We start from the raw sequence: 56,432 nt of genomic DNA, 5'->3' as shown, positions 1-56,432 counted from the left end.
GTTAGATGTCCGGATACGGGGTGTTTTCTTGGAGAAGAAGGTCACACCCCGTAGGCACTGTTCGGCCGCCGACTCGGCTTCCTGGCTTACCCAGTTGCGGCTGATAGCCGCTACGATCGCCGGAAAGCCGCCGTCCCCCGTCAGAGCGCGGCATCATCCGCTACGAAGGTCATCCATGCCCCACAGCCAAACCTCTGCACCTCGCGACAGCCTCGCCGGCGTACGCCTCGCGCGCGGAGCATCGCCGTGGCTTCTGCCGACCGTCGCCACCGCAGCCGTCAGCCTGCTCCGCGCCCGCCGCTCGGGCGCGGCCAAGGCCGTCGCCGTCCCCACCACCGCGCTCGCGGCGGGGATGCTGTGGTTCTTCCGCGACCCCGAGCGCGAGATCACCCAGGGCCGGGTCATCTCGCCCGCCGACGGTGTGGTGCAGAGCATCATGCCGTGGAAGGACGGCCGTACCCGCGTCGCGATCTTCATGAGCCCGCTCAATGTCCACGTCAACCGCGCGCCCCTGTCGGGCACGGTGACGTCGGTCGAGCACATCCCCGGTGGCTTCGTTCCCGCCTTCAACAAGGAGAGCGAGAACAACGAGCGGGTGGTGTGGCACTTCGACACCGAGCTCGGTGACATCGAGATGATCCAGATCGCCGGCGCGGTGGCCCGCCGCATCGTCCCGTACGTGCCGCGGGGCACGAAGGTCGACCAGGGCGAACGGGTCGGTCTGATCCGCTTCGGCTCGCGCGTCGACCTGTACCTGCCGGAAGGCGTGGAGGTCGCGGTCGAGGTGGGACAGAAGACGGTGGCTGGGGTGACTCGCATTGACCGTGATTGATCCACAGACCCAGGCCGGGTGGGTGCCCGAGGCCGACGAGGTGGACGACGACGAGGAGATGCCGCTCTCGCTCCGCCTGTCGATAGCGGACACCCTCACTCTCGGCAACGCCACGTGCGGCTTCATGGCGGTGTACTTCACCACCACCGGCATCCTGATCCCGCACCTGACGGGCAGCGAGGAGTCGGGCATGGCCCGGCACAGCGCGGCGACCGCGGTCATCCTGATGCTGTGCGCGGCGATCTTCGACCTGTTCGACGGGCTCGTGGCGCGCAAGCTGCGCAGCTCGCCGATGGGTGCCGAGCTGGACAACCTGTCCGACCTGATCAGCTTCGGACTGGCGCCGGCCTACTTCGTCCTGGTCTACGGGATGGTCGCGCACGACGCGTATCAGCGGGTCGCGGCGGTGGGCGCGATCGTGGTGCTGCTGGCGGTGGTGCTGAGGCTTGCGAGATTCTCCTGCGTCACCGTGAAGGACGGCACGTTCCAGGGCATGCCGTCGCCGTTCGGAGCGCTGACGGTGGTCTCGATCGTGCTGCTGGAGCTGCCCTTCGTGGCGACGCTCCTGGCCATCATCGGGACGGCCTGGCTGATGGTGAGCCGGGTCGAGTACCCGAAGCCGCGGGGACGCCTCGCGGTGGCGATGCTGTCGTGGATCGTCCTGTCGATGGGCCTGCTGGCCGGCTGGGCGTTCGACGCGCCGAGCGGGCAGCTGCTGCTGCAGACGGGGTGTGCGCTCCAGCTGGTGATGGGCGCGGTGATCCCCCTGTTCGCCACCGCTCGCAGGGTGAACAACTTCCGTGACAATCGGCGGGAGGCGCGGGCGGCGCAATTGCCGTAGCGCTACCGCTGAGTGGGGCCCCGGACCCGGGTTGGGTTCGGGGCCCTTCTGTTTGTGCGTGCCCGGCGCCGGTGCCGGCCTCCTTGGGGGCTCCGCCCCCAGACCCCCGGGCCTGTTCCCACCCACCACCCGACTCGGTAGGGACGCAGGTGAGGCTCCTCAGCCTGTCCGGCGTTTGAGGACGAGGCCCGTTCAGGGCCGAATCGGGGGTCCGGGGGCGGAGCCCCCGGGAAGGGGAAGGGGAAGGGGCGGCGGGGGGCGAGAACCCCCCGCGTCCCCGCTACGCCAGGAAGTCCCGGGCGATCCGCTCCGCGACCCGCTCCAGGATCGGCCCCGCATCGGCGATGCACTTCGCCACGTCCGGCTCCACATCCGTCAGCGGATACGCCCGCCGGATCCCGGCCCGTCCCAGCGCCTCCGCCGGCAGCGCCAGCCGCCCGCAGACCGCGACGACCTCCTTGCCCGCGGCCCGGGCCGCCGCCGCGACACCCGCCGGCGCCTTCCCGTGCAGGGTCTGCTCGTCCAGCGAGCCCTCCCCCGTGATCACGAGTTCGGCCCGCTCCAGCGCCGGCGCGAAGCCCAGCACGTCCAGCATCACCTCGATGCCGGCCCGGAACCGCGCCCCGAGCAGCAGCGCGCCGTAGCCGATACCGCCCGCGGCACCCGCACCCGGCGAGGCCGCGTAGGCGGCGGCGCGGGCCCCCACCGCCCCCTCCAGCACCTTCGCGAAGTGCGCGAGAGCCGCGTCCAGCGTCTCCACGTCGGCCGGGGAGGCGCCCTTCTGCGGTCCGTAGACGGCCGGGGCGCCCTTGGGCCCGGTCAGCGGATTGTCGACGTCGCTGGCGAGTACCAGCTCGACGTCCGTGAGCCGCGAATCCAGGCCGGACAGATCGGCCGAGGCGACGTCGGCGAGACCCCCGCCGCCCGGCGCCACCGGCTCGCCGTCCGCGCGCAGGAACCGCGCGCCCAGCGCGGAGAGCATCCCCGCGCCGCCGTCCGTGGTCGCACTGCCGCCGACGCCGAACACGATCGTCCGGGCCCCCGCGTCCAGCGCGGCCCGCAGCAGCTCGCCCGAGCCGTACGTGGAGGCGGTCAGCGGGGCCAGGACACCGGCGGGCAGCCGCTGCAGCCCGCTCGCCTCGGCCATCTCCACGACCGCGGTGTCGCCGCGCAGCGCGAACGCCGCCGTCACCTCGTCACCGAGGGGCCCGGCGACCCGCACTTCCCGGCGTTCGAACCCGGCCGCGACCGCCGCGGCCACGGTGCCGTCGCCGCCATCGGCCACAGGCAGCGACTCGACGTCGACGTCCGGCACGACCCGGCGCAGCCCGGCCGCGACCCGCTCGGCGACCTCGACGGCCGTCAGCGAACCCTTGAACTTGTCCGCGGCGACGAGCACCCGGCGGGCCCCGTCCACTGCAGCGTCAGCCACCTTGCTCTCCCCTTGCTCTTCGGGCCTTGCGCACGTCAAGGCAGTCGCGCCGCTGCGACCTTAACCGGAGCACACCCTCGCCGTCATGCCCCGACCGCTCCGTGGAACACCCCGCCGGACGGACATACCCTGCCAGGATGACGACCCTCGACTACGCCACGTACATCGCCGGACTCCCCCGCGTGCTCGCCGGTGCCGCCGTGCTGTTCCGGGACGCCGCGGGCAGCGTGCTGCTCGTGGAGCCGAACTACCGGGACGGCTGGACCCTGCCGGGCGGGACCATCGAGTCGGACGACGGCGAGACCCCGCGCCAGGGCGCCCGGCGCGAGACCCTCGAGGAGATCGGGCTGGACGTACCGCCCGGCCGGCTGCTCGTGGTGGACTGGGTGCCGGGTCTCGGCCGGCCGCCGCTGGTGTCGTACGTGTACGACGGCGGGGTCCTCGGCGAGGACGACCTCAAGGCGGTCCGTCTCCAGGAGGAGGAGCTGCTGTCCTGGCGCCTGGTGCCGCGCGCCGACCTGGCCGGCCACCTCCTCGGCTCGTTGCACGGACGGGTCCTGGCCGCCCTCGACGTACTGGAGGACGGCTCGGGGACCGCCGAGCTGGAGAACGGTGTCCGGGTCGGCCGGTAGGCGGTCGACGGGTCAGAACAGGGCGTCGGTGAGGCGGTCGATCTGGTCCGGGTCCGAGGACCAGCAGTAGAGGACGACCTCGTCGGCGCCGATGCCGCGGAAGGCGTCCACGGCCGCGCGGATCTCCCGGGCGGTCGTGAGCAGGCCCTGCGTCATGTACTCGGCCCGGCCGGTGAAGGCGTAGTAGTCGCGCAGAGCGCGCCGGGCCCGGTCCGCCGTGCTGTCGGGGCCGAGGGCGACGCTCGCCTGGGCCACCAGGCGCGGCCGGCCGGGGCGGTCGTGCCTGCGCCAGACCGCCTCGACGGCGCGGAACAGGCCGGCCATGTGCTCGGCGGGCAGCGCGGCGCCGAGGAAGCCGTCGCCGAAGCGGCCGACCCGTTCGAGGGCGGCCGGGGCGAAGCCGCCGAACAGCACCTCGGGCCCGCCGGGCGTCGCGGGGCGCGGGCCGATGGCGCCCACGTCCTGCCCGTAGGGCTCGCCCGCCCAGACGCGGCGGAGCCGGGTCATCTGCTCGTCGAGGCGGCGGCCCCGGCGGTGGATGTCGATGCCGGCGGCGAGGCAGTCGTCCTCGCGGCCGCCGACGCCGATGCCGAGGGTGAAACGGCCGCCCGACAGACGGTCGAGGGTCGCGGTCTGCTTGGCGAGGAGCGCGGTGCTGTGCACCGGGGCGATGAGGACCTCGGTCTGCACGCGGATGCGGGACGTGGCGCCCGCGAGGGCCGCGAGGGTGACGAGGGGTTCGGGATTGTCGTAGACGAGCCGGTCGAGCAGGCCGAGCGTGCTGAACGGGCCCGCGTCGGCGCGCCGGGCCCAGGTCAGCAGCAGGGCGGGGTCGTCGATGGGAAGGCCGAGGCCGATCTTCATGGGAGTGTCCTTGGGAGGCATGCCTGACAGTGGCGCCGCCCCTCCATGGCTCCGCGCGGCTGTGCGCGGGCTCGCTCCCGTTCTGCGGCATCGTTCGAGAGAGCGAGTTCTTCAGAGTGCCGCGAGGCTAGTCCGTCCCGCCGGGCGTCGGCAACGCCTTTTCGCCCGGCCGGCCCGGCCCGGTCCTAGAACAGTGCCGCCCCGGTCGTCCCGCGTTCGAAGTCGAGCAGCCGCTGCTTGCGTTCCAGGCCGCCGCCGTAGCCGGTGAGGCTGCCGCTCGCGCCGATGACGCGGTGGCAGGGGACGATGATGCCGATCGGGTTGCGGCCGTTGGCGAGACCGACGGCGCGGGAGGCGTTGGGGGTGCCGAGGGCGCCGGCGAGTTCACCGTAGGTGCGGGTCTCGCCGTAGGGGATCTTCCGGAGCTGGTCCCAGACCGTGCGCTGGAAGGGGGTGCCCTCGAGGCGCAGGGGGACGGTGAAGTCCAGCAGGTCGCCGGAGAAGTACGCCTCCAGTTGTTCCTCGGTCTCGGCGAACGGCCGTTCCGCGCGGGCGCCGAAGGTCTCCTCCGGCGGGCGGTGGCGCTGGTCGGTCATGTAGAGGCCGCACAGGACGCCGTCCTCGGCGACCAGGGTGAGCGGGCCGTACGGGCTGTCGATCACGGTGTGCTGTTTCAGGGATGACACGGGTGGGTCCTCACACGGGCAGGAAGTTGATCGGGTGGCTGTCGGTCGCCCACAGGTACTGGACCGCGTACGCCCGCCAGGGCCGCCAGGCCGCCGCGCGTGCGGTGAGCGCCGCCGGGGTGGAGGGCAGGCCCAGCTCGCGTGCGGCGCGGCGGATGCCGAGGTCGGTGGGGAGGAAGGCGTCGGGGTCGCCGAGGGCGCGCATCGCGATGACGTCGGCGGTCCAGGGGCCGAAACCGGGGAGGGCGAGGAGCCGGGCGCGGGTGTCCGCCCGGTCGGTCTCGACGCCGAGGTTGAGCGAACCGTCGGCGAGGTGGCGGACGAGGGTGGTGAAGGTGGTGCGGCGGGTGCGGGGCATCGCCAGGGTGTCCGGGTCCACCTCCGCCAGGGTCCGCGCCGACGGGAACAGGTGGGTCAGGCCGCCCTCGGGGTCGTCCACCGGGTCGCCGTGTGCCGTGACCAGGCGGGCCGCGTGGGTGCGGGCGGCGGCGGTGGAGACCTGCTGGCCGAGGACGGCCCGTACGGCGAACTCCGCCTCGTCGACCGTGCGCGGGACGCGGCGGCCGGGCGCCTTGTCGACCAGCGGCGCGAGCAGCGGATCGGTGCGCAGCTGGTCGTCGACGGCCGTCGGGTCGGCGTCCAGGTCGAGCAGGCGCCGGCAGCGGCTGATGGCGACGGTCAGGTCGCGCAGGTCGGTGAGGGTGAGCCGGCAGGCGACGTGGTCGGGGGCGGGACTGAGGGCGACGACGCCGTGTCCGTACGCGAGGCGCAGGGTGCGGCGGTAGGCGCCGTCCCGCCACTCCTCCACGCCGGGTACGGCGGTGGCGGCGAGGTGGCCGAAGAGGTTGTCGGGGTTGAGGGGGGCGCGGAAGGGGAGGCGGAGGGTCAGGGCGCCGCCGGGGGCCTGGACCGGCCGGTCCTTGGGGGCGCGGCGGGCGCGCAGCTCGCTCGGGGCGAGCGCGAAGACCTCGCGGACCGTGTCGTTGAAGGTCCGCACGGAGGAGAAGCCGGCCGCGAAGGCGATGTCCGCCATCGGCAGCGGGGTCGTCTCGATGAGCAGCCGGGCGGTCTGGGCGCGCTGCGCGCGGGCGAGGGCGAGGGGGCCCGCGCCCAGCTCGGCGAGCAGCTGGCGTTCGATCTGCCGGGTGCTGTAGCCGAGCCGGGCGGCGAGGCCGGGGACGCCCTCGCGGTCCACGATGCCGTCGGCGATCAGGCGCATGGCGCGGGCGGTGAGGTCGGCCCGCTGGTTCCACTCCGGGGAGCCGGGGCTGGTGTCCGGGCGGCAGCGTTTGCACGCCCGGAACCCGGCCTGCTGGCAGGCCGCCGCGCTCGGGTAGAAGGTCATGTTCTCGGGCTTGGGCGGCACCACGGGGCAGCTGGGCCGGCAGTAGATGCGGGTGGTCAGGACAGCGGTGAAGAACCAGCCGTCGAAGCGCGCGTCCTTGGACCGGACGGCGCGCACGCAGCGCTCGGTGTCGGTGTGCATTCCCGTCTGCATGCGTCCAGGATGGTCCACCGGACGGGCCGGGGCTGGCGAGAATCCGACATGGACCTCACGCTTCCTGGGATCCGCCGGATCGCCACGCGGACTCGCGCAGCAGCCGCAGCCCGTTGAGGCCTACCAGCACGGTCGAGCCCTCGTGCCCGGCGACGCCGAGCGGCAGCGGGAGGTGGCCGATCAGGTCCCACAGGACGAGCACGGTGATGAAGGTGCCGGCGATGACCAGGTTCTGCAGGACCAGCCCGCGGGCGCGCCGGGACAGGCGGACGACCGCGGGTACGGCCGTCAGCTCGTCGCGGACCACGACCGCGTCCGCCGTCTCCAGGGCCAGGTCGGAGCCCGCGCGGCCCATGGCGATCCCGGCGTGGGCCGCGGCGAGGGCGGGGGCGTCGTTGACCCCGTCGCCGACGAAGAGCACCTTGCGGCCGGCCCGCTCCCTCTCCCGTACGGCCTCCACCTTGCCGTCGGGCAGCAGGTCGGCGCGGACGTCGGTGATGCCGGTCGCGGCGGCCACACGGGCGGCGGCGGAGGCGTTGTCGCCGGTGAGCAGGGCGGGGGCGGTGCCGGTGAGGGCGGTGAGCGCGGCGGTGGCCGTGGCGGCGTCGGTGCGGAGGCGGTCGGTGAGGGCGAGGGTGCCGAGCGGGGTGCCGTCGCGGGTGACCTGGACGGTGGTCTCGGCGCCCTCGGGTGCCTCGGCGCGGCCGACGTGCACCTCACGGCCCTCGACCACGGCCGTGACACCGCGGCCCGGGGTCGCCTCGAAGTGCTCCGCGGGCGCGACGCGCAGGCCGCGTGTGCGGGCGGCGGCGACGATCGCACGGGCCAGCGGGTGCTCGCTGGGGTGCTCGGCGGCGGCCGCCAGGGCGAGGAGGGCGTCCTCGTCGAGGCCGGAGCCGGGCAGGGGGCGTACGGCGGTCACCTCGGGGGTGCCCTCGGTGAGGGTGCCGGTCTTGTCGAGGGCGGCGGTGTCGATCTCGCCGAGGCGTTCCATGGCGACCGCCGACTTGACGAGGACGCCGTGGCGGCCGGCGTTGGCGATGGCGGACAGCAGGGGCGGCATCGTGGCGAGGACGACCGCGCAGGGCGAGGCGACGATCATGAAGGTCATGGCCCGCAGCAGGGCGTCGGTGAGGTCGGCGCCGAAGGCCAGGGGGAGGCCGAAGACCGCGAGGGTGGCGGCCACCACGCCGACCGCGTAGCGCTGCTCGATCTTCTCGATGAACAGCTGCGTCGGCGCCTTGGTGCGGGACGCCTCCTCGACCAGGGCGACGATGCGGGCGATCACCGAGTCGGCGGGGTCGCGGTCCACGCGGACGCGCAGGGCGCCGGTGCCGTTGAGGGTGCCGGCGAAGACGTCGTCGCCGGGGCGCTTGAGGACCGGGAGGGACTCGCCGGTGATGGTGGCCTGGTCGACCTCGCCGGTGCCGTCGAGCACCGAGCCGTCGGCGCCGATGCGCTCCCCCGGCCGGACCAGGAGGACGTCGCCGACGGAGAGCTCGGCGGTCGGGACGGCCTCCTCGCGGTCGCCGGTGAGCCGGGTCGCGGTGGTGGGCGCGAGGTCGAGCAGGCCGCGCACGGAGTCGGCGGTGCGGGCGGTGGCCAGGGCCTCCAGGGCGCCGGAGGTGGCGAAGATGACGATCAGCAGGGCGCCGTCGAGGACCTGCCCGATGGCCGCCGCGCCGAGCGCCGCGACGATCATCAGCAGGTCCACGTCCAGGGTCTTCTCGCGCAGTGCGCGCAGGCCCTCCCGTGCCGGTTCCCAGCCGCCGGCGGCGTAGGCGACCGCGTAGAGCGGACCGTACGTCCAGGCGGGAGCGCCGCCGAGGTCCAGGGGGAGCGCCGCGAGGAAGGCGAGCAGCGACGCGAGGGCCCAGCGTGCCTCGGGCAGGGCGAGGACGCGGGTGCGGCGGACGGGCGCCGGCCCGGCGGGCGAGGAGACGGGGGTGGGAGCGAGGGTGGTGGACACGCGGCCACCATACAGGAACGCATGAAGACTCATTCATTCATTCATCCGTTCATGCGTGCGGGTGGGTGCGTAAGATGACCGGCATGGGTCATGGAGCCGCCACCACCGCGCAGGACGCAGTCGAGCGTGTGCGCCTGGACGCGGACAACGTCGCCAAGGTCGCCACCACGCTCCAGGCCCTGTCCACGCCCTCCCGGCTGCTGATCCTCGCGCGGCTGCGCGAAGGTCCGCTGCCCGCCACCGAGTTGGCGGCGGAGGTCGGCATGGAGCAGTCGGCCTGCTCCCACCAGCTGCGCCTGCTGCGGAACCTGGGGCTCGTGGTGGGTGAGCGGCGCGGCCGGTCGGTGGTGTACGCGCTGCACGACCACCATGTGGCCGAGCTGCTCGACCAGGCCGTCTACCACGTGGAGCATCTGCGGCTGGGAATCAGCGACGCTTCTCGGTGAGCAGCCGCCGCATGTCCTCGGCGGCGCGTACGGCCGCGTCCGCGCAGCAGTTGTTGAACAGCACGTGCAGCTCGTCCGTCTGCCGGGCCGCACGCCGCAACCGGGGCACCCAGGCGGCGAGTTCGGCCACGTCGTAGTCGTGCCGGAAACGGTCCTCCTTGCTGCCCCTGCCCCACGCCGGGCTGCGGCCGTGGAACCGCACGACGGCGAGCGCGGGGCGGGTGACCGGCACGACGGGCGGCAGGGAGCCGGGCAGGCCCTGGGCAATGTCCACGCCGACGGCGGTGGCGCCGAGGCCGGTGAGCAGCGCCGTGGTCTCGTCCGCCCGGTGCGGCGCCCACCAGTCCGGGTGGCGGAACTCCACGGCGAGCGGCCTCTCCCCCGTGCGCCGCGCGCAGGCCCGGAGGATGTCCTCCGTCTCCGGGCCCGGCGCGAACCAGGGCGGGAACTGGAACAGCAGGGTGCCGAGCCGTCCGGCCGCCCGCAGCGGTTCGACGGCGTCGGTGAACCGTCCCCACACCTCGTCGAGGAGCGCCGCGCTCGCCCGCCCGCGCCGCAGCAGGCCGCGCTCCTCGCCGCCGAGGCCGTCCCGCAGGTCGGCCGGCAGGGCCTCGGGACGGGTGGGGTGGCCGGTCAGCAGCGAGAAGGCCTTCACGTCGAAGCGGAAGCCGTCCGGCGTGCGCTCCACCCACAGCTCGCTGTTGCGGCGGCTCGGCAACGCGTAGTACCCGGCGTCCACTTCGACGACGGGCAGCCGTGAGGCGTAGTGCCGCAGCCGTCCCTCGGCGTCCCGCCGTCCGCGTGGATACCAGCCGCTCGCGACGAGTTGCCGGTCCGTCCACGAGCATGCCCCGACCAGTACGTCACCCATGGGAGCCCGGTTACCCCGGGCTCCCGGTTCGATCCGGGCCTACTCGGTCGCCGTGGGCCGCCGCGAGGCGGCCATCGCGTCGCGCACGTCGGTGAGCGGGCGCAGCCGGTAGGTGTACGTGTAGTCCCGGTCGGCGAACAGCTTGAACTCGTCGTGCGTGTGCGCGCCCCAGCTGTTGTCACCGCCCACGCCCATCTGGCGGTGGTTCAGCCGCAGCACGACCTCGTCGCGCGGGGTGAGCTGGTAGTCGTGGCGTACGCCGGCCGACAGGTCCTCCGGTGTGAAGTGGGAGGCGTTGGCCTCCAGCAGGGGCTCGCCGGTGGCGAGCAGGCCCGCTCCGCGGGAGTCGGTGAGCGCGATCCAGCGGACGTCGGTCCTGTTGCCGTTCTCCTGCGGGCGGATGTAGGAGGTCCACTGCTCGGCGACGGTCCCGGAGTACAGGCCGACGTCGGAACCGGTGTTGCGGTCCCAGTAGTTCTCGTCGGGTCCGCGGCCGTAGTAGTGCAGCCGGTCCAGGCGGCCGGGCAGCAGGAGCAGGGTGCCGACCTCCGGGATGTAGGGCAGGTTCGCGGCGCCCGGGTGCAGGGTGTTGTCGACCTTGATCTCGGCATTGCCGAACACCGTGTAGGTGGTGGTGTACGTCGACTCGGTGGTGGTCGGCAGGGTGCCGCTGACCTTGATCTCGACGGCCCGGTCGCCCAAAGCCCGCACCGCGACGTCCGTCACGGTGCGGCGGGCGCCGGCGTCGCGCCAGGTCTGGTTGCGGGTGTGCTGGCCGTTGCCCTTGTCGTTGTCGGTGGGCGCCCGCCAGAAGTTGGGCACGGGCCCGGAGGTGATCAGGCGGGTGCCGCCGGCCTCGTAGGAGGTGATGGTGCCGCTGCGCTTGTCGACGGTGACGGAGAAGCCCTTGCCGCGCACGGTGACGTCCTGGTCGCGGTCGTCGTGGCGCAGGGCGGGGACGCTGTCCAGGCGTGCGGGGGTGACGGCCGGGCTGCCGGCGTCCAGCGGGATCTGCTGCCGGGCCACCTCGAAGCCCGCCTCGGCCCACGGCGTGGCGTCCTTGGTGGTGAAGGAGAGCTGGAGGAAGTACTCGGTGCCCGGGTCCGGGTCGTCCGGCAGGCGTACGGGGACGGTGATGTCCTTGCCGGACATCGGCGGGACGTCTCGCTGGTCGCGGGTCAGTCTGCCGTGCCGCACGACCTTGCCGTCGGCGACCAGTTCCCACCGGGCGTCGAACTCGCGGAGGTCGGTGAACAGGAATTCGTTGGTGAGGGTGACGGCTCCCGGTGCGCCGCCGGGGACGGGAGCGGCGTTGATCGCCTGGTAGACGTGCTTGACCTCGGTGGCCTTGCCGGTGTGGCCGCGGTCGGCGGTGACGATGCCGTCGGCGACGAAGGCGCCGTCGTTGGGGTTGTCGCCCCAGTCGCCGCCGTAGGCGAGGAAGGTCTTGTCCTTCGGCCGCTTCGTCACGGTCTTCACGGTGGCCGCGTCGAACCAGAACCGCACGCCGCCGTCGCCGGGTCCGCGCCCCTCGGAGGCCAGTTCGGCGCCGGTGAGGGCGCGGGCGTAGACGCGGGCGCGGCGGACGGTGCCGCTGAACTCGCGGGTCTGGTTGTCGGCGTCGGTGGCCAGGGAGAGCGGCGCGGTGTTGCTGCTGGGGCGCCGGTCGGTGGTGCGGGTGGCCTTCGCCTCGCCGTCGACGTACAGGGTCAGGGTGCCGGCGTCCGCGTCGAAGACGCCCGCGACGTGGTGTTCGCGGCCGGTCCAGTCGTCCGGCACGGTCCAGCTCGCGGTGATCCACTGGCCGGCCGAGTGGATGAAGAACTCCAGCCTGCGGTCGGTCTGCTTGAGCGCGTACTGGGTGTCGCCCTTGGCGAGGATGGGCTGGTGGTAGCCGGTGACGTGCGGGGTGACCCAGGCCTCCAGGGTCAGGGAGCCGGTGAGGTCGAGGCTGTCGTGGCGCTCGAAGACGGTGATGCCGGACAGGCCCTTGTCCCGGTCGAGGGTGCCGCGGGTGGCGAGGATCTCGCCGCGCAGCCCGGCCGGGCCGGACTCGGTCAGCAGGGTGCGGGCCGGGACGGGCGTGTACAGGGACTGGTCGACGAAGTCCCAGATCCAGCCGCCCTGGAGGACGTCGTACCGGCGGACGATGTCCCAGTACTTCTTGAAGTTGCCGGTCGAGTTCCCCATCGAGTGGGCGTACTCGATCATGACGTAGGGCCGCGTGTCGGAGGTGTCCTTCGCGCGCTGCTCGACGCGCTGCGGGCTGTCGTACATCTCCGAGCGGATGTCGCTGATGCCGGGACGGTCGTCGCCCTCGTACTGGATGACGCGGGTGTCGTCGTAGGAGCGGATCCAGTCGTGCATGGCCGTGAAGGTGCTGCCGCCGCCGGCCTCGTTGCCGAGGGACCAGATGACGACACAGGCGTGGTTCTTGTCGCGGTGGACCATGTTCTGGGCGCGGGCCACGCAGGCCGCGGTCCAGTCGGGGTGGTCGCCCGGGTACTCGCCGCGGATGCCGTGGGTCTCGAGGTTGGTCTCGTCGACGAGGTAGAGGCCGTACTCGTCGGCGAGTTCCAGCCAGTACGGGTTGTTGGGGTAGTGCGAGGTGCGGACGCTGTTGATGTTCATCCGCTTGATGATCTTGATGTCCTCGACCATGTCCTCGCGGGTCAGCGCCGTGCCGCGCACCGGGTGCATCTCGTGCCGGTTGGTGCCGCGGAAGGAGACGGGCCTGCCGTTGATCCGCATCAGCCCGTCCTTGAGCGCGAACTCGCGGAAGCCCACCCGGTGGGAGAGGGTCTCCACGACCTTGCCGGACGGGTCGCGCAGGCGCAGGACGGCGGTGTAGAGGTACGGGTGCTCGGCCGACCACAGCTTCGGTGCCGGTACGGCCTTGGCCGCGCTCACGGTGACGTCCTCGCCGGCGCGGACGGTGCCGAGGCCGGTGGACTGCTGGAGCGGCCGGGACCAGACGGCGTGGCCGCGCGCGTCGTACAGCTGGGTCTCCACCGTGTACCGCCCGGCGCCGTCGCCGCCGTACGCGCGCACGCTCGCGGTGACCTTCAGCTCGGCGTCGGTGTAGGTGCCGTTCAGCGGGGTGTCCAGCTTGAAGTCGCGCAGGTGCACGGCCGGGGTGGAGTAGAGGTAGACCGAGCGGAAGATGCCGCTCAGCCGGATCATGTCCTGGTCCTCCAGCCAGTCGCCGTCGGAGTAGCGGTACACCTCCACCGCGATCTGGTTGGTGCCCGGCTTCAGGTGGTCGGTGATGTCGTACTCGGACGGGGTGTAGGAGTCCTCGTCGTAGCCGACCAGTTCCCCGTTGATCCACACGTAGTGCGCGGACTTGACGCCCTCGAAGTGGAGGAAGGTGCGGCGGCCCGTCCAGTCGCGGGGCACGGTGAAGGTGCGCCGGTACTGGCCGACCGGGTTGTAGCGGGTCGGCGCGGCGGGCGGCTGCGGGTCCTCGCCGAGGCCGTTGGGTCCCCAGTACGGGTAGGTGATGTTCAGGTAGATCGGGAAGTCGTGGCCGTGCGTCTGCCAGACGGACGGGACCGGGATGGTGCCCCAGTCGCTGTCGTCGGTGTCGGTGCGGTGGAAGTCGGCGTCCCGGTCGTCGGGGCGGTCGGCGTAGGCGAACTTCCAGGTGCCGTCGAGGCTCAGCCGGTAGGGCGAGCGGGTGCGGTCGCCGGCCAGGGCCTGTCTCACGTCCGCGTACGGCATGAGCGTGGCGTGCGGCGGCTCGGTGCCGAGCCGGAAGACGCCGAAGTCGTTCCACTCGGGGGTTTCGTCGGCCCCGGCACGCCGGCCGGCCGCGAGCGCGGTGACCGGCGACGCGGACAGGGCGAGCGCGCCGAGGAGGGCGGCGCCGCCCTCCAGGAGACGGCGGCGGCTGACGACCGGTCGGTGGCGGGGGGCCGGGGTACCGGCGGGTGACACGGGCGAGTGCGGCATGACCGTGGCCTTCCGTGTGGCTTCGGGGGCGGCTCAACGCACGGTGCTGCACCGGCCGTCGACGGTGGTGCGGATGCCAACTGCCGGTGATGGAGCGGCTACTGAATCAGGGTCACCCTAGGACTCGAACACAACCGAATCAATTACCCCGTCGGACTTTGTTCGTTCCTGATGGACGATGGCCGGCCCCGCCTTGCGGGGCCTGGGTCAGAGCACGACGCGGTAGTGGGTGGTCAGGCGCCGGTCGTCGCCCAGGACGTGGAAGGCGAGGCCGGGCGGCTGGTCGCGGTCGGCGGGGAGGTCGCCCTCCCAGGGCATGCGCAGGGTCCAGGTGACGGCCGGTCCGACGATCAGGGGGCGGGCGGCGAAGGCCGAGGCGGCGGCCGTGTGGGCGTGGCCGGTCAGCACGGCGACGACCTGGGGGTGCGCGTCGAGCAGGGCGGCCAGCCGCTCGGGGTTCTCGAGCATTCCCGAGTCGGGCAGGGGGTGGTGGAGCTCGACCGGCGGCTGGTGGAAGGCGATCAGCGCCGGGGTGTCCTGCGGCAGTCCGGCGAGCCGGGTGTCGATCCAGTCGAGGGTCTCGGCGTCGAGGCGCCCTTCGTCGCGGCCGGGGATCGTGGAGTCGCACATCAGGACGGCGGTCCCGCCGACGTGATGGATCCGGTTGACCGGGGACGCGTCCGGGCTCTCGCCGAGCAGCGCCTTGCGGTAGGCGGGGCGCACGTCGTGGTTGCCGGGGCAGGTGAGCACCGGGAAGGGGGCCTCCAGGATGCGCGCGGCCTCCTCGTACTCCGCCTCGGCCCCGTGGTCGGCGATGTCCCCGGTGACCAGGAGGGCGTCGACCGGGCGCGGCAGGGCCCGCAGGTGATCCATGACGCGGGTGGCACGCCGGGTGGCTCTCTCACTACCGTCCAGGTGCAGGTCGCTGATCTGTGCGAGCAGCACTGACATGAACCGTCCTCCCCATGAGCGGCCGTCGCCGCAGTTCCGGGCCGGCACGGGGTGTCCCACCCGGCCGGCACTCTCACGGTAATTCTCGTTTTTCCGTTAGGGACTCTAGGGTGTGCGGAGGCACATGATCAAGCAGGTCCCGCACAGGCCCGGAAGGAGACGGCGATGAAACGTTGGCCGGCACTGGAGTTGGCGGGCACGATCCGCCATGACGGGGAGGGCGGCGTCACCGACGACCTCGCCACGGTCCGCGGAACGGCCCAGTGGATCGAGGCCCGGGCCGACCTCCCGGCCGACGGTGTCGCGCCCGGGCAGACGACGGTGGACGAAGCGCTCCGGAGCGAACTCGTCGAGCTGCGTCGCGCGGTCCGTGCGCTGTTCGCACGGGCGGTCAGTCCGGCGCCCCCGAGTCGGGCGGACGCCGCAGCCCTGATGCCGGCCGACCGGGCGGTGGCCCACATCAACGCCGTGGCCGCCCGTGAACCGGTCGTTCCGCAGCTGGACTGGCCCCCGGAGGGAGCCCCCTCCGCCCGTCTGCGGCCGGTGGAGGACGACCCGGGGACCCGGCTCCTGGCGGCCCTGGCCCGTGCCGCCGTCGACTTTCTGAGCGGCCCGGAGCGCGAGCGGTTGCGCGCCTGCACCGCGCCCCGTTGCGTGCGCTACTTCGTCAAGTCCCACGGGCGGCAGGAGTGGTGCAAGCCGTCCTGCGGCAACCGCGCCCGGGCGGCCCGCCACTACCGTCGCCGGCACCCGGGCCCCGGCGACGGCGGCACCGCTTCGTGACGGCGCTCAGGCGGCCTGGACGCCGGCGACGCCCGCCTCGATCACGAACGACTTGTCGGTGCGGACCGGGGCGCCGGGGCGGGTGACCCGGTCGATCACCCGGTAGTCGGCGGTGTACCGGTCCCGGGACACGGTGCAGCGCACGTACCCGCGGCGGTCGCTGTAGTACTTCAGGTGCGGGTTCTCGTCCCAGTAGACCCGGCCGGGGTCGTGGGAGCCCGTGCCGTCACCGTTCGAGGTGATCGACGTGGTGACGAACTCGGTGCCCAGCAGCCTGGTCCCGGGGCGCTCGAAGTCGCGTCGCAGGTCGTTGGTCCAGTTGGTGTGCACGTCGCCGGTGAGCACCACGAAGTTGTCGATGCGGCGCTCCTCCACGTAGCCGAGCACCCGGTCGCGGGAGACGCGGTAGCCGTCCCAGCCGTCGTTGTAGCCGCCGTCGTCCGGTCCGGCGAGGGCGTCCCAGTTGGCGAAGTAGATCTGCTGCGGGACCACGTTCCAGGTGGACCGCGAGCGGGACAGGCTGCGCTCCAGCCAGGCGTGCTGCTCATCGCCGAGGATGGTGGCCTTCGGGTCCCACTGCTCGGGGCCGGAGACCTGCCACTTGTCGCCGTACGGCTGGTCGGTGCGGTACTGGCGGGTGTCGAGGACGCTGAAGGTCGCGGTGGAACCGAACTCCAGCCGCCGGTACAGGGGCAGTGCCGTGTCCACCGGCTTGCGCAGGCGGCGCAGTGGCATGTGCTCCCAGTAGGCCTGGTAGGCGGCCCTGCGGCGGGCGGCGAAGCGGGCGGTGGTGTCGTTGCCCTGGGCGGGGTCGCCGTTCTCCGGGGTCGGGCCGGCGTAGTTGTTGTCGGTCTCGTGGTCGTCCCAGGTGACGACGAACGGGGCCGTCGCGTGCAGCAGCCTGAGGTCGGGGTCCGTCTTGTACTGGGCGTGCCGCCGGCGGTACTCGTCGAGGGTGTTCATCTCGTCGCCGGCGTGCGTGCGGACCTTGCCGTTGGCCCCGGCCGCGTACTCGTACAGGTAGTCGCCCAGGTGGAAGACGACGTCCGGGCGTTCCTCGGCCATGTGCCGGTACGCCGTGAAGTATCCCTGCTCCCAGTTCGCGCAGGACGCGAAGGCGAACTCGACGGTGGGCGCGGTGCCCGGTGCCGGGGCGGTGCGGGTGCGGCCGACCGGGGAGAGCGCGGTGCCGGCGCGGAAGCGGTAGTAGTACTCGTGGTGCGGCAGCAGGCCCCGCACATCCACGTGGACGGTGTGCGCCTCCTCGGGCCGGGCGTGCTCGACGCCGCGCCGGACGACCCTCCGGAACCGCTCGTCGAGAGCGACCTCCCACCGCACCGGGACGGGGCGGCGCGGCATGCCGCCGTCGGGGCCGAGCGGCTCGGGGGCGAGGCGGGTCCACAGCACGACGGCGTCGGGGAGGGGGTCGCCGGACGCGACGCCGAGCTGGAAGGGGTCGCCGGGGACGCGTGCCGGGGCGGCGGCGACGGGTGCGGCTGCGGTGCCGAGCAGCACCGCACCGGCGCCGGCGGCGCCCGCGAGTCCGAGGAATCCCCTTCTCCCCAGGGGACTGCGGGAGTTGCGGGAGCTGTCCGTGCTGATGCGCGGCGTGGTCATCGAACCTCCAGAGGACGGTGGCCGGACGACAACCAGGCAAAAGGCGCCGGATGAACCCCGACTGGTGACCCCGTGGACCGGACTTGACCGTTACATGTCGAGCGGGTCCGGGCCCAGGGCGGACCAGTGGACCGTCCGGTCGCACCAGCGGTCGAGGAGGGTGCGGTCGTGGCCGACGGCCAGCAGTCCGGCGCCGGTGGCGGCGCGGTACTCCTCGACCACGGCGACGAGGGCGGCGGTGGTGGACGCGTCGAGCATCGCGGTCATCTCGTCGCAGACCAGCCAGCGCGGCCGCAGGACGAGGGCGCGGGCGAGGCAGGCCCGCTGCAGCTGGCCGTCGCTGACCTCGTGGGGGCGCCGGTTCAGCAGGTCCGTGGTCAGCCCGACGGTGGTGGCCAGTTCGGCGACCCGTCCGGCGAGGCCCTCGCGCCGGCCGGTGGCGCGCAGCGGTTCGGCGATCAGGTCGGCCAGCGGCAGCCGGGGGTCGGCCGAGAGGCGCGCCTGCTGGAAGACGACGCCGAAGGCGGTGCGCTGGGCGCGGGGTGCTCGGTGGCGCCAGCGGCGTACGGGTTCGCCGTCGAGCAGCAGGGTTCCGGAGTCGGGGCGGTGCAGCAGGGCCGCGACGCGCGCGAGGGTGGACTTGCCGCAGCCGCTGGGGCCGAGCAGCCCGACGGACTCCCCCGGCCGGATCGTCAGGGAGACGTCGCGGACGACCGGTACGTTCCTGACGTAGCCGGCGGTGACGGCGCGCATTTCAAGCACGGTCGGCCGCCTCCCTGAGCGCGGCGTGCGGATGGTGGCAGGCGACCGTGCCGGCCAGCCGCGGCAGGCTCGCGCAGGCGTCGGTCGCGCGGTCGCAGCGGGCGGCGAAGGCGCAGCCGCCGGGGAGGTCGCCGAGTTCGGGCGGCAGGCCGGGGATGGGGGTGAAGGCCCGGTCGGGCAGGGCTTCGAGCAGGCCCCGGCTGTAGGGGTGGCGGGGGCCCGGCGTGCCGAAGAACGCGGCGGCGTCGGTCAGTTCGACGATGCGGCCGGCGTACATCACGGCGATCCGGTCGGCGATGCGTTCGGCCGCGGTCAGGTCGTGGGTGATCATCAGCAGGGCCCGGTTCCCCTCCCCGTCCCTGTCGACATGTCGCCGAAGTTCGTCGACGGTGCGCTCCACCAGGTCGCGGTCGAGTCCGGTGGTCGGCTCGTCGGCGAGCAGCAGCGGGGCGTCACCGACGAGGGCGAGGGCGGTGGCGGCGCGCTGGGCGAGGCCGCCGGAGAGCTCGTGCGGGTGGTGGTCCAGGTGGCCGGCCGGGAAGGCCGCGCGTGCGGCGGCCTGCTCCGCGGCACCGCGCAGCGCCGCGCGCCCCCGTACGCCGGTGAGTTCGGCGACCGTCTCCTCCAGCTGGGAGCGGATGGTGCGCACGGGCGTGAGGTGGGCCGCCGGGCTCTGCGGGACGAGGCCGATGCGGCGGCCCCGTACGGCGCGGGAGAAGGTCCGTTCGTCGGCGGTGAGCAGGTCGAGGTCGCCGAGCAGCGCGCTGCCCGCGGTCTGCGCGTTGCCGGGGAGCAGGCCGAGGAGCGCGGAGACCAGGACGGACTTGCCGCAGCCGCTCTCGCCGATCAGCGCGAGGCACTCGCCGGCCGCCACGTCGAAGTGCGCGTCCGTGACGGCCGCGACGCGCCGCCCGCCCGGCATGAGGAAGCGCACCGACAGCCCGCGCACCGACAGCACGCAAGTTCGCTCGGTCACAGCATCAGCTCCGATCGGCGGCGGGGGTTGATCCGCTCCCGCCAGGCCCCGGCGAGACCGGCGACGGCGAGGGTGGGGACGATGATGAACAGGCCCGGGAAGAGCGTCGGCCACCACTGCCCGGCGAGCAGGGAGCCCCGCGCGCCCTGGATGAGGTTGCCGAGGCTCGCGGTGTGGGTGGGCAGGCCGAGCCCGAGGAAGGACAGCGCCGACTCGTGCCACATGGCGTGCGGCACCATCAGTACGGCGGCCAGCGCGGCCTGCGGCAGCACGCCGGGCAGCAGGTGCCGTACGGTCACCCGCCACCGGGAGGCGCCGCCGGTGACCGCCGCGTCGATGTAGGGGCGCGACCGCAGGGACAGCACTTCGGCGCGCACGATGCGGGCGGTCGACAGCCAGTGGGTGAGCGCGACCGAGATCACCACCGGCCACACGCCCGGCCGGAACATGGCGACGATGAAGATGCCGAGCAGCAGGTGCGGCACGGAGGAGAACGCGTCGACCACGCGCATCACGGTCCGGTCGACCCAGCCGCCCAGCGCCCCGGCCAGGGCCCCCACGGCGGTGCCGACCACGGTCGCCGTCAGCGCCGCGGCCACTCCCACGAGGAGGGAGACGCGCAGTCCGTACACGCAGCGCAGCAGCAGGTCGCGGCCCACGTCGTCGGTGCCGAAGGGGTGCTCCGGGCTCGGCGGTCGAAGCTTGGCGGCCAGGTCGACGGCCTGCTGGTCGAGCTGGACCAGCGGCGGCACCAGCAGCACGGCGAGGACGGTCACGGCCAGCACCGCGGCCGAGGTGCGCAGCCGCAGGGCACGGGTGGAGCGACGGGCCGCGCCGTACGACCGCCAGGCGGCGGTGGGCCGCGCGGTCGTCTCGGCCACCGGGTCGGCCACGGAGTCAGCCATGGGAGTCACATTTCACTGAGCTTCACCCTCGGGTCGAACAGTCCGTACAGCAGGTCCGCGAGCAGGTTCCCGGCGAGGACGGCGGCGGTGGCGAGGGTGGTCAGGGCGGCCAGCAGCGGGAAGTCGACGGCGGTGGCCGCCTCGACGGTGGCCGCCGCGATGCCCGGCCAGCTGAAGACGCTCTCCACCAGCAGGGCGCCGGTGATGAGTTCGGGCACCCGGGAGCCGATCAGGGTGAGCACCGGCAGCAGTCCGGAGCGCAGGGCGTGGCCGAGCAGGACGGTCCGCTCGCCGAGGCCGCGGGCGCGGGCGCCGCGCACCGGGTCCTCGGCCAGGGCGTCGCCGACGCCCTGGCGTACGTACAGCGTGAACCAGGGCAGCTGGGAGACGGTGAGCACACCGGCGGGCAGGACGAGGTGGCTCGCGACCTGCCCCGGGGTGACCTGTTCGCTGGCGGTGTCGGTCAGGCCGCCCGCCGGGAGGACGTCCCACTGGAGGGCGAACAGCCACACCGCGAGCAGCGCGGTCCAGAAGACCGGCGCCGCCTTCAGGGAGTAGGCGAGCGAGGTGACGGCGCGGTCGAGCATCGAGCCGGGGCGGCGGGCGGCGAGTACGCCGAGCAGCGTGCCGGCCAGCACGGCCGCGGCGAAGGCGACGGCGCACAGCAGGGCCGACCACACGAGGCGTTCGCCGATGACCTGCGTGACCGGCTGCCGCATCACCGCGGAGTGGCCGAGGTCGCCGGTGAACGCGGAGGTCAGCCAGTGCCACCAGCGTGCGACGAAGGACTGGTCGACGCCGAGGTTGTCCCGCAGCCGGTCCAGGGTTTCCTGGTCGGCGCCGAGGGCGGCGGTGCCGGCGTACGCCTTGACGGGGTCGAAGGGGGAGGCGGCGGCGACCGCGAAGACGCCGAAGGTGACGACGAGGACGACGGGGACGGCGAACAGGGCCCGCCGTCCCGCCAGGCGCGCCATTCCTCCCCAGGGGAGGCGGCTCATGTCCTGGGCTGCCAGTCCTCGATGTTCCACCAGGGGCCGCTGGCGAACCCGTGTTCGTGCGGCTCGAGTTGGGTGGTCAGCCCGTCCCAGCGGTCGGCGAGCACGTAGAGGTGGTCGATGTGGGTGAGGAACGTGTAGCCGGGATCGGTGACGAGCGCGTGCTGGATGCCGGTGTAGGCGGCGCCGCGCGTCTTCGCGTCCTGGCCGCGGCGGCCCGCGTCGAGTGCCTGGTCCACCGCCGGGTTGTCGTAGCCGGCCATGTTGTTGAAGCCGTCGTTGGCGAGGGAGGAGTGCAGCAGGGTGTAGAGGCCGAAGTCCGGGTCGCCGACGCTGCCGAAGCCCGCCAGCACCGCGTCGTTCTTCATGCGCGGCTCGATGACCTCCCAGGTGGCGCTCTCCACCTTCACCTCGATGCCGGCCTTCTTGGCGTCGGAGGCGTAGGCGAGCGCGTGGTCCTGGCGGACCTTGTCACCGGAGGGGTAGTACAGGGTGAACTCGGCGCGCTGTCCCTTCCTGGCACGGATGCCGTCGGAACCGGGCTTCCAGCCGGCCTCGTCCAGGACGCGCTCGGCCTCGGCGAGGTCACGGGGGCGCTCGATGTCCCGCGCGTACCAGGGGTCGTCCGCGGGCAGCGGCCCGTACGCGGGCGTGCCGGCCCCATCGAGGATCTTGTCGACCATGGCCCGGCGGTCCACGGCGGCGTCGAGGGCCTGCCGGATCGCGCGGTCGCCGGTCACCTTGTGGGCGGTGGGCAGGGTGACGGCACGGAAGTCGTAGGACTTCGCCTCGTAGGTGCGTCTGCCGTCGTCGTTCTTGAAGGTGGCGGCGAGGTTGGGCGGCAGGACGGCACCGTCGAGGTCGCCGGAGCGCAGCCGGGTGGCGCGTACGTTGTCGTCGGCGATGACCGCCATGGTGAAGGACTTCACCGCGGGCTCGCCGCCCCAGTAGTGCGGGTTGGCCTTGAAGGTGAGCTTCTCGCCCTTGCTCCAGTTCGCGAGGACGTACGGGCCGGTGCCGACGGGCTCGGTGTTGAAGTCCCCGGTGTTGGGGTCCTGTTCGCCCGCGATGTGCTCGGGGACGATGGGCAGCACGGTGCGCGCGGCGAAGGGCGCGTACGGGTACTTGAGGGTGAAGACGACGGTGTCGTCGCCGCTCGCTCGGACGTCCTTGACGGCGTCCAGTTCGCTGCGGGCGGTGTTGTTGGTCTTCGCGTCGAGGACGGTGCGGTACGTGTAGACCACGTCGGCGGCCGTGAGCGGTTCGCCGTCGCTGAACTTCACGCCGTCGCGCAGGGTGAAGGTGTACGTCCGGCCGCCGTCGGCGACCTCGGGGAGCGCGGCGGCCAGGGCGGGCTTCAGCTTCAGATCGGCGTCGCGGGCGAGGAGCCCGTCGAAGATCTTGGAGTTCCCGTCCTTGCCGTAGCCCAGCAGGGGGCTGAGGGTGTCCGGTTCGGAGGCCACCCCGATCACGACGGACTCCGCCGCCTCGGCGCCACCGCCTGTTCCGCCCCCCGGTGCGGAACAGGCGGTGACGCCGGCGGCGAACGCCGCCGCGGCGGCGGCACTTCGTATCCGACGGGTCGTCATGTCTCCCCCACGCTTGTTGTCGGTGCGCCGCTATTGCACATCAGTCGCAACAGCGGCGTCAAGCCAGGTGGGGAGGCACTCCGAGAGGGGCGCGAGCGGGGTTCGGGTCCGTCAGCCGACCCGCCTCGCGAACGCCTCGTACGCTCGGGCGTCGAACAGGACGAACCGGGCCTGCGTCACCGACGTCTCGGTGTCGCGTACCGTCTCGACGGCGATGCGGGCCGCGTCGTCCAGGGGCCAGCGGTAGACGCCGGCGGAGATGGCCGGGAAGGCGACCGTGCGGGCGCCCAGTTCGTCGGCGACCCGGAGGGACTCGCGGTAGCAGGAGGCGAGGAGGCCGGAGCGGTCCTCGGTGGCCGACCAGACCGGGCCCACCGTGTGGATCACCCAGCGGGCGTCCAGGTTGCCCGCGGTGGTGGCGACCGCCCGGCCGGTGGGCAGGCCCTTGCCGAGGTGGCCGGCACGGAGCTTGCGGCAGGCCTCCAGGATCGCGGGGCCGCCGCGCCGGTGGATGGCGCCGTCGACGCCGCCTCCGCCGAGCAGGGAGGAGTTGGCCGCGTTGACGATCGCGTCGGCGCTCTGGCGGGTGATGTCGCCCTGCACCAGCGTGATGGTGGTCATGTCTGCCTCAGTCTTCGCCAGACGGCCTTCGCCGCGTTGTGTCCGGACATGCCGTGCACCCCGGGGCCCGGCGGGGTGGCCGACGAGCAGATGAAGACGGCCGGGTGCGGGGTGGCGTACGGGAACAGGGAGAGCTTGGGGCGCAGCAGGAGCTGGAGCCCGGAGACCGCGCCGGAGGCGATGTCCCCGCCGACGTAGTTGGCGTTGCGGGCGGCGATCTCGGGCGGGCCCGCGGTCGCGCGGGCGAGGACGCGGTCACGGAACCCGGGGGCGAAGCGCTCCAGTTGGCGTTCGACCGCGTCCGTGAGGTCGCCGGTCCAGCCGTTGGGCACGTGTCCGTACGCCCAGAAGACGTGCTTGCCGGCCGGGGCGCGGGTGGGGTCGACGACGCCGGGCTGCACGGTGATGAGGAACGGCCGGTCGGGCGCGCGGTCGGTGCGTGAGGCGGCGTGCAGGGCGGTGCCGATCTCCGTGCTGTCGGCGCCGACCTGCACCGTGCCGGCGGTGCGGGGGGCCTCGGCCGTCCACGGGACCGGGCCGTCCAGCGCGTAGTCGATCTTGAAGACGCCGGGCCCGTACCGGTAGTGCTCGTAGTAGTTGCCCAGGCCGGCGATGCGGGCCAGGGCCGTGGGCGAGGTGTCGAAGACGTACGCGCGTGCCGGCGGCAGGTCGTCGAGGCGCTTGACCTCGTAGTCGGTGTGGACCGTGCCGCCGAGGTCGGTGAGGTACGCGGCGAGCGCGTCGGAGATGGCCTGGGAGCCGCCGCGGGCCACGGGCCAACCGCGGGCGTGGGCGGCGAGGGCGAAGACCAGGCCGATGGCACCGGTGGCGAAGCCGCCGAGCGGGGCCATGACGTGCGCCACGAGACCGGCGAAGAGGGTCCTCGCCTTCTCGTCGCGGAAGCGGCGCATCAGCCACGTCGACGGCGGCAGGCCGACCAGGCCGAAGCGGGCGAGGGTGACCGGGTCGCGGGGCAGTGCGGTGAGCGGCAGGGACATGAAGTCGCGGGCCAGCATGTCCCACCGGGGCAGGAAGCGCTCGACCAGCCTGCGGTACGTGCCCGCGTCGCGCGGGCCGAAGGAGGCGGCGGTCTCGCCGACCGACCGGGACAGCACGGCGGCCGAGCCGTCGGGGAACGGGTGCGCCATGGGCAGCTCGGGGTGCAGCCACTCCAGGCCGTACCGCTCCAGGGGCAGGGCGCGGAACGCGGGTGAGTTGACGCCGAGCGGGTGCGCGGCCGAGCACGGGTCGTGGCGGAAGCCGGGGAGGGTCAGCTCCTCGGTCCGGGCGCCGCCGCCCACGGTGTCCCGCGCCTCGAAGACGGCGACGGAGAAGCCGCGGCGGGCCAGCTCCACGGCAGCCGTCAGTCCGTTCGGTCCCGCACCCACCACGACCGCATCGAGCATCGACGGCACCTTCGGACTCCTTCGTCAGCCGATGGCCACTCGGGGTCAGGATATGCCGGGGCAGTGACACGCCCCGGCCGCGGGTGACGGCCGGACGGCCCGGCCGCCGCTGCCCGCGGGGTCAGGCGGCTTCCCCCGCGAGCAGTGCCACCACCCGCCGGGCCGTGGCCGCGTCGCGGGCCGCGGTGAACGGCAGATCGTTGTCACCGGTGATGCGGAAGGGTTCGCCCGTGCGGGTCAGGTGGGTGCCGCCCGCCTCCTCGACCAGGAGGAGCCCCGCGGCGTGGTCCCAGGCCGCCTCCCAGGAGAACGCCGTGGCGTCGGACTCGCCGCGCGCGACGGCGAGGTACTCGAGGCCCGCCGAGCCGCAGGCGCGGGGTGCCACGCCCGGGGTGCGCAGGCTGAGCAGGGCGCGCTTCTGCTCGTCCGTCGTGTAGTCCGGGTGGGAGGTGGCCACCCGCAGGTCGTGCCCGGGCTCGGGCGGCCCGGCGTAGAGCCGCTCGCCGTCCAGGAAGGCTCCCCGGCCCCGGACGGCCGTGGCGAGCCGGTCGTGGGCGGGCGCGTAGGTCCAGGAGGCGTGCACCACCCCGCGGTGTGCCAGCGCGACCAGGGTGCAGAAGCCGGAGTCGCCGTGCACGAACTGCCGCGTCCCGTCGACGGGATCGACGATCCACACCGGCGCTTCGCCCCGGATCGCGTCGTACGAGGCGGGGTTGGCGTGCACCGCTTCCTCGCCGACCACGACCGATCCGGGCAGCAGGGCGACCAGTGCCTCCGTCAGATACCGCTCGGCCTTGCGGTCGGCGTCCGTCACCAGGTCGTGCGGGCCGGACTTCTGGTCGACCTCGTGGGCCGCGAGCCGGCGCCAGCGGGGCATGATCTCCTGGGCGGCCGCCTTGCGGACGGCCTCCTCCACGTCGTCGACGTGCCGGGCGAGAAACTCGTCGATGGTTTCGTTGTTCTCGATCATGACTCCATGAGAGCACGCGCCACTGACAATCCTCACCCGGGTGGTGCACTCCGGGTGGAATCGGCGTGAACACGTGGCCGGCTCAGCGCCCCACCGCGTACCCCTGTGCGCCGCGCGGGTTCGCCGCCGCGGACAGCGTCCCGGTCCGCGGGTCCCGGGCGACGGCGCACAGGCGCCCCTCCGACCAGGGCTCGCCGACGGTGACGTCGTGGCCGCGGCGCCGCAGCTCCTCGACGACCTCCGCGGGCGTCCGGGACTCCACGGTGACGCTTCCCGCCCGCATGCCGCGCGGGAAGAAGGAGCCGGGGAAGCTGTCGTTGTGCCAGTTCGGGGCGTCGATGGCGCCCTGGAGGTCGAGGCCGCCGCGCACCGGTGCGCGCAGGGCGACCGCCAGGAAGAAGTGCAGCTGCCACTGGTCCTGCTGGTCCCCGCCGGGCGTGCCGAACGCCATGACGGGCACCCCGTCGCGCAGGGCGATGGACGGGGTGAGGGTGGTGCGCGGCCGGCGGCCCGGGGTGAGCGAGTTCGGCAGGCCCTCCTCCAGCCAGGTCATCTGCAGGCGGGTACCGAGCGGGAAGCCGAGTTCGGGCACGACGGGGTTGGACTGGAGCCAGCCGCCGCTGGGCGTGGCCGAGACCATGTTGCCCCAGCGGTCCACGACGTCGAGGTGGCAGGTGTCGCCACGGGTGCCGCCGTCGGCGTCGACGGCGGGCTCGCCGGGCACCGGGGAGGCCGGGCCCTTGGCGACGGTCGGCTCGCCGACTCCGAGGGCGTCGAGGCCCTCCCTCTCGACGGCCGCCACACGCGCGTGGGCGCTGAGCCGCGGGGTGCGCCCGCCCGGGCCGCCGGGCCGCAGCTCGTGGGAGGCCTTGTCCCCGACGAGCTCGCGCCGGGCCGCGTTGTACGCCGGCGACAGCAGGTCGGCGAGCGGCACGTCGGCCGCGTCGTCGGCGTCCCCGTACCAGGCCTCCCGATCGGCCATGGCGAGCTTGCAGCCCTCGACCAGCAGGTGGACGTAGTCGGCGGAGCCGTACCGGGGCAGCTCGGGCGGGAGCAGCGCCAGCTGCTGGAGCAGGACGGGGCCCTGGCTCCAGGGGCCGGCCTTGCACACGGTCCAGCCGTTCCAGTCGTACGTCGCCGGCGTCTCGTAGGACGCGGACCAGCCGGCGAGGTCGGCGGCCGTCAGGGTGCCGGTGTGGCGCCGGCCGCTGGTGTCCAGGGTGGGCCGGCCGGCCTGCCGGACGAACGCCTCGGCGACGAACCCGGTGCGCCAGACCTCCCGGGCCGTCTCGATCTCCGCCTCCCGGTCGCCCGCCCCGGCGGCCTCGGCGAGCAGCCGCTTCCACGTGGCGGCGAGGGCGGGGTTGCGGAACAGCTCGCCCGGGCGGGGCGGCCGGCCGCCGGGCAGGTAGATCTCCGCCGAGGACGTCCACTCCGTCTCGAACAGCTCGCGGACGGTCTCGACGGTCTCCGTGAAGCGCTCCACGGGCGGGTGCCCGTGCTCGGCGTAGCCGATGGCGTACTTCAGTACGTCGGCGAGGTGCTTGGTGCCGTGGTCGCGCAGCAGGAGCATCCAGGCGTCGAAGGCGCCGGGCACGGCGGCGGCGAGCGGGCCGGTGCCGGGCACGAGGTCCAGGCCGAGTCCTCGGTAGTGGGCGACCGTCGCACCGCCCGGGGCGACGCCCTGCCCGCACAGCACCCGCACCTCACCGCCCGCCGGCGCGAGGAGTATCGGCACCTCTCCGGCGGGCCCGTTGAGGTGCGGTTCGACGACGTGCAGGACGAACGCACCGGCCACGGCGGCGTCGTAGGCGTTGCCGCCGTCCTCCAGTACCGCCATCGCCGACTGGGACGCCAGCCAGTGGGTGGAGGCCACCATGCCGAAGGTGCCCTGGAGGGTGGGTCGGGTGGTGAACATGGGGCCTCTCACCTCTCGGTCGGGCAGCGTCGAGCCAGCAGGCTACCGATCGCCCCGCGTCCCCGCTCCCCCGCCCCGACGCTTCCGCTCCGGGCCCGGCGGCCCACCGTCCCGGGTACGACGAAGGTGTCTGCTGCGACCGGATGCGGTACTGCCTCCGTCGGAGACCTCGCAGACCGGCGTCCGGGGAGCCGGCCGGTGACCTCGTGGCGGACGCGGGAGACGACGGCCGGATCCCGGTCCACGTCCCGGACGGCCACCCGGGCCGGATCGAGGAGGCGGGTGCCGGGCACGAGGAGCGCGACGTCCTCCCGCGGGCGGGCCGGCGGGGCGGATGCTCCGCGGCGAGCCGTGGGTGCCGCCGGCGGGCGGGCCTTCAGCCGCGCTCGTCTTCCCGCACCGACGTGGCCGGCACCGCCCGGCGGCAGGCGAGGAGGCCCATGGTGAGCTCGTCGCGGTCGAGGTCGCGGCCGATGAAGACGACCTTGCCGGTACGCGGCTCCCTGCCCCAGGACGAGGCGGGCCGCAGCTCGGACATCCGGTGCACGCCCTGGAGGACGAAGCGGCGGGGGTGGTCGTCGAGCGCCACGATGCCCTTGAGCCGGTACAGGTCGGCACCCCGGCGCTCCGCCAGCTCCCCCAGCCACTTCTCCAACGCCGCCCGGTCCAGGGCCCCGTGGAGCTCGACGCTGACCGAGGTGACGCCGGGGTCGTGGTGGTGGTCGCGCTCGTCCAGCCAGCCGGGGTCGACGGCCATGGTGTGGGACAGGTCGAACGCGCCGATCCCGAGGACGGCCGTCAGGTCGACGTCGGCGTGGCTGGAGGTGATGATCTCGGCGGTGGCGTTGATGCCCCGCAGCCGGGTCTTCAGGGCGCGGACCCGCTCCTCGTCGACGAGGTCGACCTTGTTGAGGACGATCCGGTCGGCGAAGGCGATCTGGTCGACGACCTGGTGGCCGACCCCGTCGCCGGTGGCCGTGTCGAGGTGGTCGGTGACGTGCTTGGCGTCGACGAGGGTGACGATGGCGTCGAGTGCGTAGTGCGCGGCGACGTCGTCGTCCACGAAGAACGTCTGGGCGACCGGGTTGGGGTCGGCCATGCCGCTGGTCTCGATCAGGACCCGGTCCACGCGGTCGTCGCGCCGGCGGAGGCTGCCCAGGATGTCGATCAGGTCGGTGCGGGCGGTGCAGCACAGGCAGCAGCCGTTCGACATCTCGAAGATCTCCTCGTCGGAGTTGACGACGAGGTCGTTGTCGATCGGGATGTCGCCGAACTCGTTCTCGACGACCGCGATGCGCTGTCCGTGCTGCGCGGTGAGGATGTGGTTGACCAGGGTGGTCTTCCCGGCTCCGAGGAAGCCGGTCAGGACGGTCACCGGGATCTTCGGCACGGCATCAGGGTCCCGGCGAGCGCGGAGATCGTGCTGGAGGGCGTCATCGACCCCGGGCTGCGGGCCGACGAGGGACCGTTCGGCGAGTTCTCCGGCTACTCCTCCGACCGCTCCACGCACAACGTCCTCACCGTCGAGACGGTGCTGCGCCGCCGCGACGCCCTGCTGCTCGACGTCGTCGGCGGGAACACCGCCGAGCACCTCAACCTCGCCCGCATCCCCCGCGAGTCGGAGATGGCGGAGAAGCTGCGGGAGCGCTTCCCCGAGGTGACCGCCCTGCACTACCCCACCTCCGGCACCCACTTCCACGCCTACGTCGCGCTGCGCCCGAGCCGCCCCGGCCAGGCACGGCAGGTCATGCTGGGCCTGCTGGGCTGGGACCCGTACCTGAAGACGGTCGTGGCCGTCGACGACGACGTGGACGTCACCCGGGACGAGCACGTGCTCTGGGCGCTGGCGACCCACCTGCAACCGCACCGCGACGTGTTCGTCGTGGACGGGCTGCCGGGCAGCCCCCTCGATCCGTCCTCGACGGCCGACGGCACGACCTCCCGCATGGCGCTGGACGCCACCCGGGGACCGGGGTTCGACGGCGTCCGGATCACCGTGGCCGAGGACAGCCGCCGGACCGCGCGCCGTCTGCTGGGCGACGGGACCGGATGACCGGAGGGACCGCCGGGGAACATCACCGTCCGCCCCGCTGTTGCCTCCCATGTGCGGAGACGGAGGCGGAACGGTGCACGGTGAGTACAAGATCCCCGGCGGCAAGCTGGTCGTCGTGGACGTGGAGGCCGAGGACGGGGTGCTGCGGCACGTGCGCGTGGCGGGCGACTTCTTCCTCGAGCCGGACGAGGCGCTCGACGCCGTGAACCGTGCGCTGGAGGGCGCCCCGGCCGACACCGACGCCGCGGGACTGGCCGCGCGGATCGACGCGGCCCTGCCCGAGGGCACCGTGATGTACGGGCTGACCTCGGAGGGCGTCGGCATCGCCGTGCGCCGGGCCCTCGCGCACGCCACGGACTGGACGGACTACGACTGGCAGCTGATCCACGAGGCTCCGCAGCCCCCCGCCCTGCACATGGCCCTGGACGAGGTCCTGACCGCCGAGGTCGCGGCCGGCCGCCGCCCGCCGACGCTGCGGGTGTGGGAGTGGGGCTCCCCCGCGGTGATCATCGGCAGCTTCCAGTCGCTGCGCAACGAGGTCGACGCCGAGGCCGCCGAGCGCCACGGCGTCGAGGTGGTGCGCCGGATCTCCGGCGGCGGCGCCATGTTCGTGGAGCCGGGCAACACGATCACCTACTCGCTGTCCGTGCCGGAGGCGCTGGTGCAGGGCCTGTCCTTCCAGGACAGCTACGCCTACCTCGACGACTGGGTGCTCGGCGCCCTCGGCGACATGGGCATCCGCGCCTGGTACCAGCCGCTGAACGACATCGCCACCGACCAGGGCAAGATCGCGGGCGCCGCGCAGAAGCGGATCGTGGGACACGGCGGCAGCCCCGGCGCGGTGCTGCACCACGTGACCATGTCCTACGACATCGACGCCGACAAGATGCTCGAGGTGCTGCGCATCGGGCGGGAGAAGCTCAGCGACAAGGGCATCAAGAGCGCGAAGAAGCGGGTGGACCCGCTGCGCCGCCAGACCGGTCTGCCGCGCGAGACCGTGATCGAGCGGATGATCGCCTCCTTCGGCGCCCGGTACGGACTCACCCAGGGCAAGGTGACCGACGAGGAACTGGCCCGCGCCGGGGAACTGGCCCGCACGAAGTTCTCCTCACCGCGGTGGACGGCCCGGGTGCCCTGACGGGTCCGTCTCCGTCACCGGCCGGGCACGCAGCGAGTTCGCCCTTCCGCCCCACAGGTACTCGTGTGACACTGGCGTCCCCGTCCGCAGTGCGGACCCCTCCGCACCGTCCCCCACGAGAAGTGCGCCGTGCGTTCTCTTCCCCTGCCGCTCGCCCTGACCGCGCGCCTGGCCCCGGTCGCCGTGCTCGCCACGGCGGGCTGGGCGCTGTCGTCCGGGCCGGACACGACACCGGCCGCCGAGGACAGCACGCCGCCCGACGGCGGGCGCCCGTCCGCCTCGGCCCCGGCGACGCAGGCGGTGACGAAGACGTACGCCGCCGCCCCGGCGCCCTGCGGGAGCCTGGCCCGGAAGACGATCACGTCGCTCGTCCCGGGAGCCAGGACGGAGGGCAAGGAGATCCCGTCGACGGACACGAAGGTGCGCCGCACCTGCTCGTGGAACGCGCTCAAGGGATACGACTACCGCTGGCTGGACGTCTCCTACGAGGTGATGGCCTCGGACGAGGCGGCGCGGAAGTCGTACAAGGAGCGGGTCGCCGACCGCAGCGGCGGGGGCGACGTCCCGGGGCTCGGCGACCAGGCGTACTCCGTCGTCAACCTCACGACCGAGGACAAGCAGCAGACCCGGGAGGGCACCGTGCTGGTCCGCGCGGCCAACGCCCTGGTGACGATCACGTACAACGGCAGTGACTTCGAGACCGGGAAGGCCCCCGGCACGGAAGAGATCAACAAGGGGGCCATCAAGGCGGCCAAGGAGGCGGTGGCCGCCCTGCAGGGCGGCCAGGCCGGCTGACCGCCCCGACGGCCTCTCAGCCGGCGGCCCGGTTCCGGGCGCCGGGCAGCATCAGCAGCAGGTAGAGCAGCATCGAGGTGCCGAGGCCCACCGCCCAGCCGTAGTCGGCCAGCGGTTCGAGGAACGGCACGGGCCGGCCGTCGATCAAGGGGTGGAAGTCGGCGCCGCCGACGGCGAGGACACCGCCGGTGACGAAGGCGACGACCGCCCGCCAGTTCCAGCCGCCGGTGTACCAGTAGCGTCCGCCCGCGCGGTACAGGTCGACGAGGTCGAGGCGGGCGCGGCGCAGGATCCAGTAGTCGGCGATGAGGATGCCGGCGACCGTGCCGAGCAGCCCGCCGACCAGGCCGAGCCAGGTGAAGATGTAGCCCTGCGGGTCGGAGTACAGCTTCCACGGGAAGATCAGCACGGCGAGGACGCAGGTGACGAGCGCGCCCGCCCGGAAACTCACCTTGCGGGGCGCGACGTTGGAGAAGTCGAAGGCCGGCGAGACCAGGTTGGCCGCGACGTTCACGGACAGGGTCGCCACCAGGACGGTGACGAGGGCGAAGAGCAGGCCCACCGCGTTGTCCGTCTTCGCGGCGAGCTGCACCGGGTCCCAGACCGGTTCCCCGTAGACCGCCTGCGAGCCGGAGGTCACCATGACGGACAGGAAGGCGAACAGGGTCATGGTGGTCGGCAGGCCGAGGGCCTGGCCGCGGGTCTGGGCCTGCTGGCTCTTGCCGTAGCGGGTGAAGTCGGGGATGTTCAGGGACAGCGTGGACCAGAAGCCGATCATGCCCATGAGGGAGGGCCAGAACAGCTTCCAGAAGTCGCCGCCCCAGCCCAGTTTCGACGGCTGGTCGAAGAGCGGGCCGAAGCCGCCCGCCCGGTCGGTCATCCACCACAGCATCACGAACGCGCCGACCAGGACGAAGGGCGCCGCCCAGTTCTCGAAGCGGCGGATGGTCTCCATGCCCCGGTAGATGACGGCGACCTGGATGGCCCAGAAGATCGCGAACGACAGCCACATGGTCCAGGCGTAGCCGCCGACCGTGCCGGCCTCCGTCCAGCCGTCGCCGATCAGCTTGCCGGCCAGGAAGTAGATGGCCTCGCCGCCGATCCAGGTCTGGATGCCGAACCAGCCGCACGCCACCAGCGCCCGCACGACGGCGGGCAGGTTGGCGCCCCGGATGCCGAAGGAGGCGCGGGCGAAGACGGGGAAGGGGATGCCGTACTTGGGTCCCGCGTGCCCGGTGAGCAGCATCGGGACGAGCACGATCAGGTTGGCCAGGGCGATGGTGAACACCGCCTGTTTCCAGTCCATGCCGACGGCGATCAGACCGGACGCCAGGGTCCAGGAGGCCGTGTTGTGGGCCATGCCGACCCACAGGGCGGAGAAGTTGTACGTGGTCCAGGTGCGTTTGCCGACCGGGACCGGCAGCAGGTCCTCGTTGGCGTACGGGCCGCTCGGCGGAGGGGTCCCCGGGGCGAGCTCCACGCGCCCGTCGGGGAGGGTGACTTGGGCGGACGGCGGTATGGCGGAGGGCGCGGTGTCGGTCATGGGCAGGCCAATCATGCGGTGGGTCGGGAGAGGCCGTGCGGGCGGTGCCGAGGGGGGTGCGCGGGTGCGCCCTGGCCCCCTTCCCGCCGGTGGCGGGAAGGGGGGAGAACCTGGTGGGGTCAGTCGTTGACGGCCGGGATGACCTGGGTGCCGTACGCGTCGATGACGGCTTCCTGTGCGTCGTGCATGTCGTACACGGCGAACTGGTCGACGCCGAGGGCGCGCAGGGCGGTCAGCTTCTCGATGTGTTTCTCGACCGGTCCGATCAGGCAGAACCGGTCGACGATCTCGTCCGGTACGAACTGTGTGTCCGGGTTGCCGCTGCGTCCGTGGTGGGCGTAGTCGTAGCCCTGGCGGGCCTTGATGTAGTCGGTGAGTTCGTCGGGGACGGCGGCGGAGTGCTCGCCGTACTTGGCGACCAGGTCGGCGACGTGGTTGCCGACCATGCCGCCGAACCAGCGGCACTGCTCGCGGGCGTGGGCGAGTGCCTCGGGCGAGTCGTCGGCGGTGACGTAGGCGGGGGCGGCGACGCAGACCGTCACCTCGGACGGGTCGCGGCCGGCCGCCGTCGCGGCGTCCTTGACGGCCCGGACCATGTACTCGGTGAGGTAGGGGTCGGCGAGCTGGAGGATGAAGCCGTCGGCCTCCTCGCCGGTCATCTTCAGGGCCTTCGGCCCGTACGCGGCCATCCACACGGGGAGTTCGGCGTCCGGCTTGATCCAGGGGAACCTGACGACGGTGCCGCCGCCGAGGTCGGCCTCCTCTCCCCTGCCCAGCGCCCGGATGACCTTCATGGCCTCGCTGATGCGGGCCAGGGTGTTGGGCTTGCGTCCGGCGACGCGCATCGCGGAGTCGCCGCGGCCGATGCCGCAGACGGTGCGGTTGCCGTACATGTCGTTGAGGGTGGCGAAGGTGGACGCGGTCACCTCCCAGGTGCGGGTCCCCGGGTTGGTGACCATCGTGCCGACCTTGAGCCTCGTGGTGTGGGCCAGGATCTGGCTGTGGATGACGAACGGCTCCTGCCACAGCACGGCGGAGTCGAAGGTCCAGCCGTGCGTGAACCCGTTGCGTTCGGCCCGTTGCATCAGGCTGACGACACGGGAGGCCGGCGGGTCGGTCTGCAGGACGAGTCCGAAGTCCATGGGCACCGCTCCTAGTTCAGGTACTGGCAGGTGGAGCGCGGGGTGTAGACACCGTGGCCCTTGCGGCCGGTGTACTCCCGCTCGGTGACGACCGGCTCGCCGCGCGAGAGCACGGTCTCCACGCGGCCGGTGATCCGCTTGCCCTCGTACGCCGAGTAGTCGACGTTCATGTGGTGGGTCTCGGCGGACAGGACCTGCTCGGCGTGCGGGTCGTAGACGACGATGTCGGCGTCGGCTCCGGGCGCGATGGTGCCCTTCTTGGGGTACAGGCCGAACATGCGGGCCGGGGTGGCGCAGGCGATCTCGATCCAGCGGCGCCGGCTGATGTGCCCGTCGACGACGGCCTGGTGGAGCAGGTCCATGCGGTTCTCGACGCCCGGCATGCCGTTGGGGATCTTGGAGAAGTCGCCGCGGCCGAGCTCCTTCTGGCCCGTGAAGCAGAAGGGGCAGTGGTCGGTGGAGACCACCTGGAGGTCGTTGGTCCGCAGGCCCTTCCACAGCGCCGCCTGGTGCTCGCGCGGACGCAGCGGCGTGCTGCACACGTACTTGGCGCCCTCGAAGTCCGGCTCGGCGAGGTTGTCGGTGGACAGGAACAGGTACTGCGGGCAGGTCTCGCCGAAGACGTTCAGGCCGTCGTCGCGGGCCCGGGTCAGCTCGGCGACCGCCTCCTGCGCCGACACGTGCACGACGTAGAGCGGCGCGCCGGCGACCTGGGCGAGCCGGATGGCGCGGTGGGTGGCCTCGGCCTCCAGCAGGGCCTTGCGGACCTCGCCGTGGTAGCGGGGGTCGGTCTCGCCGCGGGCGAGGGCCTGCTCGACGAGGACGTCGATCGCGATGCCGTTCTCGGCGTGCATCATGATCAGTCCGCCGTTGCCGGCGGCGCGCTGCATGGCCCGCAGGATCTGGCCGTCGTCGGAGTAGAAGACACCGGGGTAGGCCATGAACTGCTTGAAGGAGGTGATGCCCTCCTCCACCAGCAGGTCCATCTCCTTGAGCGTCTTCTCGTTCACGTCGGAGACGATCATGTGGAAGCCGTAGTCGATCGCGCAGTTGCCCTCGGCCTTGGCGTGCCAGGCGTCGAGGCCCTCGCGCAGGGAGTGCCCGACGCTCTGGACGGCGAAGTCGACGATGGTGGTCGTACCGCCCCAGGCGGCGGCCCGGGTGCCCGTCTCGAAGGTGTCCGCGGCGTAGGTGCCGCCGAAGGGCATCTCCATGTGGGTGTGGCCGTCGACGCCGCCCGGGATCACGTACTTGCCGGTGGCGTCGATCGTCCGCTCGGCCGTGAGGCCCTCGGCGGCCGGGGTGCCGGACGCGGCGAGGGCGGCGACGCGGCCGTCCTCGATCAGCACGTCGGCGTGGATCTCGTCGGACGCGGTGATGACGAGACCACCGCGGATGACGGTACGACTGCTGGTCATGCTGGTCCCTCCTGTCGGGAGCGGTCGGTCAGGGCGCGGTCAGCGGCGCGTACGCGCCCGGCGCCCGGTCGCGGTAGAACTGCCAGCGGTCGCGGACCTCGCGCAGCTTGCCCATGTCGAGGTCGCGGACGACGAGTTCGCTGTCCTTGTCGCTCGCGACCTCGCCGACGAACTGCGCCTCGGGGTCGACGAAGTACGAGGTGCCGTAGAAGTCGTTGTCGCCGTACTCCTCGACGCCGACGCGGTTGATGGCGCCGACGAAGTACTCGTTGGCGACGGCCGCCGCCGGCTGCTCCAGCTGCCACAGGTAGCCGGACAGGCCCCGTGAGGTCGCCGACGGGTTGAAGACGACCTCGGCGCCCTGGAGGCCGAGCGCCCGCCAGCCCTCCGGGAAGTGCCGGTCGTAGCAGATGTAGACGCCGATGCGGCCGACGGCCGTGTCGAAGACGGGCCAGCCGGAGTTGCCGGGACGGAAGTAGAACTTCTCCCAGAAGCCCCGCACCTGCGGGATGTGGGTCTTGCGGTACTTGCCGACGTAGGAGCCGTCGGCGTCGATGACGGCGGCGGTGTTGTAGAGGACGCCGGGCTGCTCCTCCTCGTACATGGGGAGCACCAGGACGATGCCGTGCTCGCGGGCGAGCCGCCGGAAGCGCTCGACGACCGGGCCGTCGGGGACGCGTTCGGCGTAGGCGTAGAACTCGGGGTCCTGGACCTGGCAGAAGTAGGGTCCGTAGAACAGCTCCTGGAAGCAGAGGACTTGGGCTCCCTGGGCGGCGGCGTCGCGGACCGCCTGCTCGTGGACCTGGATCATCGATTCCTTGTCGCCCGTCCATGCGGTCTGGAAGAGCGCGGCACGGATCACTCGGCTCATCTTCGGCCTCCACTCGCTCGGTGTGCTGCGAGCGTAGGGACGGCGGCCGGCCGGTTCGACGGGCACGGTGTCACGTCAGCGGGAGTCGGGCGTTGCACGGTGTCACCCCTGTTGTGCGTCGTGGGCGAGGAGCGCGATGTGCACGGACGCGGCCTGTTCGAAGTCGTCGAGGTCCACGCCGAGCCTGGCCTGAATGGCCTCCAGGCGGCGGTAGAGGGCGGGGCGCGAGACGTGGTGGAGCTGGGCGGTGCGGGACTTGTTGCGGCCGGTGGCGAGGTAGGTGCGCAGGACGGGGAGCAGGTCCTCGTCGGGGCCGCGCAGCAGCCCGCCCAGCTCCCGTTCGGCGAAGGACTGCACGTGCGGGTCGTCGCGCAGCAGCCGCACCAGGCCGCGCAGGTGGATGTCCCGCAGGCGGACGACGGGCGGCAGGTCGAGGGCCGCCGCGGAGTCGGTGACGGCGTCGGCGACGTGCTGCGCCTCACGCAGGCCGGCCGGTACGTCGTCCCAGAGGGTGCGGGCGTCGGCCGCGGCGACCACGGTGCCGGTGGCGCCGGGTTCCGTGCGCAGCCGGGCCGCGAAGTGCTCGGTCAGTGCCCTGGCGTCCTGGTCCCGGGCGAGGCTGAGCAGTACGGCGGTCGTGTCGTCGGTGAGCCGGGCGGCGAGGCCCGGCAGGCCCAGCAGCCGCAGCACGCGGTCGAGGCGGGCCGGGTCCCCGTCGCGGACGGCCAGCGGGACGAAGACGCGCCGGTTGACCGGCAGTCCGGCCGCCCGTGCCCGCGGCAGCAGTTGCCGCGCCGGTACGGCCCCGCCGGCCAGGTCGGTGAGCAGGCTCCGTGCGGACTGCTCCTCCCAGGAGGGCGTCGCGGGGCCGCCGAGCATGCGGTGCAGGACGAGGGCCTCGGCGGCGCGGTCGGCGAGCAGCCGTCCGGCGGCCCGGTCGCCGCGGTGGCCGCACAGCACCAGCCGCCCCCAGCGCTCCCCGCGGCAGGTCAGCTCGGCGCGGATCCAGCCGTCGGCGGCGCCGGCACCGGCCTGCCGGGCGATGCGCTCCCAGTCGCGCAGCACGTCGTCGACGGCCGCCCGCTCCCCCGACGTGGCGAGGACGCGGTGCGCGAGGTTGGTGACGACGACCGGGCAGCCGGCGTGCCGGGCCACCTCGTCGAGCAGACGCTGCACGGGGGCGCCCGCGGTGATCAGGCCGGTCAGTTCGGTGCGTACGGCCTCGGAGAGGCTGACGGCGGCGTACTTGCGGCGCAGCAGCCGGGACTGGACCTCCTCGGTCAGTTCGGCGAAGGGGAAGGGACGGTGCAGGACGACCATGGGCAGCCCGCACCGCTCGGCCGTCCGGCGCATCACGTCCGGCGGCGCGGGGAAGGCGCGGCCGAGCCCGAGGACGACGGCCGCGGCCTCCGCGCGGTGCAGGGAGCGGATGTACTCGCTCTGCCGGTCCTCGTCCCCGGCGAGCAGCACCCCGGTGGTGAGGACCATCTCGCCGCCGCTGAGCATCACGCCGACGTCGGCGGCCTCGGCGACGTGCACCCAGCGCACCGGCCGGTCGAGCAGGCCGGCGCCGGCCACCACCTCGGGCTGCCCGGCGAGCACCCGCTCCAGGGCGAGGACCTGACGGACCGACAGGGCGGGTTCCCAGGACTCCCGGGTGGTGGTCATGGCGGCGGTTCCTCCGCTCGGTGCACGGCTCAGCGCACGGACGTCACAGGCTCCGCAGGGCGCGTTCGAGGATCGCGGCACCCTCCTCGGCCTCCGCGACGGTGAGGGACATCGGCGGGGCGATGCGCAGGGCGCTGGTGTCGTGGCCGCCGCCCTTGCCGATGAGCAGGCCGCCCGCGCGGGCCTCCTCCAGCACGGCGGAGGCGGCCCGGGGGTCGGCCTCGTCGGTGCCGGGCCGGGTCAGCTCGATGCCGAGCATCAAGCCGCGTCCGCGCACCTCCCGGACGTGCGGCACCTGGGCGGCGACGCCTCGCAGCCGTTCCAGGAGCAGTCCGCCGACGCGCCGGGCGTTGCCCTGGAGGTCGTGTTCCAGCAGGTAGGTGAGGTTGGCGAGGCCGGCCGCCATGGTGACCTGGGTGCCGCCGAAGGTGGAGATGCTGTTGGCGTCCAGGCAGTTCATGATCTCGGCGCGGGCGATGACGCCGCCGATCGACATGCCGTTGCCGATGCCCTTGGCGAAGGTCACGATGTCGGGCGGGCCGCTGCGTCCGTGGGCCTGCCAGCCCCAGAAGTGCTCTCCGGTGCGACCCCAGCCGGTCTGCACCTCGTCGGCGATCCACAGGATGCCCCGCTCGTGCAGCACCTCACGGAAGGCGGCGTACAGGCCGTCCGGCGGGGAGGTGAAGCCGCCGACGCCCTGCACGGGTTCGGCGATCAGCGCGGCGGGCGGGCGGGTGTGGCCGAGGAGGTCCTTCAGGTCGGCGACGCAGGCGTCGATGAAGTCGCGGTCGTCCAGGTGGGCGTAGGGCCCGCGGGTGCGCACGCCGCCGTGCACGTACAGCGTCTGGAGCGGGGACAGCGAGGTCGGGGACCAGCCGCGGTTGCCGGTGATACCGACGGCGCTGAAGGAACGGCCGTGGTAGCTGTTGCGCATCGCCAGGATCGTGTTGCTGCGCCGGTACGTGGTGGCGAGGAGCAGGGCGGTGTCGTTGGCCTCGGTTCCGGAGGTGGTGAAGAAGACGCGCGCGTCGGGGATGCCGGACAGCTGGGCGACGCGCTCGGCGAGTTCGACCATCGGCCGGTTCAGGTAGAGCGTCGAGGAGTGGATGATCCGCCCGGCCTGCTCGCTCACCGCCTTGGTCACCTCGGGCAGGGCGTGCGCGGTCATCGTGGTGAGGATGCCGCCGAAGAAGTCGAGGTACTTGTTGCCCAAGGAGTCCCAGACGTGCCGGCCCTCGCCGTGCGTGATCTCCAGCGGGTCCTCGTAGTAGAGCGCGAGCCAGTCGGGCAGCACGGCGCGGTGACGGGCGAACAGGTCCTTGGTCACGGCTGCACCAGCCCTTCGTAGGCGTCGGGGCGGCGGTCGCGGTAGAAGGCCCACTGCTGCCGCACCTGCTCGATGAGGTCGAAGTCCAGGTCGCGGACGACGAGTTCCTCCTTGGTGTCGCTGGCGACGTCGCCGACGAACTGGCCGCGCGGGTCGACGAAGTACGACGTCCCGTAGAAGTCGTTGTCGCCGTACTCCTCCTGCCCGACCCGGTTGATCGCGGCGACGAAGTACTCGTTGGCGACGGCCGCCGCGGGCTGCTCCAGCCGCCACAGGTGGGCGGACAGGCCCCGGTGGGTGGCGGAGGGGTTGTAGACCAGCTGGGCGCCGCCGAGGCCGAGCTGCCGCCAGCCCTCCGGGAAGTGCCGGTCGTAGCAGATGTAGACGCCGACCTTGCCGACGGCCGTGTCGAAGACGGGCCAGCCGAGGTTGCCGGGCCGGAAGTAGAACTTCTCCCAGAAGCCCTTGACCTGCGGGATGTGGTGCTTGCGGTAGGTGCCGAGGACGGTGCCGTCGGCGTCGATCACGGCCGCGGTGTTGTAGTAGAAGCCGGACTGCTCGACCTCGAAGACCGGGACGACGATCACCATGCCGGTCTCGCGCGCGAGTGCCTGCATGCGGCGGGTGGTCGGCCCGTCGGGCACGGGCTCGGCCCAGCGGTAGTGCTCGGGGTCCTGGACCTGGCAGAAGTAGGGGGCGTTGAAGACTTCCTGGAAGCCGATGACCCGGGCGCCCTGCCGGGCCGCCTCGCGGGCGTGCTCCTCGTGTTTCGCCACCATGGACTCGGTGTCGCCGGTCCAGGTGGCCTGGACCAGAGCGGCACGTACGACGTTGGCCATGAGCTGCTCCTTCGACACGACGTCAGAGCCTCTACGCCCGTAGAGCAGGCCGTAGAGGGACGAACGTAAGCCTCTCGGACGGGCTTGCCAAGACCATCGTCGCCAAGCCGGGGTGTCGATCGCGATTCGCACTCCTGCGGGTGAGTGGTGGGGCTTACGAGGCTGGTGCGGCGCCCTCAGCCGGCCAGTCCGGCGACGCGCAGGGCGTGGACGAGATCCCAGTGGCGTTCCTCGGAGACCGCTCGTGCCGCGTCCAGCAGCAGCGGTACGAGCACGGCCGGGGCGGGCTCGGCGACGCGGGCGGCCTGCTGCGGGGTGCGGGCGCGGACGCAGGCGTCGAGGAGCGCGCGGGCCTCGCGGTGACGGCCCTCGGCGGTGAGTCCGAGTAGGCAGTGTCCGATCTCCGCGGCTGGCCGTACGACGCCCTGCCGCAGGACCTGCTCCCCGTCGGCCGCGCGCCCGGCGGCGGTCAGCGCGTCGGCGGCGGCGACCAGCCGGGCGGCGGGCAGCGAGGCGGCCTCCCACAGCAGTGTCGTCCGGTCGGCGCCGAGCCCGGCGCGGTCCAGCCGCTCGGCGAGCAGGGGGAAGCGGACGGCGGGCCCGTGCGCGGCCTCGGCCAGCAGCGCGTGCGCCTCCCCGCTGCGCCCCTCGGCGCGCAGCCGCGCCAGCGCCTCGACGACCCGGGCGACTGCCGCCCGGTCGTCCTGAGCCGTCGGCACGGTCGGCGTCGGCACGGGTTCGGCGGCCGCGGTGGCCCCGGCGAAACGTGCGCCGCCCGGGGTGCGTGCGGCGGGGGCGGCGACCGGGTCCGGCAGGTGGGCCGGTACTGCGGCGACGGGGGCCCGGTCCTCGTCCGGGAGGCCGGCGAAGCGTGCGCCGCCCCGGCGGCGTCTGGGCTGCTCGGTCTCGGGGTGCGCGGGCTCGGCGGACACGGGAACGGGACTGTCCGGGTCGGCCGCGGATCGGGCCGACCCGCCGTACGCCGGGGGTCCGGCGTCGGCCTCGCCCCTCCCCCGCCGGACCCGTCGGTCCCGTCCGGCGGCGCGGTCCAGTTCCGCCGTCCGGGCCCGGATCTCGGCGCACCGGGCGGTCGCCCGGGCGTGGTCGTCACGGGCCCAGGCCAGGTCGAGGCGGAGGGCGTCGGCCGCCTCGGGCGTCACGGCCTCGGCGAGCAGGCGGCCGAGTTCCGCCTGCCGTTCGGCGGCGTACCGCTGCTCGCGGAGCATCACGTCGAGCCGGTCCCCGAGGGCGTCGCGGGCGCCGGGCAGCGCGTCGTACGCGGTGAGCGCGGCCGCGTGCAGGGCGCGGGCGGCTGCCGTCTCCGTCTCGGCGGCGGCGCCGTACCGCCCGGCGAGATCCTGGAGCAGCGCCTCCACCACGTCCCAGGGCGGCACCTCGCGGCCGTCGAGGCAGGCCCGCATGCCGTCCGGGTCGCGCTGCCGGAACACCGCGCACCAGCCGGTGTCCGGGTCGAGGCGCGCCACCAGTCCCGTCAGGTAGTGCGCGAACTCCCGTACGCGCCCCGGCAGTTCTTCCACGGCCATCGTTCGACTCCCGCCCGCCTGGAGGACTCCGCTCCGGCTGTAGGGAACACCAGCCGTGTTACGGGTCGGCTACGGGGAGTTTTCGGGAGCGGACGTCAGACGCCCACGAGCGCGCACTGTCCCGCCAGTTCGTCCATGGACACCCCCAGGGCGGCGGCCAGCGCGGCCACCGTGAAGAACGCCGGTGTCGGCGCCCGCCCGGTCTCGATCTTGCGCAGGGTCTCGGCGGAGACGCCGGCCTGTGCGGCGACCTCCGTCATGGTGCGGTCGCCGCGGGCCGAGCGGAGCAGCCGCCCGAGCCGCTCGCCGCGTTCGCGTTCTTCCGGGGTCAAAGGAGTGCGCACCATGCCGTCATTCTAATACCGGCCCGCCGCGAAGGACCCAATTCAAATACCGGTATAGTTATTGGCATGGTGGAACTGAAGACCGACACATCGATCGATGCCATGCACGCGGCCGGCCAGGTCGTCGCCCGCGCCCTGACCGCCGCACGGCGGGCCGCGGACGTGGGCGTGTCCCTGCTGGAGCTGGACGCCGTGGCCCGTGAGGTGCTGCGGGAGGCCGGCGCGGCCTCGCCCTTCCTCGGCTACCGGCCCTCCTTCGCGCCGACGCCCTTCCCGGCCGTCATCTGCGCCTCGGTGAACGACGCGATCGTGCACGGCATCCCGGACGGCTACCGGCTCCGCGACGGCGACCTCCTCTCCCTCGACTGCGGGGCGACGCTGGACGGCTGGGCCGGCGACTCGGCGATCAGCTTCGTCGTGGGCACCCCGCGCCCGGCGGACACGGCCCTGATCGACACCGCCGAGCGGGCCCTCGCGGCGGCCGTCGACGCGGCCGTCGTCGGCAACCGCATCGGAGACATCGCGCACGCCGTCGGCTCGGTGTGCCGGGCGGCGGGCTACGGCGTCCCCGACGGCTTCGGCGGCCACGGCATCGGCCGGCGCATGCACGAGGACCCGGAGGTACCCAACGAGGGCCGCCCTGGTCGCGGACTCCCGCTGCGCCCCGGCATGGTCCTCGCCGTCGAACCGATGCTGATCGGCAGCGGGCGGGACGCATGGCACGCCGCCGCGGACGGCTGGACCCTGCGCACCGACGACGGCTCCCGGGCGGCACACGTGGAGCACACGGTGGCGATCACGGAGTCGGGACCACGCGTCCTGACGTCACGAGAAGGCCTGTGAGGCACCGCCGGACGCACCTGCGGACCGCCGTCCCGCGCAGCTGCGGGCAATCGGGCCTCCCCCAGTGCCTGAACGGCCTGGGAGGTACCCCCAGGGCGGCACAGGTGGGCGGTGGGGGTACCTCCCGCTCGAGCGAGAGACCGGGGAGGCCACCCGGCCGGCGCCGGGCCACGCGACCCGCCCCCGCCCGGCCCCCACACCGGCTCCCCGGAGCCGCCCGCCCACCGGACGCCCCCGGACATGCCCAGTGGAACAGAACGTGTCATGTTGGGCATGACCGCGCCCCGACCGGGTTACCCGGCCCCGGCACGTCGATCAGCGATGCAGCGGAGGTCCGTACACGATGAGCAGCGGCTACATGGGCCCGGAGGGCGACCCGTTCGCGGAATTCCTGGCGCGCTTCTTCGGCGGGCCCAGGCCGAGGCAGATCGACATCGGGCGGCTGCTCAGCCAGCCCGCCCGGGAGCTGGTGCGCGGCGCCGCCCAGTACGCCGCCGAGCACGGCAGCCGGGACCTGGACACCGAGCACCTGCTGCGCGCCGCGCTCGCCACCGAACCGACCCGCGGCCTGCTCAGCCGGGCCGGCGCCGATCCCGACGCGCTGGCGTCGCAGATCGACGAGCGGACCGGCCCCGTGCAGCACCCGCCGGGCGAGGTCCCGCCGCCCACGTCGCTCTCCCTCACCCCGGCCGTCAAGCGCGCCCTGCTGGACGCGCACGAGCTGGCCCGCTCCACCGGCACCGGGTACATCGGCCCGGAGCACGTGCTCAGCGCCCTGGCCGCCAACCCGGACTCGGCCGCCGGGCACATCCTGAACGCGGCCCGCTTCGCCCCCTCGGGCCTGCCCACGGAGACGCCGGACGCCGCCAAGACCCGCGCGGAGGGCCCCCGGACCACGAACACGCCGACACTGGACAAGTACGGCCGCGACCTCACCGACCTGGCCCAGCAGGGCCGGATCGACCCCGTGATCGGGCGCGAGGAGGAGATCGAGCAGACCGTCGAGGTGCTCTCCCGCCGCGGCAAGAACAACCCGGTGCTGATCGGTGACGCGGGCGTCGGCAAGACCGCCATCGTGGAGGGGCTCGCCCAGCGCATCACCGACGGTGACGTGCCCGACGTGCTCATCGGGCGCCGGGTGGTCTCGCTGGACCTGACGGGCGTGGTCGCGGGCACCCGCTACCGGGGCGACTTCGAGGAGCGGCTGAACAACATCGTGGGCGAGATCCGCGCCCACTCGGAACAGCTGATCATCTTCATCGACGAGCTGCACACGGTCGTCGGCGCCGGTGGCGGCGGCGAGAGCGGCTCGATGGACGCCGGCAACATCCTCAAGCCGGCCCTGGCCCGCGGCGAACTGCACATCGTGGGCGCCACCACCCTGGAGGAGTACCGCCGGATCGAGAAGGACGCGGCCCTCGCCCGCCGCTTCCAGCCGATCCTGGTCCCCGAGCCCACCACCGCGGACGCCATCGAGATCCTGCGCGGACTGCGCGACCGCTACGAGGCCCACCACCAGGTCCGCTACACCGACGAGGCACTGGTCGCGGCCGTGGAGATGTCCGACCGCTACCTCACCGACCGGCGCCTGCCGGACAAGGCGATCGACCTCATCGACCAGGCCGGTGCCCGGGTGCGGCTGCGGGCGCGCACCAAGGGCACGGACGTACGGGCCATGGAGCGCGAGGTCGACCAGCTGATCCGGGACAAGGACCAGGCCGTCGCGGACGAGCAGTACGAGCAGGCGATGCAGCTGCGCGACCGGATCACCGAGCTGAAGCAGCGGATCACCGAGGCGGACGGCGGCGGGGAGGCCGACGAGGGCCTGAACCTGGTGGTCGGCACGGAGTCCATCGCCGAGGTGGTGTCCCGGCAGACCGGCATCCCGGTCAGCAGCCTCACCCAGGAGGAGAAGGACCGCCTGCTGGGCCTGGAGTCGCACCTGCACGAGCGGGTGGTCGGCCAGGACGAGGCCGTACGGGTCGTCTCCGACGCCGTACTGCGCTCCCGCGCCGGACTCGCCAGCCCCGACCGGCCCATCGGGTCCTTCCTCTTCCTCGGCCCGACCGGCGTCGGCAAGACCGAGTTGGCCCGGGCCCTGGCGGAGGCCCTGTTCGGCAGCGAGGACCGCATGGTGCGCCTCGACATGAGCGAGTACCAGGAACGGCACACCGTCAGCCGCCTGGTCGGCGCCCCGCCCGGCTACGTCGGGCACGAGGAGGCCGGCCAGCTCACCGAGGTGGTGCGCCGGCACCCGTACTCGCTGCTGCTGCTGGACGAGGTGGAGAAGGCGCACCCGGACGTCTTCAACATCCTGCTCCAGGTCCTGGACGACGGCCGCCTGACCGACTCGCAGGGCCGGACGGTGGACTTCACGAACACGGTCGTCGTCATGACCAGCAACCTGGGCTCCGACGTGATCACCCGGCGCGGTGCCGGCATCGGCTTCGGGGCAGGTGGTTCCGAGGCGGACGAGGAGGCCCGGCGCGAGCAGGTGCTGCGTCCGCTGCGCGAGCACTTCCGGCCGGAGTTCCTGAACCGCATCGACGAGATCGTCGTCTTCCGCCAGCTCAGTGGCGAACAGCTGCGGCAGATCACCAGCCTGCTGCTGGATCAGACCCGGCGCATGGTGCGGGCGCAGGACATCACCGTCGACTTCACCGACGCGGCCGTGGACTGGATCGCCGAGCGCGGCTACCAGCCCGAGTACGGTGCCCGGCCGCTGCGCCGGACCATCCAGCGCGAGGTGGACAACCAGCTCTCCCGGCTGCTGCTCGACGGCCGCATCCACGAGGGCGGCCGGGTCACGGTCGACGTCGAGGACGGGCGGCTGGCGTTCCGCACGCCGGAGCGGCCCGTCCCCGAACTGTGACGCGGGCTACCGCCGCGCGGGCCTGACCACCATGGCCGAGCCGCCGCCGCGCCGTTCCTTCTCGGCGGCGGCCAGCCACCTGCCGTCCGGCAGCCGCTGCACACCGGTCGCCGCGCCGATCTCCGGGTTGCGCTTGAACGAGTGCCCGAGGGCTTCCAGCTCCGCCCGCAACCCGCTGTCGTAGAGGCCGGGTTCGAGCTCGGTCCCGTCGGCGTTGCGCTGACTGGCGCGCGGCGCGGCGATCGCGTCGACCAGCGGGAGGCCGCGGTCGAGGAAGCCGGTCAGGGTCTGGAGCACGGTGGTGATGATGGTCGCACCACCGGGTGAGCCGACCGCCACGACCGGCTTGTGGTGCTGGTCCAGCACGATCGTCGGCGCGATCGACGAGCGCGGCCGCTTGCCGGGGCCGGGCAGGTTCGGGTCGTGGACGGCCGGGTTGGCGGGGGCGAAGGAGAAGTCGGTCAGCTCGTTGTTGAGCAGGAAGCCCCGGCCGGGCACGGTGATGCCGCTGCCGCCGGTCTGCTCGATGGTGAGCGTGTAGGCGACGACGTTGCCCCACCTGTCGGCGACCGTGAGGTGAGTGGTGTTCTCACCCTCGTACGTCGTCGGCGCCGCCGTGCCGCCGCCCGCGCAGGAGCCCGGGTGCCTCGGGTCGCCGGGCGCGAGGGGGCTGGTGAGCACCGCGTCGTCCTTGATCAGGCACTCGCGCGAGTCGGCGTACCGCTGCGACAGCAGCTCCTTCGCCGGTACGTCCTCGAAGGCCGGGTCGCCGACCCAGCGCCCGCGGTCGGCGAAGGCGATACGGCTCGCCTCGATGAAGCGGTGCAGGTAGCGCGCCTTGCTCGCCTTCGACAGGTCGGTGCGCTCGAGGATGTTGAGGGCCTCGCCGACCGTGGTGCCGCCGGAGGAGGAGGGGGCGATGGAGTAGACGTTCAGGCCGCGGTACGTGGTCCTGGTGGGGGCCTGGAGCTTGGCCTGGTAGGCCGCGAGGTCCTTGGCCGACAGGTCGCCCGGGCGGGCGTTCCAGCCGGAGTCCGGGTCGACGGGCGGCTTGTTGACGGTGGCGACGATGTCCTCGCCCAGCTCGCCGTGGTAGATCGCGCCGACGCCCTTGCGGCCCAGCTCCTCGTACGTACGGGCCAGGTCGGGGTTCTTGAAGGTGGAGCCGACGACGGGGAGTTCGCCGCCGGGCAGGAACAGCTCGGCGGTGTCCGGGAAGTAGCGGAACCGCTGTTCGTTGGCGGCGGTCTGGGAGCGGAAGGTGCCGTCGACGGTGAAGCCGTCGCGGGCCAGGCGTTCGGCGGGCTCCAGGACGGAGGCGAGCTTCCGGCTGCCCCACCGGTCCAGGGCCGTCTGCCAGGTCGCGGGCGTGCCGGGGGTGCCGACGGCGAGGCCGCTGGTGACGGCGTCGGCGAAGGCGAGCGGCTTGCCGTTCTCGGTGAACAGGGTCTCGTCCGCGGTCAGCGGCGCGGTCTCGCGGCCGTCGATGGTGCGCACCGTACGGGACTTGGCGTCGTAGTAGACGAAGTACCCGCCGCCGCCGATGCCGGCGGAGTAGGGCTCGGTGACCCCGAGCGCGGCGGCGGTGGCGACGGCCGCGTCGACGGCGTTGCCGCCCTTGCGCAGCACCTCGATGCCGGCGGCGGAGGCGTCCTGGTCGACGCTGGCGACCGCCCCTCCGTAGCCGACGGCGACCGGGGTCTTCGGGGCGGCGGGTCTGTGCTGCGCGGCGGGTGGCGCCGCCGCCCCCACCGACACCACGGCGGCCGAGACCGCCAGGACCGTCAGATTCCGTGCGACAGGGCGACGCATCCGCACCTCCAGTGAAAGGCCGTTCGGGCAGCTTAAATCATCGTCATGGCCGCGTCAGGGGCCCGTCGGACACCGGCGCCCCGACGACCGCTAGCATGCGCGCCCATGACTGACGACGTACGCAACATCGTCCTGGGTGTGATGGCGACGGGCATCAGCGCCGCGCTGGGCTGGCTCGCCCGTACGTATCTCTGGAAGCGGAAACTCCGCCGCAAGCAGGCGTTCTTCGGCCTGCCGGAGAACGCCGAGTCGCTGCTCGTCGTCAACCGGGACCCCGCCGCCTCCGAACCGGCGGTGCACCGCTTCGACGTGTTCGCGCTGCTGGAACTGTCCGCGCTGATCAAGGACTGCGGCGCGCACGTCCAGGTGGTCACGCAGGACGCGGTCCACCAGGGTTTCGGCGAGCGCACGGAGTTCTGCGTGGGCGGCCCCGGGTCGAACCGGCGGATGGTGGCCCACATGGCGGCGATGCTGCCCGGGGTGCGGATCAACGTGGACCCGGAGCCCGGCCCGGACCGGGCCGCGTTCCAGATAGGCGGCGAGCGCTACCGGATGGACCCGGGCGTCACGGAGTACGTCATGCTGGCCCGCCTCACCGCCGGCGACCGGCGCGAGGCCCGCCCGGCCTTCCTGTTCTGCGGCCAGCGCGCGATCACCAACCAGGCCGCCACGCGCTACCTCGCCCGGCACCACGAGCGGCTGGCGCGCAAGCACGGCAAGAATTCCTTCGTGCTGTTGCTGAAGGTGGTCAACTCGCAGGCGTACGGCCCGGACGTCGTCGAGCTCGTCGGCGACGTGACCCGGGCGGCGACGAGCCCGCTGCCGGCCCCGGCACCGGCGACGTCCCGGAACTCGCACCGGGCCTGAGCCCCCGCAGGCCCGGGTACCGCGCCGACGGGGGCCGGCCGCTAACCGGCCACCAGCTTGCGCACGTTCTCCACGCTGCCGCAGTCGGACTCCAGGTACCTCGCACGGGCCTCGTGGAACGCCTTGCCCAGCTCCGCCCGGCGCTCGTCGGCGACGTTCTCGCGGGCGTCGTTGAGCAGGGTCCGCTCTTCCTCGTCCGCGTGGTGATTGACCGCCGTGACCAGCTCCTCGAGCTTGTCCTCCCACTCCTGCGAAGCGGTGTCCTCCACCTCCAGCAGCGCGAGCAGCGCCTCGTTGCCCTCCTCGTGCTCGTGCACGCTGTGGTCGACGTCGTCGTCGTCCACGTTCTTGTAGCGCCGCAGGGCCGGGTAGACCTTGTCCTCCTCGGCCGAGGCGTGGGCGATCAGGAGGTTCGCGAATTCCGCGAGAGCGGCGGCACGGTCGGCTTCCGCGTTGCGCATGGTGCGGAAAAGGTCTTCCATGCGGCGGTGGTCGTGAAGGATGAGTTCGACGACGTCGTGGGACGGCACAGTGACTCCTCAGCTGTGAGCGGTGGGCGTTCCGGTCTCGCGATTACCCCCGTTCTCGCAGGTGAGACCTTGCTGTTTGCGCCGCCGCTCCTCGCCGCCTCGGCTTTCAGGGCGTGTCGAGGCCGTGCACGGTGGTCAGGTCGGCGAGCCCCGAGATGCTCAGGACCGGGGCCAGCAGCGGCGTGGCGATGAGTTCGATGCGTTCGGTGTGGGTGAACAGCACGCTCAGACCGGCGCTGTCGAGGTACTCGACGGCCGTGAGGTCGATGACGAGAGGGCCGTCGGTCGTCTCGATGGCCGTGGCCAGGGCGTCGGTGTTGCTCATGTCGATCTCGCCGACGACCGTCAGCAGCGTCGCGCCGTCGGGACGCAGGCTGGGGGTGAGCGTGAGCGGGGTGGTCATCAGGCGATCCTCGTATGCATGTCGACGGTGGTCCCGGCCGCGCCGGAGGTGATGGTGACCTGTTGCATCAGCGCGCGCATCAGGGCCACGCCTCGCCCACGGTGGGCGTTGAGGTCAGGCTGGGGTGTCTTCCACCGGCCGGTGTCGGCGACGGTCAGGCGGAGGTCGTCGACGAGGGCTTCGGCCCGTAGCCGGACCGTGTCTCCGGGAGCGTCGCGGTGCCCGTGCTCGATGGCGTTGGCACAGGCTTCTCCCGCGGCCACCAGGACGTTCTGGACGGTGTGCGGGGGCAGTTCGCACTGGTCGAGCCAGCTGCGCAGGGCCTTGCGGACCGGTGCGAGCTGGGACGACTCCGCCGGGAAGGCCACGTCCAGCGGCGCCGGGTGCCGGTACAGCAGGAGGGCCACGTCGTCGTCGTAGCCGTCGGTGGGTGCGAGGCGCGTCATGACCTGGGTGGCGAGGTCGTCGACGGTGGCGTTGCGGCCGGCCTGGACGGCCTCGCTGGCCTGGTCGATGCCGGCGGTCAGCGGGCGGCGCCGGCGTTCCACGAGGCCGTCGGTGTACAGCAGGAGGGTGGCGCGCGCGGGCACGGTGCAGGAGCCTTCGGGGCGGTGCCTGCCCGGACGCACGGCCAGGGGGACGGAGCGTCCCTCGTCGAGGAGCGCGGTGGTGCCGTCGGGGTGGGTGAGGATGCCGGGCGGGTGCCCGGCGCTGGAGTAGGTGAGGTGGCCGGTGCCGGGGTCGAGGACGCCGCAGAAGACGGTGGTGCACGTCGCGCCGGGGATGCCGGCGGCGAAGCGGTCGAGAGCCATCAGGGTCTGCGCGGGACTCGCGTCCTGGAGGAGCAGGGCGCGGCAGGCACTGCGCAGTTGGCCCATGACGGTGGCGGCTTCGAGACCGCGTCCCACGCAGTCGCCGACGACGATGCCTATGCGTCCGTCGTGCAGCCTGACGGTGTCGTACCAGTCGCCGCCGACCTCCAGGGGCTGGGTGGCGGGTTCGTAGCGGACGGCGAAGCCGTCGGGCAGGTCGGACGGGCCGAGGATGGCGCGCTGCAGGGCGATGGCCGTCTCGCGCTGCTGGTCGATCTGGTGCGCGCGCGCCAGTCCCTGGGCGAGCTGGCCGGCCAGCAGGGACAGCAGCAGCTGATCCTCACCGTTGAAGGGACGGTGGCCCCCGAGGTCGATCCAGAGCACCATCGTCCCGTCGGGGTGGTTGACGGCGATGCCGGCACCCGTGTCGTCGTCGACCGGGGTGAGCAACGGCTGGTCGAGCCAGGCGGTGAGCCTGTCCCGGCGCTCGACGGGCAGGTCCTGCCAGCGCAGACCGGTGTCGGTCGCGGTCACGGACGGTTCCTGGCCGGGCGCGACGACGGCCGCCAGGACGCACTCGGCCCGCCACAGGTGCTTCAGTTCGTCCAGCACCCCCGCCAGCGCCTCCGGCGCACTGGTGGCCTGGGTGAGCCGCATGCTGAGGGCGGCCTGGGCGCTCTTGCGCTGGATCGCGTAGTGCTCGGCGGTGACGTCCCGGAAGGTGCCGACCGTGACCCGGCGGCCGGTGTCCGGATCGTGGGCCTGGTTGAAGGTGGCCGTCACCCACAGCCGGTGACCGTCGCGATGGCTGACCGGAATGGTGTACGAGCCCTTGGGATTGCCCAACAGCTGTGCGAAGGCGTCGTGGACCTGCTGGTGTGCCTCGGGATCGGTCTCGGCGTCCGGCCACCAGGGATGGACCGGCTGGTAGGGCAGGCCTTCGGGGTCATAACCGAGGATGTCCGTGAAGGCGGTGTTGATCTCGGTGACGGCGCCGTCCTCGTCGCAGACGAAGAAGGCCTCCTGCAGGGAGTCGATCAGGGCGCTGCGCCAGCGGGCCTGGTGGTTGCGCAGCCGCGCCAGCTCGACGTTGGCCCGCACCCGGGCGAGGAGTTCGGCCGCGGCGAACGGTTTGACGAGATAGTCGTCGGCGCCCGCCCGGAGTCCTTCGATGGAAGCCTCCTGCCCGGCCCTGGCCGACAGCAGCAGCACCGGCACGGAGGCGGTCCGAGGGTCGGTGCGCAGCGTCGACACCAGGGCCAGACCGTCGAGACCGGGCATCATGACGTCGCTGATCACCAGGTCCGGAGCGTCCGCCCGGACGGCCTGCAGGGCCGCCAGACCGTCGTCGACGGTGTCGACCCGGTACCCGGCCCCGTGCAGGAGGCGGGTGAGGTACCCGCGCATGTCGGCGTTGTCGTCGGCGATCAGGATCCGCGCCGGCACGGCCGGACCGGAGGCCTGTCCCGGCGATCCGGCCCCGGTCACCGCCGCGGTTGCCGGTTCCTCGGCGTCGGCCGCCCCTTCGGGCAGCCAGCGCAGCGCTTCCACGAGGTAGGAGTCGGCGGCGGACCCCGCCCGGCCGGTGTCGGCCGGTACGAGTGCGGTGGAAGGCAGGTGGGCCGCGCCGAACGGCACGCGGATCGTGAAGCGGGTGCCCTCGCCCTCGGTGCTGTCGGCGGTGATCGTGCCACCGTGCAGGGCGACCAGCTCCTTGACCAGGGCCAGCCCGATGCCACTGCCCTCCGTGGAGCGGGAGCGGGCGGTCTCGATCCGGTGGAACCGCTCGAACAGCCGGGGCATCTCGGCCGCGGGTACGCCGATGCCCGTGTCGGCGACCTCCACGACGGCGTGGGTGCCCTCGCCCCGGACCGTGACGCGGATCGAGCCGTCGAAGGTGAACTTCAGCGCGTTGCTCAGCAGGTTGAGGATCACCTTCTCCCACATGCCGCGGTCGATGTACACCTCGTCCGGCAGCGGTGGGCAGGCGATGTCGAAGGTCAGGCCGGCCTTGTCGACGGCGGAGCGGAACACGCTGGCCAGTTCGGCCGTGACCGCGGCCAGGTCGGCCGGTTCGTAGCGTGCCTGCATCCGGCCGGCCTCGATGCGGGAGAAGTCCAGCAGCGAGTTGACGAGCTTGCCCAGCCGCAGTCCGTTGCGGTGGATCGCGTCCAGTTCCTCACGCACCGGCGCCTCGGCGTCCGCCAGGCGTGCGCGCAGTTCCTCCAGCGGCCCCATGATCAGGGTGAGCGGGGTGCGAAACTCGTGGCTGATGTTGGAGAAGAAGGTGGTCTTGGCCCGGTCCAGCTCGGCCAGCTCCTCCGCCCGCCGCTGCTGCTCCTGGTAGCTGCGCGCGCTGGCGATCCCGGACGAGAGGTGGCCCGCGACCAGTTCGACGAATCCGCGGTAGCCCTCGTCCAGCGCGCGGTACCGGTTCAGACCGGCCACCAGGAGTCCGTACGGCGCGCTGCCCGACTGCAGCAACGGCACCGCGAGCGCCTGCGCGGGCGGCTCCGACCAGCCTCCGGCCGGCAGGCCCGCGAACGGGGCGCCGACGAGTGGCACCAGCGCCGAGTCGCCGCGAGTCACCTCCTCCAGCGGCCAGACGCCGCCGGACGGGGGCAGGATGCCGGGGGCGGCCGGATGTCCGGCGGGTATCCCTGTCGTGCCCGCGAGCACCGCGGAGCCGTCGGGCTGGAACAGGTACGTCAACGTGAACGGCAGATCGTGCGGATTGCGGCCCAGCTGCTGATCGACGAAGGTCAGCATCTCCTGTTCGGTGCGGACCACGCTGAGGTCCGACCCCAGGTCGCGCAGGGTCGCCATCCGCCGCTCACCGAGGACGCGCTCGGTCTCCTCGCTGACCACGCACAGCATGCCGACCACGGCGCCGTCGTCGTCGCGCAACGGGCTGTACGAGAAGGTGTGGTAGCTCTCCTCCGTGTAGCCGGAGCGCTCCAGGAACAGCAGCAGGCCCTGGTCCCAGGTCGCCTGACCCGTGGTCATCACGGTGTCGATCCTGGGGCCGATGTCGTCCCAGATCTCCGCCCACACCTCGCGCGCCGGCCGGCCCAGCGCCCAGGGGTACTTGCGGCCCAACGTGTCGCGCCGGTAAGCCGCGTTGCAGAAGAACGTCAGCTCAGGGCCCCAGGCCATCCACATGGAGAACCGCGACGACAGCAGGATGCTGACCGCCGTCCGCAGACTCTGCGGCCACTGCTCCGGGGGACCCAGCGGGGTCGACGCCCAGTCCACCTCGGCGAGATCCCGGCCGACCTCCGCCTCGGCGGCGAACACGCCTGTACCAGCGGTCACCGCCGGACCGTGCTCACCGTCCTGCGCACGCGTCACCGGACGCCTCCCACTCTTCCCCTGCCCGCTGCGGCACCGTGCACCGAGGTCGCCGCCCGACTTGCCCGCCAACGCCGGCAGCTTCGTAGGATAAGCCAGGCCGCCCGGGAGCCTCACCGGCAGGCGGTGTCACGACGGACGCAAGAGCAGGGAGCGGTAAGGGTGACGACGAGTCCGCTGCGGGTGCCCCTGCCACGGGCGTCCGACGAGCGAAGACGCCTCGACGCGGTCCGGCGCTACCGGATCCTCGACACACCTCCGGACGGTGCGTTCGACAGGATCGCGGGCCTGGCTGCCCGGATCTTCGACGCCCCCATGGCCACGGTGGCCATCGTGGACACCGACCGGGTGTGGCTCAAGGCCGCCCACGGGCTGACGGGTGTCACGGAGATGCGCCGCGATCCCGGCCTCTGCTCCTCCGCCATCCTGCACGGCGAGCCGTACGTGGTCACCGACGCCTCGACGGATGCCCGCACGCGCGCCAACCCTCTCGTCCGGGGCGACATCGGCGTCCGTTTCTACGCCGCCGCGCCGATCACCACGGCCGACGGGCAGCGTCTGGGCACGGTCGACGTCCTCGACACCCGGCCGCGCACGCCGACCGACGCCCAGCTCGACGCCCTGCAGGACCTCGCCGCACTGGTCATGGACGAACTCGAGCTGCGCCTCTCGGCCATCCGCACGGTCGCCGCCGAGCGCGACCGGCGTACCGAGGCCGAACGCCTCGCCCGGACGCTGCAGCGCACCCTGCTCCCCCCGGCCCTGCCGACGGTCCCCGGACTCCAGGCGGCGGCCGCCTACCACACGGCTTCCCCGCACGAAGTCGGCGGCGACTTCTACGACTTGTTCCCGCTCGACGACGGCCGCTGGGCGTTCTTCCTCGGCGACGTGTGCGGCAAGGGTGCCGAGGCGGCCGCGCTGACCTCGCTGACCCGCTACACCCTGCGTGCGGCCGCCATCTACGACCCCGATCCGTGCGCCGCGCTGTCCAACCTCGACAGTGTCCTCAAGGGCGAGTACCAGGGCAGCGATCCCCGCTACTGCACGGCGGTCTTCGGCGTGCTGCAGCCCCTGGCCGACGGCTCGTTCAGCGTCGCTCTCGCGGGCGGCGGACACCCCTCCGCCCTCGCGGTACGCGCCGACGGACGGGTGGAGCCGATCTCCACCGCCGGCGGCCAGCTCGTGGGCATGCTGCCCGACCCGCAGTTCGTCCAGGCCACCACGCGGTTGTCACCGGGCGAGAGCCTGCTGCTCTACACGGACGGCCTCACCGAGGCACGCACCCCGGACGGCACCATGCTCGACGAGAGCGGCCTCACCCGGTACCTGCTCTCCACGTACGCTCACGCCGAGGACCGCTCCGCCGACGGCTTACTGGCGTCCGTCGAGGCACTCCTGCGCCGCCTGGGCGACGGCGTCAGCGACGACACCGCTCTGCTCGCCCTGTCCGTACCCGCACAGCCCGAACCCCCCATTCAGGAGAAACGGTGACCGAGCCCGAACGCCTGCTGACCGTCACCCCCCGAGCCACCCCGGCCGGTCCGTACGTCCTCCAGGTGACCGGCGAGCTGGATCACCACAGCTCCCCCGTGCTGACGGAGGCGGTCCAGCAGGCCCCCTTCGACAGCGCCGGCGTGATCATCGACCTGACCGGACTGACCTATTGCGACTCGACCGGAATCACGGTGCTCATCACCGCCTACCAGCGGTCGCAGGCAACCGGCTCACCGCTCAGCCTCGTCGGCGTCAGGCCGGACCAGATGCGTGTCTTCCAGGTGGTCGGACTCGACCAGGTCTTCACCTTCCACGCCACCGCCCAGGAGGCCGCCTCCGCCCTGCGGAGCTGACCCCGCGGGGCGGCACCGCCGCGATCAACGTCGCCTTCGCCACTGCCGGGCCCGGATCGTCTGCCCGTGCGACACGCGGAGCCTGCCGGAGAACATCGTGGCCGACGCCCGGCGCACGCCCCCGCACCTGGCCGTGGCGGCGTCCGCCCGACCGGCGACCGCGGTGGTACGTCAGTCGTGCGATCTGCTGGAGGTCCACGCCGACCGGGACGGTACGACGGTGTGTCCTGACGTCAGTCTCGTCCGAACGGCAGGCCCCGGGGCTCGCCCAGCGCGATACGCGCGGTCACGCGCTTGCCGGTCTCCTCCTGCTGCACCTCGAGGTCCTGGCTCAACGCCGCGACGATCTCCAGACCGTGCTGGCCGACCCGTCGCGGGTCCGCGGGGCGGCGCTTCGGCAGCGTCGTCTCCCCGTCCCGGACCGTGACGGACAACGTGTCCTCCGCCAGGCCCAACGACAGCCCTATGGGCCCGGAACCGTACTTGACCGCGTTGGTGACCAGTTCGCTCACCACCAGCTGTGCCGTCTCCAGCACGCGTGCCGGCAGCGCCGGTTCACCGTCGCCCTGCGCCTCGGCAAGGAATCGGAGTGCGAAGTTCCGCGCGTCGGCGACGCGGAAGGCATGCCGCTCGAAGGTCACGGAGGACATCCGCGAACCGCTGCCGGCAGGTACCTGCCGGAACCGTGAACCGTTCAGCTCGAACTCACCATCCCGCACAACCGTCGCGTGACTCCCCCGTGGAGCACAGAAGGCCGACCCACTCCCGTGTCGCAGAACCGACAGGACTGTCACTGGGTGCTGAGCATGCCTTCGCGCAGCCGGCCCAGCAGGCGCGAGATCAGCCGGGACACGTGCATCTGGGAGACGCCGAGGCGTTCGCCGATCTCCTTCTG

The 56,432-nt window shown here is 72.9% G+C and carries 48 protein-coding genes (1 of these 48 running past the window's edge); 14 read left to right on the top strand and 34 right to left on the bottom strand.

Features of this window, described 5'->3' with window-relative positions; genetic code table 11:
- The 3 genes from IEZ05_RS23860 to pssA all read left to right on the top strand — a co-directional run.
- A protein-coding gene (locus IEZ05_RS23860) for an acyl-CoA dehydrogenase family protein (protein ID WP_189232274.1) crosses the window boundary here: on the top strand, positions 1-5 show its 3' portion. 1,201 nt of this gene lie to the left of the window's left edge; the window shows 5 of its 1,206 coding nt (coding positions 1,202-1,206); its start codon lies off the left edge, out of view; its stop codon occupies positions 3-5.
- A gap of 170 nt (positions 6-175) precedes the next feature.
- Complete coding sequence (locus tag IEZ05_RS23855) at positions 176-832, top strand: phosphatidylserine decarboxylase (RefSeq protein WP_189232480.1); 657 nt, start codon at positions 176-178, stop codon at positions 830-832.
- 22 nt (positions 833-854) lie between these two features.
- A complete protein-coding gene (gene pssA, locus IEZ05_RS23850; RefSeq protein ID WP_189232481.1) occupies positions 855-1,673 on the top strand; it encodes a CDP-diacylglycerol--serine O-phosphatidyltransferase in 819 nt (272 codons plus the stop codon).
- Positions 1,674-1,953: 280 nt separating this feature from the next.
- On the opposite strand, the gene IEZ05_RS23845 is transcribed toward pssA, so the two are convergent.
- Positions 1,954-3,090: a glycerate kinase gene (locus IEZ05_RS23845; RefSeq protein WP_189232479.1), complete on the bottom strand. Its 1,137-nt coding sequence runs from the start codon at positions 3,088-3,090 to the stop codon at positions 1,954-1,956.
- A gap of 152 nt (positions 3,091-3,242) precedes the next feature.
- Here IEZ05_RS23845 and IEZ05_RS23840 point away from each other — a divergent pair, with 152 nt between their 5' ends.
- Positions 3,243-3,737, top strand: a complete 495-nt coding sequence (locus tag IEZ05_RS23840; RefSeq protein WP_189232273.1) for an NUDIX domain-containing protein — start codon at positions 3,243-3,245, stop codon at positions 3,735-3,737.
- Positions 3,738-3,749: 12 nt separating this feature from the next.
- Here the strand turns inward: IEZ05_RS23840 and IEZ05_RS23835 are convergent, their stop codons facing one another.
- From IEZ05_RS23835 to IEZ05_RS23820, 4 genes are all read right to left on the bottom strand, one after another.
- On the bottom strand, positions 3,750-4,601 hold the full coding sequence (locus tag IEZ05_RS23835) for an LLM class flavin-dependent oxidoreductase (RefSeq protein WP_189232272.1): 852 nt from the start codon (positions 4,599-4,601) through the stop codon (positions 3,750-3,752).
- Positions 4,602-4,786: 185 nt separating this feature from the next.
- Entirely contained in the window at positions 4,787-5,278 is a 492-nt protein-coding gene (locus IEZ05_RS23830; protein WP_189232478.1) for a methylated-DNA--[protein]-cysteine S-methyltransferase, read from the bottom strand.
- A gap of 19 nt (positions 5,279-5,297) precedes the next feature.
- Positions 5,298-6,785 (bottom strand): AlkA N-terminal domain-containing protein, encoded by a 1,488-nt coding sequence (locus tag IEZ05_RS23825; RefSeq protein ID WP_308426951.1) that lies wholly within the window; start codon positions 6,783-6,785, stop codon positions 5,298-5,300.
- 55 nt (positions 6,786-6,840) lie between these two features.
- Entirely contained in the window at positions 6,841-8,787 is a 1,947-nt protein-coding gene (locus IEZ05_RS23820; RefSeq protein ID WP_189232271.1) for a heavy metal translocating P-type ATPase, read from the bottom strand.
- A 50-nt stretch (positions 8,788-8,837) separates the two neighbouring features.
- On the opposite strand from IEZ05_RS23820, the gene IEZ05_RS23815 reads away from it, so the two are divergent.
- On the top strand, positions 8,838-9,200 hold the full coding sequence (locus IEZ05_RS23815; protein ID WP_189232270.1) for an ArsR/SmtB family transcription factor: 363 nt from the start codon (positions 8,838-8,840) through the stop codon (positions 9,198-9,200).
- Here the strand turns inward: IEZ05_RS23815 and IEZ05_RS23810 are convergent.
- The 3 genes from IEZ05_RS23810 to IEZ05_RS23800 all read right to left on the bottom strand — a co-directional run bounded on the left by IEZ05_RS23810 (position 9,181) and on the right by IEZ05_RS23800 (position 14,976).
- Positions 9,181-10,071: a DUF72 domain-containing protein gene (locus IEZ05_RS23810; RefSeq protein ID WP_189232269.1), complete on the bottom strand. Its 891-nt coding sequence runs from the start codon at positions 10,069-10,071 to the stop codon at positions 9,181-9,183. The genes IEZ05_RS23815 and IEZ05_RS23810 overlap by 20 nt on opposite strands.
- A 39-nt stretch (positions 10,072-10,110) precedes the next feature.
- Entirely contained in the window at positions 10,111-14,025 is a 3,915-nt protein-coding gene (locus tag IEZ05_RS23805) for a glycoside hydrolase family 2 TIM barrel-domain containing protein (protein WP_189232268.1), read from the bottom strand.
- Positions 14,026-14,232: 207 nt separating this feature from the next.
- On the bottom strand, positions 14,233-14,976 hold the full coding sequence (locus IEZ05_RS23800) for a metallophosphoesterase (protein ID WP_189232267.1): 744 nt from the start codon (positions 14,974-14,976) through the stop codon (positions 14,233-14,235).
- 165 nt (positions 14,977-15,141) lie between these two features.
- Between IEZ05_RS23800 and IEZ05_RS23795 the strand changes: the two genes are divergently transcribed.
- Positions 15,142-15,759, top strand: a complete 618-nt coding sequence (locus IEZ05_RS23795) for a CGNR zinc finger domain-containing protein (RefSeq protein ID WP_189232266.1) — start codon at positions 15,142-15,144, stop codon at positions 15,757-15,759.
- Between the two features lie 6 nt (positions 15,760-15,765).
- Here the strand turns inward: IEZ05_RS23795 and IEZ05_RS23790 are convergent, their stop codons facing one another.
- The 11 genes from IEZ05_RS23790 to IEZ05_RS23740 all read right to left on the bottom strand — a co-directional run bounded on the left by IEZ05_RS23790 (position 15,766) and on the right by IEZ05_RS23740 (position 28,908).
- Positions 15,766-17,376 carry an alkaline phosphatase D family protein gene (locus IEZ05_RS23790; RefSeq protein ID WP_189232265.1) on the bottom strand — a complete coding sequence of 537 codons (1,611 nt, stop codon included), beginning with the start codon at positions 17,374-17,376 and terminating at the stop codon, positions 15,766-15,768.
- Positions 17,377-17,466: 90 nt separating this feature from the next.
- The gene (locus tag IEZ05_RS23785) at positions 17,467-18,138 is read right to left on the bottom strand and encodes an ABC transporter ATP-binding protein (protein WP_189232264.1); all 672 of its coding nucleotides are present in this window, start codon (positions 18,136-18,138) and stop codon (positions 17,467-17,469) included.
- Positions 18,131-19,114, bottom strand: coding sequence for an ABC transporter ATP-binding protein (locus IEZ05_RS23780; protein ID WP_229869827.1), 984 nt, complete (start codon positions 19,112-19,114; stop codon positions 18,131-18,133). Before IEZ05_RS23780 ends, IEZ05_RS23785 begins: the two co-directional genes overlap by 8 nt.
- Positions 19,111-20,019, bottom strand: coding sequence for an ABC transporter permease (locus IEZ05_RS23775; protein ID WP_189232263.1), 909 nt, complete (start codon positions 20,017-20,019; stop codon positions 19,111-19,113). Before IEZ05_RS23775 ends, IEZ05_RS23780 begins: the two co-directional genes overlap by 4 nt.
- Positions 20,020-20,024: 5 nt before the next feature.
- Positions 20,025-20,993 (bottom strand): ABC transporter permease, encoded by a 969-nt coding sequence (locus IEZ05_RS23770; protein WP_189232262.1) that lies wholly within the window; start codon positions 20,991-20,993, stop codon positions 20,025-20,027.
- A 20-nt stretch (positions 20,994-21,013) separates the two neighbouring features.
- Positions 21,014-22,603 (bottom strand): ABC transporter substrate-binding protein, encoded by a 1,590-nt coding sequence (locus IEZ05_RS23765; RefSeq protein WP_189232261.1) that lies wholly within the window; start codon positions 22,601-22,603, stop codon positions 21,014-21,016.
- 111 nt (positions 22,604-22,714) lie between these two features.
- Entirely contained in the window at positions 22,715-23,224 is a 510-nt protein-coding gene (locus tag IEZ05_RS23760) for an O-acetyl-ADP-ribose deacetylase (RefSeq protein ID WP_189232260.1), read from the bottom strand.
- Entirely contained in the window at positions 23,221-24,630 is a 1,410-nt protein-coding gene (locus IEZ05_RS23755; RefSeq protein WP_189232259.1) for a phytoene desaturase family protein, read from the bottom strand. The genes IEZ05_RS23760 and IEZ05_RS23755 overlap by 4 nt, the downstream gene beginning before the upstream one ends.
- Before the next feature lie 121 nt (positions 24,631-24,751).
- Positions 24,752-25,600 (bottom strand): inositol monophosphatase family protein, encoded by an 849-nt coding sequence (locus IEZ05_RS23750; RefSeq protein WP_189232258.1) that lies wholly within the window; start codon positions 25,598-25,600, stop codon positions 24,752-24,754.
- Positions 25,601-25,682: 82 nt separating this feature from the next.
- Positions 25,683-27,518: a gamma-glutamyltransferase family protein gene (locus tag IEZ05_RS23745; protein WP_189232257.1), complete on the bottom strand. Its 1,836-nt coding sequence runs from the start codon at positions 27,516-27,518 to the stop codon at positions 25,683-25,685.
- Between the two features lie 376 nt (positions 27,519-27,894).
- Complete coding sequence (locus IEZ05_RS23740; protein WP_189232256.1) at positions 27,895-28,908, bottom strand: CobW family GTP-binding protein; 1,014 nt, start codon at positions 28,906-28,908, stop codon at positions 27,895-27,897.
- A gap of 30 nt (positions 28,909-28,938) precedes the next feature.
- Between IEZ05_RS23740 and IEZ05_RS23735 the strand changes: the two genes are divergently transcribed.
- From IEZ05_RS23735 to IEZ05_RS23725, 3 genes are all read left to right on the top strand, one after another.
- On the top strand, positions 28,939-29,571 hold the full coding sequence (locus IEZ05_RS23735; RefSeq protein WP_229869826.1) for a UbiD family decarboxylase domain-containing protein: 633 nt from the start codon (positions 28,939-28,941) through the stop codon (positions 29,569-29,571).
- A gap of 73 nt (positions 29,572-29,644) precedes the next feature.
- Positions 29,645-30,709, top strand: a complete 1,065-nt coding sequence (locus tag IEZ05_RS23730) for a lipoate--protein ligase family protein (RefSeq protein ID WP_189232255.1) — start codon at positions 29,645-29,647, stop codon at positions 30,707-30,709.
- A gap of 129 nt (positions 30,710-30,838) precedes the next feature.
- On the top strand, positions 30,839-31,504 hold the full coding sequence (locus tag IEZ05_RS23725; RefSeq protein ID WP_189232254.1) for a hypothetical protein: 666 nt from the start codon (positions 30,839-30,841) through the stop codon (positions 31,502-31,504).
- 16 nt (positions 31,505-31,520) lie between these two features.
- Here IEZ05_RS23725 and IEZ05_RS23720 read toward each other — a convergent pair whose 3' ends face one another.
- From IEZ05_RS23720 to IEZ05_RS23680, 9 genes are all read right to left on the bottom strand, one after another.
- The gene (locus IEZ05_RS23720; protein WP_189232253.1) at positions 31,521-33,047 is read right to left on the bottom strand and encodes an NCS1 family nucleobase:cation symporter-1; all 1,527 of its coding nucleotides are present in this window, start codon (positions 33,045-33,047) and stop codon (positions 31,521-31,523) included.
- 119 nt (positions 33,048-33,166) lie between these two features.
- The gene (locus IEZ05_RS23715) at positions 33,167-34,189 is read right to left on the bottom strand and encodes a TIGR03842 family LLM class F420-dependent oxidoreductase (RefSeq protein ID WP_189232252.1); all 1,023 of its coding nucleotides are present in this window, start codon (positions 34,187-34,189) and stop codon (positions 33,167-33,169) included.
- A gap of 11 nt (positions 34,190-34,200) precedes the next feature.
- The gene (hydA, locus tag IEZ05_RS23710) at positions 34,201-35,607 is read right to left on the bottom strand and encodes a dihydropyrimidinase (protein WP_189232251.1); all 1,407 of its coding nucleotides are present in this window, start codon (positions 35,605-35,607) and stop codon (positions 34,201-34,203) included.
- 28 nt (positions 35,608-35,635) lie between these two features.
- Positions 35,636-36,478 (bottom strand): nitrilase-related carbon-nitrogen hydrolase, encoded by an 843-nt coding sequence (locus tag IEZ05_RS23705; RefSeq protein ID WP_189232250.1) that lies wholly within the window; start codon positions 36,476-36,478, stop codon positions 35,636-35,638.
- Positions 36,479-36,580: 102 nt separating this feature from the next.
- Positions 36,581-38,146: a PucR family transcriptional regulator gene (locus IEZ05_RS23700; RefSeq protein ID WP_189232249.1), complete on the bottom strand. Its 1,566-nt coding sequence runs from the start codon at positions 38,144-38,146 to the stop codon at positions 36,581-36,583.
- 43 nt (positions 38,147-38,189) lie between these two features.
- Positions 38,190-39,473 carry an aspartate aminotransferase family protein gene (locus IEZ05_RS23695; protein ID WP_189232248.1) on the bottom strand — a complete coding sequence of 428 codons (1,284 nt, stop codon included), beginning with the start codon at positions 39,471-39,473 and terminating at the stop codon, positions 38,190-38,192.
- Complete coding sequence (locus tag IEZ05_RS23690) at positions 39,470-40,312, bottom strand: nitrilase-related carbon-nitrogen hydrolase (RefSeq protein WP_189232247.1); 843 nt, start codon at positions 40,310-40,312, stop codon at positions 39,470-39,472. The genes IEZ05_RS23695 and IEZ05_RS23690 overlap by 4 nt, the downstream gene beginning before the upstream one ends.
- A gap of 176 nt (positions 40,313-40,488) precedes the next feature.
- Entirely contained in the window at positions 40,489-41,856 is a 1,368-nt protein-coding gene (locus IEZ05_RS23685; protein ID WP_189232246.1) for a hypothetical protein, read from the bottom strand.
- Between the two features lie 95 nt (positions 41,857-41,951).
- Positions 41,952-42,203: a helix-turn-helix domain-containing protein gene (locus tag IEZ05_RS23680; protein WP_189232245.1), complete on the bottom strand. Its 252-nt coding sequence runs from the start codon at positions 42,201-42,203 to the stop codon at positions 41,952-41,954.
- A gap of 63 nt (positions 42,204-42,266) precedes the next feature.
- Here IEZ05_RS23680 and map point away from each other — a divergent pair, with 63 nt between their 5' ends.
- The gene (map, locus tag IEZ05_RS23675) at positions 42,267-43,043 is read left to right on the top strand and encodes a type I methionyl aminopeptidase (RefSeq protein ID WP_189232244.1); all 777 of its coding nucleotides are present in this window, start codon (positions 42,267-42,269) and stop codon (positions 43,041-43,043) included.
- A 343-nt stretch (positions 43,044-43,386) separates the two neighbouring features.
- Complete coding sequence (locus IEZ05_RS23670) at positions 43,387-45,915, top strand: ATP-dependent Clp protease ATP-binding subunit (protein WP_189232243.1); 2,529 nt, start codon at positions 43,387-43,389, stop codon at positions 45,913-45,915.
- A 6-nt stretch (positions 45,916-45,921) separates the two neighbouring features.
- Here IEZ05_RS23670 and ggt read toward each other — a convergent pair whose 3' ends face one another.
- Positions 45,922-47,727, bottom strand: a complete 1,806-nt coding sequence (gene ggt / locus IEZ05_RS23665) for a gamma-glutamyltransferase (RefSeq protein ID WP_189232242.1) — start codon at positions 47,725-47,727, stop codon at positions 45,922-45,924.
- 105 nt (positions 47,728-47,832) lie between these two features.
- Between ggt and IEZ05_RS23660 the strand changes: the two genes are divergently transcribed.
- Positions 47,833-48,594 carry a hypothetical protein gene (locus IEZ05_RS23660; protein ID WP_189232241.1) on the top strand — a complete coding sequence of 254 codons (762 nt, stop codon included), beginning with the start codon at positions 47,833-47,835 and terminating at the stop codon, positions 48,592-48,594.
- Positions 48,595-48,635: 41 nt separating this feature from the next.
- Here IEZ05_RS23660 and IEZ05_RS23655 read toward each other — a convergent pair whose 3' ends face one another.
- The 3 genes from IEZ05_RS23655 to IEZ05_RS23645 all read right to left on the bottom strand — a co-directional run bounded on the left by IEZ05_RS23655 (position 48,636) and on the right by IEZ05_RS23645 (position 53,501).
- Positions 48,636-49,124 carry a hemerythrin domain-containing protein gene (locus IEZ05_RS23655; protein ID WP_189232240.1) on the bottom strand — a complete coding sequence of 163 codons (489 nt, stop codon included), beginning with the start codon at positions 49,122-49,124 and terminating at the stop codon, positions 48,636-48,638.
- A 106-nt stretch (positions 49,125-49,230) separates the two neighbouring features.
- Entirely contained in the window at positions 49,231-49,527 is a 297-nt protein-coding gene (locus IEZ05_RS23650; RefSeq protein WP_189232239.1) for an STAS domain-containing protein, read from the bottom strand.
- Complete coding sequence (locus IEZ05_RS23645) at positions 49,527-53,501, bottom strand: SpoIIE family protein phosphatase (RefSeq protein ID WP_229869843.1); 3,975 nt, start codon at positions 53,499-53,501, stop codon at positions 49,527-49,529. Before IEZ05_RS23645 ends, IEZ05_RS23650 begins: the two co-directional genes overlap by 1 nt.
- Before the next feature lie 351 nt (positions 53,502-53,852).
- Between IEZ05_RS23645 and IEZ05_RS23640 the strand changes: the two genes are divergently transcribed.
- On the top strand, positions 53,853-55,181 hold the full coding sequence (locus tag IEZ05_RS23640) for a PP2C family protein-serine/threonine phosphatase (RefSeq protein ID WP_229869825.1): 1,329 nt from the start codon (positions 53,853-53,855) through the stop codon (positions 55,179-55,181).
- Positions 55,178-55,537: an STAS domain-containing protein gene (locus tag IEZ05_RS23635; RefSeq protein ID WP_189232237.1), complete on the top strand. Its 360-nt coding sequence runs from the start codon at positions 55,178-55,180 to the stop codon at positions 55,535-55,537. Before IEZ05_RS23640 ends, IEZ05_RS23635 begins: the two co-directional genes overlap by 4 nt.
- Before the next feature lie 233 nt (positions 55,538-55,770).
- On the opposite strand, the gene IEZ05_RS23630 is transcribed toward IEZ05_RS23635, so the two are convergent.
- Positions 55,771-56,187 carry an ATP-binding protein gene (locus IEZ05_RS23630; RefSeq protein ID WP_189232236.1) on the bottom strand — a complete coding sequence of 139 codons (417 nt, stop codon included), beginning with the start codon at positions 56,185-56,187 and terminating at the stop codon, positions 55,771-55,773.
- A 140-nt stretch (positions 56,188-56,327) separates the two neighbouring features.
- Positions 56,328-56,432: sigma factor-like helix-turn-helix DNA-binding protein (locus IEZ05_RS23625; RefSeq protein WP_268255232.1), on the bottom strand; the 105-nt coding region annotated here is incomplete at its 5' end.

It is taken from the genome of Streptomyces flaveolus (assembly GCF_014648815.1).
Taxonomy (GTDB): domain Bacteria; phylum Actinomycetota; class Actinomycetes; order Streptomycetales; family Streptomycetaceae; genus Streptomyces; species Streptomyces flaveolus.
This window is presented reverse-complemented; position numbering and strand designations above follow the sequence as displayed.

What these genes read in the sequence shown, in the direction of transcription:
- IEZ05_RS23855 (WP_189232480.1), top strand. Translation starts at nt 176, where the DNA reads ATGCCCCACAGCCAAACCTCTGCACCTCGCGACAGCCTCGCCGGCGTA.
- IEZ05_RS23840 (WP_189232273.1), top strand. Translation starts at nt 3,243, where the DNA reads ATGACGACCCTCGACTACGCCACGTACATCGCCGGACTCCCCCGCGTG.
- IEZ05_RS23835 (WP_189232272.1), bottom strand. Translation starts at nt 4,601, where the DNA reads ATGAAGATCGGCCTCGGCCTTCCCATCGACGACCCCGCCCTGCTGCTG.
- IEZ05_RS23825 (WP_308426951.1), bottom strand. Translation starts at nt 6,785, where the DNA reads ATGCAGACGGGAATGCACACCGACACCGAGCGCTGCGTGCGCGCCGTC.
- IEZ05_RS23820 (WP_189232271.1), bottom strand. Translation starts at nt 8,787, where the DNA reads ATGAGTCTTCATGCGTTCCTGTATGGTGGCCGCGTGTCCACCACCCTC.
- IEZ05_RS23815 (WP_189232270.1), top strand. Translation starts at nt 8,838, where the DNA reads ATGGGTCATGGAGCCGCCACCACCGCGCAGGACGCAGTCGAGCGTGTG.
- IEZ05_RS23810 (WP_189232269.1), bottom strand. Translation starts at nt 10,071, where the DNA reads ATGGGTGACGTACTGGTCGGGGCATGCTCGTGGACGGACCGGCAACTC.
- IEZ05_RS23805 (WP_189232268.1), bottom strand. Translation starts at nt 14,025, where the DNA reads ATGCCGCACTCGCCCGTGTCACCCGCCGGTACCCCGGCCCCCCGCCAC.
- IEZ05_RS23800 (WP_189232267.1), bottom strand. Translation starts at nt 14,976, where the DNA reads ATGTCAGTGCTGCTCGCACAGATCAGCGACCTGCACCTGGACGGTAGT.
- IEZ05_RS23795 (WP_189232266.1), top strand. Translation starts at nt 15,142, where the DNA reads ATGAAACGTTGGCCGGCACTGGAGTTGGCGGGCACGATCCGCCATGAC.
- IEZ05_RS23790 (WP_189232265.1), bottom strand. Translation starts at nt 17,376, where the DNA reads ATGACCACGCCGCGCATCAGCACGGACAGCTCCCGCAACTCCCGCAGT.
- IEZ05_RS23775 (WP_189232263.1), bottom strand. Translation starts at nt 20,019, where the DNA reads ATGGCTGACTCCGTGGCCGACCCGGTGGCCGAGACGACCGCGCGGCCC.
- IEZ05_RS23770 (WP_189232262.1), bottom strand. Translation starts at nt 20,993, where the DNA reads ATGGCGCGCCTGGCGGGACGGCGGGCCCTGTTCGCCGTCCCCGTCGTC.
- IEZ05_RS23765 (WP_189232261.1), bottom strand. Translation starts at nt 22,603, where the DNA reads ATGACGACCCGTCGGATACGAAGTGCCGCCGCCGCGGCGGCGTTCGCC.
- IEZ05_RS23760 (WP_189232260.1), bottom strand. Translation starts at nt 23,224, where the DNA reads ATGACCACCATCACGCTGGTGCAGGGCGACATCACCCGCCAGAGCGCC.
- IEZ05_RS23755 (WP_189232259.1), bottom strand. Translation starts at nt 24,630, where the DNA reads ATGCTCGATGCGGTCGTGGTGGGTGCGGGACCGAACGGACTGACGGCT.
- IEZ05_RS23750 (WP_189232258.1), bottom strand. Translation starts at nt 25,600, where the DNA reads ATGATCGAGAACAACGAAACCATCGACGAGTTTCTCGCCCGGCACGTC.
- IEZ05_RS23745 (WP_189232257.1), bottom strand. Translation starts at nt 27,518, where the DNA reads ATGTTCACCACCCGACCCACCCTCCAGGGCACCTTCGGCATGGTGGCC.
- IEZ05_RS23720 (WP_189232253.1), bottom strand. Translation starts at nt 33,047, where the DNA reads ATGACCGACACCGCGCCCTCCGCCATACCGCCGTCCGCCCAAGTCACC.
- IEZ05_RS23715 (WP_189232252.1), bottom strand. Translation starts at nt 34,189, where the DNA reads ATGGACTTCGGACTCGTCCTGCAGACCGACCCGCCGGCCTCCCGTGTC.
- hydA (WP_189232251.1), bottom strand. Translation starts at nt 35,607, where the DNA reads ATGACCAGCAGTCGTACCGTCATCCGCGGTGGTCTCGTCATCACCGCG.
- IEZ05_RS23705 (WP_189232250.1), bottom strand. Translation starts at nt 36,478, where the DNA reads ATGAGCCGAGTGATCCGTGCCGCGCTCTTCCAGACCGCATGGACGGGC.
- IEZ05_RS23700 (WP_189232249.1), bottom strand. Translation starts at nt 38,146, where the DNA reads ATGACCACCACCCGGGAGTCCTGGGAACCCGCCCTGTCGGTCCGTCAG.
- IEZ05_RS23690 (WP_189232247.1), bottom strand. Translation starts at nt 40,312, where the DNA reads ATGGCCAACGTCGTACGTGCCGCTCTGGTCCAGGCCACCTGGACCGGC.
- IEZ05_RS23685 (WP_189232246.1), bottom strand. Translation starts at nt 41,856, where the DNA reads ATGGCCGTGGAAGAACTGCCGGGGCGCGTACGGGAGTTCGCGCACTAC.
- IEZ05_RS23680 (WP_189232245.1), bottom strand. Translation starts at nt 42,203, where the DNA reads ATGGTGCGCACTCCTTTGACCCCGGAAGAACGCGAACGCGGCGAGCGG.
- map (WP_189232244.1), top strand. Translation starts at nt 42,267, where the DNA reads ATGGTGGAACTGAAGACCGACACATCGATCGATGCCATGCACGCGGCC.
- IEZ05_RS23670 (WP_189232243.1), top strand. Translation starts at nt 43,387, where the DNA reads ATGAGCAGCGGCTACATGGGCCCGGAGGGCGACCCGTTCGCGGAATTC.
- ggt (WP_189232242.1), bottom strand. Translation starts at nt 47,727, where the DNA reads ATGCGTCGCCCTGTCGCACGGAATCTGACGGTCCTGGCGGTCTCGGCC.
- IEZ05_RS23660 (WP_189232241.1), top strand. Translation starts at nt 47,833, where the DNA reads ATGACTGACGACGTACGCAACATCGTCCTGGGTGTGATGGCGACGGGC.
- IEZ05_RS23650 (WP_189232239.1), bottom strand. Translation starts at nt 49,527, where the DNA reads ATGACCACCCCGCTCACGCTCACCCCCAGCCTGCGTCCCGACGGCGCG.
- IEZ05_RS23645 (WP_229869843.1), bottom strand. Translation starts at nt 53,501, where the DNA reads ATGTGGATGGCCTGGGGCCCTGAGCTGACGTTCTTCTGCAACGCGGCT.
- IEZ05_RS23630 (WP_189232236.1), bottom strand. Translation starts at nt 56,187, where the DNA reads ATGTCCTCCGTGACCTTCGAGCGGCATGCCTTCCGCGTCGCCGACGCG.